The sequence below is a fragment of the Arthrobacter sp. zg-Y40 genome, from assembly GCF_020731535.1.
Classification (GTDB): domain Bacteria; phylum Actinomycetota; class Actinomycetes; order Actinomycetales; family Micrococcaceae; genus Arthrobacter_B.
This window is the reverse complement of sequence record NZ_JAJFZS010000014.1, coordinates 225,669-277,426: the sequence shown is the minus strand read 5'-3', so window position 1 is coordinate 277,426 and position 51,758 is coordinate 225,669. Positions and strand designations below refer to the sequence as shown.

At 62.8% G+C, this 51,758-nt stretch carries 58 protein-coding genes and 1 pseudogene (1 of these 59 only partly in view); 30 read left to right on the top strand and 29 right to left on the bottom strand.

What is annotated here, in order from left to right:
- Nucleotides 1-558: thiamine pyrophosphate-dependent enzyme (locus LJ754_RS15285; RefSeq protein WP_227927236.1), on the top strand; the 558-nt coding region annotated here is incomplete at its 5' end.
- A gap of 450 nt (nucleotides 559-1,008) precedes the next feature.
- Here the strand turns inward: LJ754_RS15285 and LJ754_RS15280 are convergent.
- From LJ754_RS15280 to LJ754_RS15270, 3 genes are all read right to left on the bottom strand, one after another.
- Entirely contained in the window at nucleotides 1,009-1,485 is a 477-nt protein-coding gene (locus LJ754_RS15280; RefSeq protein WP_227927235.1) for an ester cyclase, read from the bottom strand.
- Nucleotides 1,486-1,606: 121 nt separating this feature from the next.
- On the bottom strand, nucleotides 1,607-2,080 hold the full coding sequence (locus LJ754_RS15275) for a MerR family transcriptional regulator (protein ID WP_227927234.1): 474 nt from the start codon (nucleotides 2,078-2,080) through the stop codon (nucleotides 1,607-1,609).
- A gap of 94 nt (nucleotides 2,081-2,174) precedes the next feature.
- A complete protein-coding gene (locus LJ754_RS15270; protein ID WP_227927233.1) occupies nucleotides 2,175-2,789 on the bottom strand; it encodes a TetR/AcrR family transcriptional regulator in 615 nt (204 codons plus the stop codon).
- Nucleotides 2,790-2,953: 164 nt separating this feature from the next.
- On the opposite strand from LJ754_RS15270, the gene LJ754_RS15265 reads away from it, so the two are divergent.
- From LJ754_RS15265 to LJ754_RS15255, 3 genes are all read left to right on the top strand, one after another.
- Nucleotides 2,954-3,703, top strand: coding sequence for an SDR family NAD(P)-dependent oxidoreductase (locus LJ754_RS15265; protein WP_227927232.1), 750 nt, complete (start codon nucleotides 2,954-2,956; stop codon nucleotides 3,701-3,703).
- 185 nt (nucleotides 3,704-3,888) lie between these two features.
- Nucleotides 3,889-4,779: an alpha/beta hydrolase family protein gene (locus LJ754_RS15260; protein WP_227927231.1), complete on the top strand. Its 891-nt coding sequence runs from the start codon at nucleotides 3,889-3,891 to the stop codon at nucleotides 4,777-4,779.
- 275 nt (nucleotides 4,780-5,054) lie between these two features.
- Nucleotides 5,055-5,357: a thiamine pyrophosphate-dependent enzyme gene (locus tag LJ754_RS15255; protein WP_227927248.1), complete on the top strand. Its 303-nt coding sequence runs from the start codon at nucleotides 5,055-5,057 to the stop codon at nucleotides 5,355-5,357.
- Nucleotides 5,358-5,763: 406 nt separating this feature from the next.
- Here the strand turns inward: LJ754_RS15255 and LJ754_RS15250 are convergent, their stop codons facing one another.
- From LJ754_RS15250 to LJ754_RS15240, 3 genes are read right to left on the bottom strand one after another with little or no spacing between them, the layout of a single operon-like run.
- Nucleotides 5,764-6,123, bottom strand: coding sequence for a hypothetical protein (locus LJ754_RS15250; RefSeq protein ID WP_227927230.1), 360 nt, complete (start codon nucleotides 6,121-6,123; stop codon nucleotides 5,764-5,766).
- 8 nt (nucleotides 6,124-6,131) lie between these two features.
- Nucleotides 6,132-6,434: an RHS repeat-associated core domain-containing protein gene (locus LJ754_RS17070; RefSeq protein WP_442860340.1), complete on the bottom strand. Its 303-nt coding sequence runs from the start codon at nucleotides 6,432-6,434 to the stop codon at nucleotides 6,132-6,134.
- Complete coding sequence (locus LJ754_RS15240) at nucleotides 6,431-6,856, bottom strand: hypothetical protein (RefSeq protein ID WP_227927228.1); 426 nt, start codon at nucleotides 6,854-6,856, stop codon at nucleotides 6,431-6,433. Before LJ754_RS15240 ends, LJ754_RS17070 begins: the two co-directional genes overlap by 4 nt.
- 226 nt (nucleotides 6,857-7,082) lie before the next feature.
- On the opposite strand from LJ754_RS15240, the pseudogene LJ754_RS15235 reads away from it, so the two are divergent.
- A pseudogene (locus LJ754_RS15235) lies at nucleotides 7,083-7,742 on the top strand (thiamine pyrophosphate-dependent enzyme); the annotation flags it as partial.
- Between the two features lie 342 nt (nucleotides 7,743-8,084).
- Here LJ754_RS15235 and LJ754_RS15230 read toward each other — a convergent pair.
- Both LJ754_RS15230 and LJ754_RS15225 read right to left on the bottom strand, forming a co-directional pair.
- Entirely contained in the window at nucleotides 8,085-8,279 is a 195-nt protein-coding gene (locus LJ754_RS15230; protein ID WP_227912987.1) for a hypothetical protein, read from the bottom strand.
- 282 nt (nucleotides 8,280-8,561) lie between these two features.
- Nucleotides 8,562-8,912: a hypothetical protein gene (locus LJ754_RS15225; RefSeq protein WP_227927227.1), complete on the bottom strand. Its 351-nt coding sequence runs from the start codon at nucleotides 8,910-8,912 to the stop codon at nucleotides 8,562-8,564.
- A gap of 404 nt (nucleotides 8,913-9,316) precedes the next feature.
- Here LJ754_RS15225 and LJ754_RS16990 point away from each other — a divergent pair, with 404 nt between their 5' ends.
- The gene (locus LJ754_RS16990) at nucleotides 9,317-10,741 is read left to right on the top strand and encodes a HupE/UreJ family protein (RefSeq protein WP_227927226.1); all 1,425 of its coding nucleotides are present in this window, start codon (nucleotides 9,317-9,319) and stop codon (nucleotides 10,739-10,741) included.
- Here the strand turns inward: LJ754_RS16990 and LJ754_RS15210 are convergent.
- Nucleotides 10,625-11,278 carry a hypothetical protein gene (locus tag LJ754_RS15210; RefSeq protein ID WP_227927225.1) on the bottom strand — a complete coding sequence of 218 codons (654 nt, stop codon included), beginning with the start codon at nucleotides 11,276-11,278 and terminating at the stop codon, nucleotides 10,625-10,627. The two genes, LJ754_RS16990 and LJ754_RS15210, sit on opposite strands and share 117 nt — an antisense overlap.
- Nucleotides 11,279-11,582: 304 nt before the next feature.
- On the opposite strand from LJ754_RS15210, the gene LJ754_RS15205 reads away from it, so the two are divergent.
- From LJ754_RS15205 to LJ754_RS15195, 3 genes are all read left to right on the top strand, one after another.
- Nucleotides 11,583-13,553: a purple acid phosphatase family protein gene (locus LJ754_RS15205; RefSeq protein ID WP_227927224.1), complete on the top strand. Its 1,971-nt coding sequence runs from the start codon at nucleotides 11,583-11,585 to the stop codon at nucleotides 13,551-13,553.
- Between the two features lie 84 nt (nucleotides 13,554-13,637).
- Nucleotides 13,638-14,756 carry a WxL protein peptidoglycan domain-containing protein gene (locus LJ754_RS15200; RefSeq protein WP_227927223.1) on the top strand — a complete coding sequence of 373 codons (1,119 nt, stop codon included), beginning with the start codon at nucleotides 13,638-13,640 and terminating at the stop codon, nucleotides 14,754-14,756.
- Between the two features lie 659 nt (nucleotides 14,757-15,415).
- Nucleotides 15,416-15,817 carry a hypothetical protein gene (locus LJ754_RS15195; RefSeq protein WP_227927222.1) on the top strand — a complete coding sequence of 134 codons (402 nt, stop codon included), beginning with the start codon at nucleotides 15,416-15,418 and terminating at the stop codon, nucleotides 15,815-15,817.
- Nucleotides 15,818-15,869: 52 nt separating this feature from the next.
- Here the strand turns inward: LJ754_RS15195 and LJ754_RS15190 are convergent, their stop codons facing one another.
- Entirely contained in the window at nucleotides 15,870-16,592 is a 723-nt protein-coding gene (locus LJ754_RS15190) for an 8-oxoguanine DNA glycosylase OGG fold protein (RefSeq protein ID WP_227927221.1), read from the bottom strand.
- Between the two features lie 119 nt (nucleotides 16,593-16,711).
- On the opposite strand from LJ754_RS15190, the gene LJ754_RS15185 reads away from it, so the two are divergent.
- Complete coding sequence (locus LJ754_RS15185) at nucleotides 16,712-17,611, top strand: DUF308 domain-containing protein (RefSeq protein WP_227927220.1); 900 nt, start codon at nucleotides 16,712-16,714, stop codon at nucleotides 17,609-17,611.
- A gap of 441 nt (nucleotides 17,612-18,052) precedes the next feature.
- Here LJ754_RS15185 and LJ754_RS15180 read toward each other — a convergent pair whose 3' ends face one another.
- Entirely contained in the window at nucleotides 18,053-18,646 is a 594-nt protein-coding gene (locus LJ754_RS15180; RefSeq protein ID WP_227927219.1) for a TetR/AcrR family transcriptional regulator, read from the bottom strand.
- A 98-nt stretch (nucleotides 18,647-18,744) separates the two neighbouring features.
- Here LJ754_RS15180 and LJ754_RS15175 point away from each other — a divergent pair, with 98 nt between their 5' ends.
- The gene (locus LJ754_RS15175; protein ID WP_227927218.1) at nucleotides 18,745-19,569 is read left to right on the top strand and encodes an SDR family NAD(P)-dependent oxidoreductase; all 825 of its coding nucleotides are present in this window, start codon (nucleotides 18,745-18,747) and stop codon (nucleotides 19,567-19,569) included.
- Nucleotides 19,570-19,603: 34 nt separating this feature from the next.
- Here LJ754_RS15175 and LJ754_RS15170 read toward each other — a convergent pair whose 3' ends face one another.
- Nucleotides 19,604-20,617: an aldo/keto reductase gene (locus LJ754_RS15170; protein WP_227927217.1), complete on the bottom strand. Its 1,014-nt coding sequence runs from the start codon at nucleotides 20,615-20,617 to the stop codon at nucleotides 19,604-19,606.
- A gap of 101 nt (nucleotides 20,618-20,718) precedes the next feature.
- Between LJ754_RS15170 and LJ754_RS15165 the strand changes: the two genes are divergently transcribed.
- Nucleotides 20,719-21,342 (top strand): TetR/AcrR family transcriptional regulator, encoded by a 624-nt coding sequence (locus LJ754_RS15165; protein WP_227927216.1) that lies wholly within the window; start codon nucleotides 20,719-20,721, stop codon nucleotides 21,340-21,342.
- 32 nt (nucleotides 21,343-21,374) lie between these two features.
- Here LJ754_RS15165 and LJ754_RS15160 read toward each other — a convergent pair whose 3' ends face one another.
- Entirely contained in the window at nucleotides 21,375-21,617 is a 243-nt protein-coding gene (locus tag LJ754_RS15160) for a hypothetical protein (protein WP_227927215.1), read from the bottom strand.
- Between the two features lie 305 nt (nucleotides 21,618-21,922).
- Here LJ754_RS15160 and LJ754_RS15155 point away from each other — a divergent pair, with 305 nt between their 5' ends.
- Both LJ754_RS15155 and LJ754_RS15150 read left to right on the top strand, forming a co-directional pair.
- A complete protein-coding gene (locus LJ754_RS15155; protein ID WP_227927214.1) occupies nucleotides 21,923-22,177 on the top strand; it encodes a hypothetical protein in 255 nt (84 codons plus the stop codon).
- 55 nt (nucleotides 22,178-22,232) lie between these two features.
- On the top strand, nucleotides 22,233-22,715 hold the full coding sequence (locus tag LJ754_RS15150) for a GNAT family N-acetyltransferase (RefSeq protein ID WP_227927213.1): 483 nt from the start codon (nucleotides 22,233-22,235) through the stop codon (nucleotides 22,713-22,715).
- Between the two features lie 135 nt (nucleotides 22,716-22,850).
- Here the strand turns inward: LJ754_RS15150 and LJ754_RS15145 are convergent, their stop codons facing one another.
- From LJ754_RS15145 to LJ754_RS15130, 4 genes are read right to left on the bottom strand one after another with little or no spacing between them, the layout of a single operon-like run.
- The gene (locus LJ754_RS15145) at nucleotides 22,851-23,639 is read right to left on the bottom strand and encodes an SDR family NAD(P)-dependent oxidoreductase (RefSeq protein ID WP_227927212.1); all 789 of its coding nucleotides are present in this window, start codon (nucleotides 23,637-23,639) and stop codon (nucleotides 22,851-22,853) included.
- Between the two features lie 40 nt (nucleotides 23,640-23,679).
- Nucleotides 23,680-24,705, bottom strand: coding sequence for an NAD(P)-dependent alcohol dehydrogenase (locus LJ754_RS15140; protein WP_227927247.1), 1,026 nt, complete (start codon nucleotides 24,703-24,705; stop codon nucleotides 23,680-23,682).
- Nucleotides 24,706-24,710: 5 nt separating this feature from the next.
- Nucleotides 24,711-25,523, bottom strand: coding sequence for an iron-sulfur cluster assembly protein (locus tag LJ754_RS15135; RefSeq protein ID WP_227927211.1), 813 nt, complete (start codon nucleotides 25,521-25,523; stop codon nucleotides 24,711-24,713).
- A complete protein-coding gene (locus tag LJ754_RS15130) occupies nucleotides 25,520-26,566 on the bottom strand; it encodes an amidohydrolase family protein (RefSeq protein ID WP_227927210.1) in 1,047 nt (348 codons plus the stop codon). Before LJ754_RS15130 ends, LJ754_RS15135 begins: the two co-directional genes overlap by 4 nt.
- 167 nt (nucleotides 26,567-26,733) lie before the next feature.
- Between LJ754_RS15130 and LJ754_RS15125 the strand changes: the two genes are divergently transcribed.
- The gene (locus tag LJ754_RS15125) at nucleotides 26,734-28,260 is read left to right on the top strand and encodes a helix-turn-helix domain-containing protein (RefSeq protein WP_227927209.1); all 1,527 of its coding nucleotides are present in this window, start codon (nucleotides 26,734-26,736) and stop codon (nucleotides 28,258-28,260) included.
- A 14-nt stretch (nucleotides 28,261-28,274) separates the two neighbouring features.
- On the opposite strand, the gene LJ754_RS15120 is transcribed toward LJ754_RS15125, so the two are convergent.
- The 5 genes from LJ754_RS15120 to LJ754_RS15100 all read right to left on the bottom strand — a co-directional run bounded on the left by LJ754_RS15120 (nucleotide 28,275) and on the right by LJ754_RS15100 (nucleotide 31,833).
- Nucleotides 28,275-29,042 carry an SCO1664 family protein gene (locus tag LJ754_RS15120; protein WP_227927208.1) on the bottom strand — a complete coding sequence of 256 codons (768 nt, stop codon included), beginning with the start codon at nucleotides 29,040-29,042 and terminating at the stop codon, nucleotides 28,275-28,277.
- Nucleotides 29,042-29,611: a DUF3090 domain-containing protein gene (locus tag LJ754_RS15115; RefSeq protein WP_227913002.1), complete on the bottom strand. Its 570-nt coding sequence runs from the start codon at nucleotides 29,609-29,611 to the stop codon at nucleotides 29,042-29,044. The genes LJ754_RS15120 and LJ754_RS15115 overlap by 1 nt, the downstream gene beginning before the upstream one ends.
- Nucleotides 29,612-29,626: 15 nt before the next feature.
- Nucleotides 29,627-30,328: a histidine phosphatase family protein gene (locus LJ754_RS15110; protein WP_227927207.1), complete on the bottom strand. Its 702-nt coding sequence runs from the start codon at nucleotides 30,326-30,328 to the stop codon at nucleotides 29,627-29,629.
- A gap of 53 nt (nucleotides 30,329-30,381) precedes the next feature.
- Nucleotides 30,382-30,966, bottom strand: coding sequence for a recombinase family protein (locus tag LJ754_RS15105; protein ID WP_227927206.1), 585 nt, complete (start codon nucleotides 30,964-30,966; stop codon nucleotides 30,382-30,384).
- Nucleotides 30,967-31,170: 204 nt separating this feature from the next.
- Nucleotides 31,171-31,833, bottom strand: coding sequence for a GNAT family N-acetyltransferase (locus LJ754_RS15100; RefSeq protein ID WP_227927205.1), 663 nt, complete (start codon nucleotides 31,831-31,833; stop codon nucleotides 31,171-31,173).
- Between the two features lie 137 nt (nucleotides 31,834-31,970).
- On the opposite strand from LJ754_RS15100, the gene LJ754_RS15095 reads away from it, so the two are divergent.
- Nucleotides 31,971-32,522 (top strand): NUDIX hydrolase, encoded by a 552-nt coding sequence (locus LJ754_RS15095; protein WP_227927204.1) that lies wholly within the window; start codon nucleotides 31,971-31,973, stop codon nucleotides 32,520-32,522.
- Between the two features lie 67 nt (nucleotides 32,523-32,589).
- On the top strand, nucleotides 32,590-32,913 hold the full coding sequence (locus LJ754_RS15090; RefSeq protein WP_227927203.1) for a hypothetical protein: 324 nt from the start codon (nucleotides 32,590-32,592) through the stop codon (nucleotides 32,911-32,913).
- 108 nt (nucleotides 32,914-33,021) lie between these two features.
- On the opposite strand, the gene LJ754_RS15085 is transcribed toward LJ754_RS15090, so the two are convergent.
- A complete protein-coding gene (locus LJ754_RS15085) occupies nucleotides 33,022-34,647 on the bottom strand; it encodes an AlkA N-terminal domain-containing protein (protein WP_227927202.1) in 1,626 nt (541 codons plus the stop codon).
- 17 nt (nucleotides 34,648-34,664) lie between these two features.
- A complete protein-coding gene (locus LJ754_RS15080) occupies nucleotides 34,665-35,495 on the bottom strand; it encodes an isocitrate lyase/PEP mutase family protein (RefSeq protein ID WP_227927201.1) in 831 nt (276 codons plus the stop codon).
- Between the two features lie 251 nt (nucleotides 35,496-35,746).
- Here LJ754_RS15080 and LJ754_RS15075 point away from each other — a divergent pair, with 251 nt between their 5' ends.
- Nucleotides 35,747-36,289: an MOSC domain-containing protein gene (locus tag LJ754_RS15075; RefSeq protein WP_227927200.1), complete on the top strand. Its 543-nt coding sequence runs from the start codon at nucleotides 35,747-35,749 to the stop codon at nucleotides 36,287-36,289.
- A 104-nt stretch (nucleotides 36,290-36,393) separates the two neighbouring features.
- On the opposite strand, the gene LJ754_RS15070 is transcribed toward LJ754_RS15075, so the two are convergent.
- Together LJ754_RS15070 and LJ754_RS15065 are read right to left on the bottom strand one after the other, a co-directional pair.
- Nucleotides 36,394-36,969 (bottom strand): hypothetical protein, encoded by a 576-nt coding sequence (locus LJ754_RS15070; protein WP_227927199.1) that lies wholly within the window; start codon nucleotides 36,967-36,969, stop codon nucleotides 36,394-36,396.
- Between the two features lie 819 nt (nucleotides 36,970-37,788).
- Nucleotides 37,789-38,217 carry a hypothetical protein gene (locus tag LJ754_RS15065; RefSeq protein WP_227927198.1) on the bottom strand — a complete coding sequence of 143 codons (429 nt, stop codon included), beginning with the start codon at nucleotides 38,215-38,217 and terminating at the stop codon, nucleotides 37,789-37,791.
- A 2,382-nt stretch (nucleotides 38,218-40,599) separates the two neighbouring features.
- Here LJ754_RS15065 and LJ754_RS15060 point away from each other — a divergent pair.
- From LJ754_RS15060 to otsB, 3 genes are all read left to right on the top strand, one after another.
- Nucleotides 40,600-41,181, top strand: coding sequence for an RNA polymerase sigma factor (locus LJ754_RS15060; protein WP_227927197.1), 582 nt, complete (start codon nucleotides 40,600-40,602; stop codon nucleotides 41,179-41,181).
- On the top strand, nucleotides 41,169-42,212 hold the full coding sequence (locus LJ754_RS15055) for a CU044_5270 family protein (RefSeq protein ID WP_227927196.1): 1,044 nt from the start codon (nucleotides 41,169-41,171) through the stop codon (nucleotides 42,210-42,212). The genes LJ754_RS15060 and LJ754_RS15055 overlap by 13 nt, the downstream gene beginning before the upstream one ends.
- Before the next feature lie 120 nt (nucleotides 42,213-42,332).
- Nucleotides 42,333-43,109: a trehalose-phosphatase gene (gene otsB, locus LJ754_RS15050; RefSeq protein WP_227927195.1), complete on the top strand. Its 777-nt coding sequence runs from the start codon at nucleotides 42,333-42,335 to the stop codon at nucleotides 43,107-43,109.
- 26 nt (nucleotides 43,110-43,135) lie between these two features.
- On the opposite strand, the gene LJ754_RS15045 is transcribed toward otsB, so the two are convergent.
- Nucleotides 43,136-43,702 (bottom strand): TetR/AcrR family transcriptional regulator, encoded by a 567-nt coding sequence (locus LJ754_RS15045; RefSeq protein ID WP_227927194.1) that lies wholly within the window; start codon nucleotides 43,700-43,702, stop codon nucleotides 43,136-43,138.
- Nucleotides 43,703-43,754: 52 nt separating this feature from the next.
- On the opposite strand from LJ754_RS15045, the gene LJ754_RS15040 reads away from it, so the two are divergent.
- From LJ754_RS15040 to LJ754_RS15020, 5 genes are all read left to right on the top strand, one after another.
- On the top strand, nucleotides 43,755-44,471 hold the full coding sequence (locus LJ754_RS15040) for a DUF998 domain-containing protein (protein ID WP_227927193.1): 717 nt from the start codon (nucleotides 43,755-43,757) through the stop codon (nucleotides 44,469-44,471).
- A 329-nt stretch (nucleotides 44,472-44,800) separates the two neighbouring features.
- A complete protein-coding gene (locus LJ754_RS15035; RefSeq protein ID WP_227913011.1) occupies nucleotides 44,801-45,901 on the top strand; it encodes a fatty acid desaturase family protein in 1,101 nt (366 codons plus the stop codon).
- 323 nt (nucleotides 45,902-46,224) lie between these two features.
- The gene (locus tag LJ754_RS15030; protein ID WP_227927192.1) at nucleotides 46,225-46,839 is read left to right on the top strand and encodes an ArsR/SmtB family transcription factor; all 615 of its coding nucleotides are present in this window, start codon (nucleotides 46,225-46,227) and stop codon (nucleotides 46,837-46,839) included.
- Entirely contained in the window at nucleotides 46,836-47,060 is a 225-nt protein-coding gene (locus tag LJ754_RS15025; RefSeq protein WP_227927191.1) for a hypothetical protein, read from the top strand. Before LJ754_RS15030 ends, LJ754_RS15025 begins: the two co-directional genes overlap by 4 nt.
- Before the next feature lie 98 nt (nucleotides 47,061-47,158).
- Nucleotides 47,159-47,932, top strand: a complete 774-nt coding sequence (locus tag LJ754_RS15020) for an MBL fold metallo-hydrolase (protein ID WP_227927190.1) — start codon at nucleotides 47,159-47,161, stop codon at nucleotides 47,930-47,932.
- Between the two features lie 62 nt (nucleotides 47,933-47,994).
- On the opposite strand, the gene LJ754_RS15015 is transcribed toward LJ754_RS15020, so the two are convergent.
- Nucleotides 47,995-48,507: a PaaI family thioesterase gene (locus LJ754_RS15015; RefSeq protein WP_227927189.1), complete on the bottom strand. Its 513-nt coding sequence runs from the start codon at nucleotides 48,505-48,507 to the stop codon at nucleotides 47,995-47,997.
- A 148-nt stretch (nucleotides 48,508-48,655) separates the two neighbouring features.
- Between LJ754_RS15015 and LJ754_RS15010 the strand changes: the two genes are divergently transcribed.
- The 4 genes from LJ754_RS15010 (at nucleotide 48,656) to LJ754_RS14995 (ending at nucleotide 51,065) form a co-directional block, all read left to right on the top strand.
- Nucleotides 48,656-48,904 carry a DUF4177 domain-containing protein gene (locus LJ754_RS15010; protein ID WP_442860339.1) on the top strand — a complete coding sequence of 83 codons (249 nt, stop codon included), beginning with the start codon at nucleotides 48,656-48,658 and terminating at the stop codon, nucleotides 48,902-48,904.
- A gap of 9 nt (nucleotides 48,905-48,913) precedes the next feature.
- Nucleotides 48,914-49,573 (top strand): hypothetical protein, encoded by a 660-nt coding sequence (locus tag LJ754_RS15005; RefSeq protein ID WP_227927187.1) that lies wholly within the window; start codon nucleotides 48,914-48,916, stop codon nucleotides 49,571-49,573.
- 166 nt (nucleotides 49,574-49,739) lie between these two features.
- Nucleotides 49,740-50,456: an EAL domain-containing protein gene (locus LJ754_RS15000; protein ID WP_231706371.1), complete on the top strand. Its 717-nt coding sequence runs from the start codon at nucleotides 49,740-49,742 to the stop codon at nucleotides 50,454-50,456.
- A 42-nt stretch (nucleotides 50,457-50,498) separates the two neighbouring features.
- Nucleotides 50,499-51,065, top strand: coding sequence for a GrpB family protein (locus LJ754_RS14995; RefSeq protein ID WP_227927185.1), 567 nt, complete (start codon nucleotides 50,499-50,501; stop codon nucleotides 51,063-51,065).
- A 13-nt stretch (nucleotides 51,066-51,078) separates the two neighbouring features.
- Here LJ754_RS14995 and LJ754_RS14990 read toward each other — a convergent pair whose 3' ends face one another.
- A protein-coding gene (locus LJ754_RS14990) for an AfsR/SARP family transcriptional regulator (protein WP_227927184.1) crosses the window boundary here: on the bottom strand, nucleotides 51,079-51,758 show its final stretch. Its footprint extends 1,210 nt past the window's final position; the window shows 680 of its 1,890 coding nt (coding positions 1,211-1,890); its start codon lies off the right edge, out of view; it ends in the stop codon at nucleotides 51,079-51,081.

Below are 51,758 nucleotides of genomic sequence, written 5' to 3'. Positions count from 1 at the left end.
CACCTGCACATCGGCGCACGACGGCGGCTGATCGGCTCCTTCTGGCACGGCACCATGGCAGCGGCCACCCCGCTCGGCCTGGGCGCCCAGGCAGTGGACCGGAACCGGCAGGTAGTAATCCTGGCCGGCGACGGCGGCCTGGCGATGATGCTCGGCGAGCTGCTGACCGCGGTGCAGCATCGTCTGCCGATCAAGATCGTGGTGTTCGACAACGCCGCGCTCAGCTTCGTGGAGGTGGAGATGAAGGCGGCAGGCATCGTCAACTTCGGCACCGGACTGCAGAACCCGGACTTCGGCAAGGTGGCGCAGGCGGTCGGAATGCACGGCGAAAGCGTCACGCGTCCGGAGGACCTCGAAGGCGCCCTGCGCCGGGCGTTCGAGTACGACGGCCCCGCGCTTGTCTCCGTGGCGGTGGAGCGGCAGGAGCTCTCCATTCCGCCGAAGATCGACGCGAAGCAGGCCACCGGCTTTGCGGTCTACGCGCTGCGTACGGTGATTGCCGGCAATGGCCGCGAACTGATCGACCTGGCTAAGGCGAACGCACGGCAGTTGCTCTGACGTGAACGCTTCGGCTTGGGTCTCATTGCGGGCATGTAACGAGCGTAAGAATCCCAGCCGCCGTGTGCCCACGCTACTGGGCTAGCAGGAGCCGGTTAGAAGGAGCTGAAGCACCCGACGATCAGCACGGTGCGGCCGGTCAAATGGTCAGAGTTCGGCCCGTAGTCCGCCCGCAGCTAGCGTGGCAGGGGGAATGCATGTGCCCCGTGGCGCTGTCGCGTTATCAATGAAGGGCCGGGTGCACCTTGAGCGCACCCCGGCCCTTCGTCGGTAGTTCTAGTGGAGAAGCATCACCAGCTCACCGTCGCTAGAAGGAGGGCTGCTCCTATGAGCGTGCAAACCAAGGAAGCCGCATAATATTTACGTCGTTGCGATGGTGTACCTCCCCTGTGGGAGAGGGGTGGCACTTGCGGACTGGCCCCTCCAGCGATGCAGCGCAAGGGCACCAACTTAGACGCTGTGCGTATCCACCGCGGTGAGTTCGACGCCGAGCTGGCGCATCATCTCGAGGTTGTCGTGCTGCGCCCATTCCTCGGCGAGCTTGCCGTCCTCGTCGTAGCGGAACATGTTGATCAGCGTTAATGTGAACTTCCCGCCAAGCGGGTGGATAGTGCCGAACGGCGTCGGTTCGTACGGGCCGTCGAAAGTGCCGCCCATTTCGGTGCGGCATCCGACCAGGGAACCTGACGATACGATCTCGTAGCGCTCGCAGTAGAACCCGCTGAATGCCGCACGCATCCGCGCGAAGTTGGCCTCAAGTCCTGCGAAGTCGAGTTCGGCACCCGGACCATGGAACGTGAAGTCCTCGCTGAAGTACTCCCGCAAGAGGGCAGGGTTTTCCTGAGCGATGGCATCGCGGCCGACCCGCACCAGTGCGCGGGAGCGATCGTCATAACGGGTGTCATTGGGGTCGATAAAGGCAGACATATTCTTCCTTACGGTCACTTGTCGATGGCTTCCCTCGAGCAACGCATGGGCCACTCGATGGCCAGTGCCGTAACCCTAAAAGCTGGAGTCCACTTCAGGTCAAACACAACCGCCAGGCAGCTCAGGAACCAAGAGTCTGTTGACGCATCGAGGCCTCATTCTTTGCAGCGAAGTAGGCGTCATCGGCGTCGTCGTTAACGAACAATCCGTTCGCCGTTCCCAACGACACAGCCTCGGTATACGCCGCCACCTTCGTGGAGATGAGATCGAGAGCGTCTTGTAAGGCGGCCATCTGCTCCTGCACCCGTGCTTTGTGGCGCTGTAACAACTCCAGGCGCTCGTCCTCATTGCCCGATCCCGCTCGGACCATCTCGGCGTATCGGGCAATCTCCGGCAGCGGCATTCCCGAGGCGCGCAGACGTTGACAGATGCCAATCCAGCCGAGGTCGTCGGCCGAGAAAACCCGACGACCGCCAGCATCCCGCTGGAGAGGCGGAAATAGACCCTCGCGTTCATAGAACCGGAGGGTGTCGACGCTCAGGCCGGTGCGTGCGCTGACTTCCCCGATGGAAAGAAGATCGTGAGTCGAAGGCATGGGATTAGGATACGGTCGGTCAGCGTCCGCATAGAGGACTTTGAGAGTCTATGCGTGCTTCCTTTCGATCATGCGTCCGACGCAGTCCGAAGTATCAGCTCCAGTCGCCTGCAGGCCCTTCCAAGGCGTCCCGCCCCCGGTCGGTGAGCGGGATTGCCGCAAGCGAGGTTAACCCGACAGTTGTCAGCTTCGTCCTTGAAACGCCCGAGCCGCCAAGCATCGCCATCCCTTCGATAAGCGTCAGGAAGAATGCACCCAGGGCGTCAGCGTCAGTGCCGGCTTCAACCTCGCCCGCTTCCTGCGCGTCGATAATGCACCCCCGGTAGTGGGACTGCATGTTGTTGAAGGTCCTGCAGACAGAGGCGGCAACGACTGTGTCCTGGCTTGAGAGTTCCATCGCAGCCTTGGCGAACAAAGAAGGTTGCTCCCGAGCCGAGCCGTACCTGACCGCGACCTTTAGCAACTGTGCACGGATCCGGACGATAGGGCTGTCAACACCGTGGCGCAGCGCCTCAATTGCTGCGACTGCGTCCTCGGTATCGCTGAGGAGGGCGCGCATGAAAAGTTCCTTCTTGCCCCCGAATGCGTTGTAAAGGCTCTGTCTGCCGAGCCCGGTTGCAGAGACGAGGTCATCCATGGACGTGCCGGCGTACCCGGTCTTGGCAAACGCCCGGCTCGCCGAGGCTATGACTTCCGCTTCGTCGAACATCCGTGGTCGCGGCATGGCTGCGCTTCCCTCCGGCGGCACTCGGTGACCGCATCGTTATTGACTGATGGATCAATTATAACTTACAGTTCTTGACTATTCGGTCAGAAACCCGGGTAAGCCGGCTTATCGCCGGCGGCCAGCCTGCCTAGGAGTAGGAGCAGATCATGGGAAGACTGGAGAATAAGGTTGCCTTGGTGACCGGAGGTACACAGGGGATCGGTCTCGCTACGGCGGTGCGGTTCGCAGCTGAGGGGGCGCAAGTCTACGTAACCGGCCGGCGCCAGCACCTGCTGGATGACGCCGTCCGGCAGATAGGCCACGGTGCAACCGGCGTACTTGGGGATATCAGCAGCGACTCAGACCTGGACGATCTGTTTGCCACGGTCGAAGCAGGCGGCCGCGGCTTGGATGTGCTTTTTGCCAATGCCGGCGGTGGCGAATTTGCCCGGCTCGCGGACCTTACCCGTGGTCATCTTGAGGACACATTCCGGCGCAACGTCTTCGGAACCGTGTTCACCGTCCAAAAGGCATTGCCTTTGCTCAATCGCGGTGCATCCGTGATCTTGTCCGGCTCTACCTCCGCCACCAATGGCACACCAGCGTTCAGTGCCTACGCTGCGTCAAAAGCGGCTATCCGCTCCTTTGGCCGCACCTGGGCCGCGGAACTCGCTGATGCCGGCATCCGGGTCAACACCCTCATCCCGGGTTCAACGGAGACGCCAGGGCTCAGGGGTCTGGCGTCAGGACCCGTCGACGTCGGCGTCATGTTGAAGGAGATGACTGCAGCTGCGCCGATGGGCAGGGTAGGCCGTCCCGAAGAGATCGCCGCCGTCGCGTTGTTCCTCGCCTCTGAGGACAGCTCTTTCATGACTGGCGGAGAAGTCTTCGTCGACGGCGGCAGTGAGCAGATCTGACCCGAGTGAAACTGCCAATGCGAGGAGATGGGTTCAGCCGGTCGGCCTGTGGGTTGCATCGGCGTCGAGCTCAGGCCCGCCGACAACGCCCGCTTGTCTTCAACTGCGCCACGGATTTGCCCTATCGATCAGAAAGCCCCGTAATGCCTTCACGCACAACCCACCTCACAGATACTGACCAGCCAGTGCTCTCACTTAAGCCGGTCACGCTGCCCAGCCCGGGACGCGCCGTCCCCCTGCAGTTGCGGCTCAGCGCACCGGCCGCCGGAACCGGACTGCCGGTCCTGCTCTTCTCGCATGGTTTCGGCGAGTCAATGGACGGCTACGGTCCGCTCGCTGACTGGTGGGCGGCAGCCGGCTTCGTCGTCGTCCAGCCCACCTATCTCGATTCCCGCAGCGTCGGTCTGCCCGACGACGACCCCCGCCGCCAATCGATATGGCGGCAGCGGGCCGACGACGCCGTCCGGGTCCTGGATAATCTTCACGAGATCCTGGAAGCCATCCCGGGCCTCCGGCAGCGCACCGATACGAGCCGCATTGTCGCCGCCGGGCACTCCTTCGGGGGGCAAACGACTGCCCTCCTCCTCGGTGCCGGCGTCATCGACCCCGACACCGGCAACGCCGTCTACTACCGGGACGACCGTGTGAGCGGCGGTGTACTAATGGCAACCGCAGGACGCGGCGCCGATTTGTCGCCCTACGCTGCGGAGCACTTTCCGTTCATGAACCCCGTCTTTGAGCAGATGGCCGCACCAGCCCTGGTTGTGCTGGGTGACCAGGATGACTCACCCCTGACCACGCGTGGCCCGGACTGGTCAGCCGACCCGTACACGGACAGTCCCGGACCAAAACACTTGCTTATCCTTCACAATGCCGAACACTCCCTCGGCGGCATCCCGGGCTATGACGTCAAAGAAACTACGGACGAGAACCCGGCGGTCGTGAGACTCCTGCGTGAGACGACGGCCGCATACCTGAAAGCGGTAGTAGGTCTGGATCGCGATGACTGGGATGCCGTGCGGGTTCGGCTGGGTGGTGCGGGAACGGCTCATGCCCGTGTGGAGGGCAAAGGCTAGCAGTGGTGCTCATCGGGAAGTTCCACTCAGGCAGTGCAAAGAAACGTTTGCACATAAACCTTTGCACTGCCATGATGAGGGTATGACCCCGCAGTCAGACCCCCAGCCAACCCGCGACGGCGACCGCGTCCTCGACGGTTCCGTGCTCAAGGCCCTCGCCCCCCCGCTTCGGCGAAATTGATCTGGGTGGACGGATACTCGCAGTTCTTCCCACACGATGAGGCGGTCAATGCTCTGGGAGAAGGCCGGCCAGTCATAAAGCTTGCCGTCGCGGCATCGTCAACTTCGGCACCGGGCTGCAGAACCCGGACTTCGGTAAGGTCGCACAGGCAGTGGGGATGCACGGGGAGAGCGTGACGCGCCCGGAGGATCTCGAGGGCGCCCTGCGCCGGGCATTCGAGTACGACGGCCCCGCGCTTGTCTCCGTGGCGGTGGAGCGGCAGGAGCTCTCCATGCCGCCGAAGATCGACGCGAAGCAGGCCACCGGCTTTGCGGTCTACGCGCTGCGCACGGTGATCGCCGGCAACGGGCGCGAACTCATCGACCTGGCAAAGGCCAACGCGCGCCAGTTGCTCTAGCGGGAACGCTTCGGCTTGGGTCTCATCGAGGGCAGGTACCGCCGAGCCGGTCGTACGCGTAGGTGGTAGTGCCGGAGCCGTCGACGCGTTTGATGGTCCGGCCGCCGGCGTTAATAGGTGTAGGTGATCTTGCCGGTGCCTTCGGAGAAGGATCGGGTGAAGACATGTGCTACGCGTGGTCCGGGGTCCGAGATGTGCATCGCGGACTGTGCTGACCAGCGTCAGATGGTACCGAGTCATGGAAAGTTCCGCCGCTATCGGGGAACGGGTGCAGGTGAAGACCTCTTAGGACCGGCTTGATCGTTGATATCGGCCTAAGAGGTCTTCATCCTTTGGTCTCCAGGTTGTCTCCACGCGCAGCCATCCCGAGCTGTCCCGGACAATCCCGTTTTGAAGATTTCTGGAGTTAGCGCTTTGCCTGCCTATCTAAATAGAAGCCAATCATCACAACAATTGATGTGCCGACTATCGTCACGATGAGTATTAGTGGCTGATACCCAACGGTCAAAGAAACCAAAGTCATCGCTATCACGAACACCGCTCCAACTAAAGCGATTATGAGTTTCACGTTACGGCCTTTCGGCCCGCCGTTTTTGTGTGAGTGTCGTTCTCGGACCAGCAAGGTAATCATTCCTGCGCCTAGAACGATTGGCATAGCGATCGTCGCAGGGCGGAAGACTGCCGGGTAGAGAAGAGCCATACAGCCCAATGCCAAAATAGCTAAAATAGTGGGAAGGATAATGATCGCCCGCTGTTTGGTCTCCATAACGCCAATCAGTCCTCACCTGTATCAATAGTTGTATATATGGTGACGCCCGTACAGATGGCTATGCCAGCTATACCCACGGGTGGGGAAAGTAGGCCTAGAATACCGAACCCAACTCCACACGTGATGTTTGCGCCCAAATCATTTTTTTGATCATCTGTAAGCATGCCTAGGGGGTCGGAGTTGTTGATGGGGTCGTTAGCAACATAGGCATAACGGTTGGCGTTAGCCAGGTCAAGGGGTGCGTCGAGGGTGTCCATTTGGGTCCAGCGGCCAACACCAGGGTTGTACCAGCGCTGGCCGTATTTCACCCAGCCGGTGGCCCGGTCTTGGAGCCCGATCTTGAAGGTGTACGGGTTCTGCGGCACGCCAGGCCCCCGGAGTCTTCGGTGAGGGTGGGCTTGCCGTAGGGATCGTAGGCGTAGGCGAAGGCAACGTATTTGCCGCTGGTGATCAGGGCGGCAGGGTTGCCGGTGCCGTCGTAAACATACAGTGACTGCATGCCGGAGCTGGTGCGCAGCATCAGCGGTTCACCGGTGACGGGGTCGTGTTCCACATAGGCCGTGAGGTTGTCCTTCTTCAATTGTTCGATCACCGGCTGGCCCTGGGCGTCCGTGCGGCCGTAGGTGAGCTGATAGGTGCCCTGAGGCGTGGTCTGGGACAGCAGCTCGTTCTGGGCCGCGCCGGCGTACTTGTAGGTGTAGGCCTTCCCGCCAACAGTGGCCGTCGTCATCTGTTCGGCCCCGTTGATGACCCCCGAGAAATCCGAGACTGACGCGGAGGCTGATTGCTCCGGTGAGTGCACGGTAGGCCCGGGGCGTACGGTATGTCTCCAGCGTAGGGATACCTGTCTTTGGGAGGTAACTACGCGTCCCAACGGGCATTCGATGTCCAGGCGTGACCTCTATGTGTGGACCAAGCCTCCAGCGTGAGCTGGCCGCGGGAAGCAGGGCCCGGGCGCCATCCACCCGCAGCACCTGGCCCACCTGATCGACGAACTCGCCGACGACGACGCGGTCTTCCTGCCCGACGTCGGCACCCCGGTCATCTGGGCGTGCCGTCACCTGCACATCGGCGCACGACGGCGGCTGATCGGCTCCTTCTGGCACGGCACCATGGCAGCGGCCACCCCGCTCGGCCTGGGCGCCCAGGCAGTGGACCGGAACCGGCAGGTAGTAATCCTGGCCGGCGACGGCGGCCTGGCGATGATGCTCGGCGAGCTGCTGACGGCGGTGCAGCACAATCTGCCGATCAAGATCGTGGTGTTCGACAACGCCGCGCTCAGCTTCGTGGAGGTGGAGATGAAGGCGGCGGGCATCGTCAACTTCGGCACCGGACTGCAGAACCCGGACTTCGGCAAGGTGGCGCAGGCGGTGGGGATGCACGGCGAGAGCGTGACCCGCCCGGAGGACCTTCAGGGAGCCCTGCGCCGGGCGTTCGAGTACGACGGCCCCGCGCTCGTCTCCGTCGCGGTGGAGCGGCAGGAACTCTCCATGCCGCCGAAGATCGACGCGAAGCAGGCCACGGGCTTTGCGGTCTACGCGATGCGCACGGTGCTCGCCGGGAACGGCCGCGAGCTTATCGATCTGGCAAAGGCCAACGCGCGCCAGCTGCTCTGAGGCTTGTGCGCCCCCGAGGTCATTCGCCCTGCGCGGACGCCTCATCGGCGCCGTGCTTCCACCACAGGTTGTTTATTTTGTACGTCAGAATGGAATTCATCACCGACGCCGGAACCATCCAGCGGATACGGCATACGCACTGAGCAATGGAGCCCGGATCTGGTTCTACGTCTGTGACCGCACCGTGGTCCTGACCAATGTCCACACCCACCATCCCAACGTCACCAAATAGCGCCCGCATAGTTCAGGAAATTCGGCCAGACGGTGTGAACAGCCGATTACGGAATACAGCGAAGGGCCGGGGTGCATCTTGAGTGCACTCCGGCCCTTCATGAATCCTAACTAATTGATCAGCGCGATGAATATCGGCAAAGCCGCAGCAGCCATGAGTGCAATGAAGATCGTCCACTGCTTTCTGGTCAGTGAAGCGTTTTTGATCGTTCCACCCCGAATGATCGGCACGTATAGCGCTACAACGGCCCCAATCAGGAAAACAGTAGCTAGCAGCCCGAGCCGGAGGTCAGGTGTCATAGTCATTTAGGAAATGCGCCTTTCAGTAGATTTCCAAGGCCACCAGTCACGCCACCAGCAATTCCACCCGATAGACAACCCTTGCCGACCTCGGTGCCATCCACGCCTCCATCCGCCCCGCTTGAAATAGTCGTACCTGCAGCTCCTGCGGCGCAGCCGATAGCAACCCCGGCAAAGAAGCCGTGGATGCACACCGGCTGGTGGCAGACGATGCTCCTAGGTCCGATTGAGACATTACGGTTTGCAGTCCCAATGGTCCCGATCTCGTAGTGTGCTCAGGACCGAGGTTTACTGGATGTCAGGTTTCTGATCATATGCACTGAGGACGAGTACCATCACGGACGTAACCACCATCGCGAGGAGCGGTACCCAGAACGCGATCCGGCGCTTGGCGAGCATCGCGATCGTGGCGATTGTCGCCGCGAGAGCAATGAGGAAGATCAGAACGTAGGCAGTCGTTGCCGCCCATTGCGGTATTGAACGGGTTCCGTCCATCCAGTCGGACGCGCCGAGGGCGACAATCAAGAACTGCGCGACGGCGACGAACGGCTGCGCGACTAAGAAAACGATTGAAAAGACGCGGTCGATGATCAAGGGCTGTCTGGCATTTCGTTCATCGACCTGTGCTTTTGTATTCACTAATCGTCCTAACGCACGCTCGAAGTAGCTTCCGTCGCCGTCAACATAGTCCAGGGGCTGCCTAACGACCAAACAGGTGGCGCCAACCGCGGGCTCATGACCCGACTCAACCGCCCACACCCGGGACTGCCCCGGCTTTGCGAACACTGGTGAGGAGACCCTTGATGAGCTCCTCCTCAACCGCACGGAAGACCCGGACGAGCCGTTATACGTCTACGCCGATCCGGCTGGCCATCCATTCCGTATCTTCGTCGGCTGAAGCAAACCCGACGGACGCTAGGTCTGGCCCGAGCCAACGCGGCAGCTGCGCGCTCGTCACCGTCGCAGTGGAGCGGCAGGAGCTCTCCATGCCGCCGTCACCGGGGGTTTGCTTCCCGTTCGCACACGACGGTTACTGTCGCGTCGTGATTGCTATTTCCCCCCGCCTCTCCCGGCCGATACTTGTCTGCCTTACCGCTGTGTTCGCTTTGCTTCTCATCGTGATGCCCGCTCAAACCGCATCCGCCCACCCCACGGGAACCACCGGCGTGCAGGTGACCGTGCGGGCAGATTCAGTCGACCTCGAGATGCAGATCCATAACGCCGGTTTCACCGCCGCAACCGGCTTCGACATCGGGTCCGACCAAGCCGCGCTCGATGACATCGCTGACAACCTCCTGTCATTCATCCTCAATCGCGTGGCCGTCGCCGACAGCGTGTCGGCTCTCGAGCCGTCAGTCGTAAGCGAACCCGAGTTCAAGAGCATCAACGGCGAGGACGCCATTGTCACGACAGTCCGGTTTGCGAACGGTAACCGTGCGATCGAGGGAAACATCGTGCTGGATTACCGCTTCATCCTGGATGTGGTCCCCTCGCACCAGGTGTACGTGTCCCTGGTAAGCGATTGGAACAACGGCGTTCTTACAGAGGGGGAGCCGAGCGTGGTGGGCGTCCTCGGCGGCGGGGTGACTGAGATGGTCCTCGACCGGAATGCCTCCACTCCCACGAACGGATTTTTCGCCGTGATCCGGCTGGGGATGCTCCACATTGCCGAGGGCACCGATCACCTGCTGTTTCTCACGACGCTGCTGGTGGTGGCTCCATCGGTTGCCGGACGCGGCGCGCGGGGGCTTCGGTGGAACCAGCCAATCGCAACAAAGCGGGCGATCGGGCGGGCAACACTCATCATCACCGCGTTTACCGCCGGGCACCTGGTCACTCTCGCGTTGGTGTCGCTCGGACTGATCTCCTTCCCGACCAAGCCCGTTGAGGTCCTGGTGGCGGTTTCCATCATCGTCGCCGCCGTCCATGCCGCTCGGCCGCTTCTGTCCCGCGGTGAGCTCCTCATAGCCGGAGGCTTCGGCCTCGTCCACGGCACCGCTTTCGCCACGACTATCCTCGAGCTGAACCTCGGGTTCAGCGAAAAACTCGTCGCCATCATCGGATTCAACATAGGCATTGAGCTGGCACAAATCATCGCAGCAGCTTTGGTACTGCCACTGCTGATCTGGTTGTCACACTCTCATGCGTACGCCGGGTTCCGCCTCGTGACCGCTTCCCTGGCAGTGGTCGCGGCGATCGCTTGGATCGTTGGCATCAGCACCGGTCAGGATTCTGTCCTCCAGCCCCTGTTCGATGCCATGGCGCACTTCCCCGTACCCTTCTACCTCGGACTCGTGGCAGTGGTTGCCGCACTGTGGTTCGGAACCCGCGAGGCCACCCCAAACAAGCGCTCAATGGAGCCAGAGTACGACGCCGGTCATGCGGGTGAGCACGGCGGCGACGCCGGCCCGGATCGCCTCAGCGCTACGCTCCGGGGTGAACGAGGCCGCATCAAACTGCGTGGTTGACCCGAGGCCGGTGCCGCGGAACCCCGCTCCCGACCATTCGACAGCCGTGACGTTGGCGGTCGGCTCGGCCAGCTCAGCACCGAGCACGAGGAACGGTATATCCAGATGGTTGGGTGTCACGATGGCGAGCGGATCGATCAGGTCGTCACCGGCGGCGACAATCAGCTCGGGCTTCATATCCATCGCCTCGGTGATGCTGCGGATCGCGTCCTCGCCGGCATCCACTCGACGCAGATCCGCCGACACGGCGTCGGCCCACTCGACTACGGCTGCGGAAAGTGTTGCCGTGCGCTCCTCCTCGCCACTGGTGAGGAGGACTACGCGGTAACCGGGCGCAGGGTCGACACCCGCCCAAGAGCCGGACGCCGGCGTTACGGTCCCCTCCGGGGACGGTAGCGGTGTTGGGATGAAGCCCGCGGCGGGCAGACCCGTCGCAGTGGTCGTGGGGCGGGCGTCGTCCCAGTCGCTGGCAGCGCAGCCGGACAGGAGCAGGACAGCGACGCTCAGGGTGGTCGCGATCGCGGGGCGGTGATGCACGGAAATATCCTCATCGGTTGGACAGCGGCGAGCGATTCCAGAGTGCATCTGCAAATGCGCTGGAGCCGACTCGCCACGGACAAGTTACCGGGCTGTTCACCGGATGGGCTCCTCATGTTCGCCTGGGCTGGTGACGCCATGCATGGAAACCGCTGGCCGCCAGATGTTTCCGTTTGCGATGCGGCGGGACCGCCGATTGTTCACCTTCCGTCAATGTGCCGCCTAAATCCTTGGGGCGGACGCGGCCGCGAGAGCGCGTCCGGTTCCCCCATCACCGCACTTCCATGAGAGAAACGGAATACACATGTTCCTGGTAGCACCCCCTCGGCCCGCGGGCCGCGCGGCACGGTGGCTGTCGACTGTGGCCCTCACGGCGGCAGTGGCCGCCGGTAGCGTTATCGCCGTCGCACCGTCTGCAGCCCATGCCGCTGACCCTGTGTCCTACACCGGCATTGTGCTCGGCGTCGGTTCCGATGAGACCCAGCGCACGCTCGCCTGGTACACCAGCTCCGACAGCGCGCAGGTTGTGCAGGTTGCCCCGACAGCCTCGCTGGTGAACGGAGAATTCGGTCCGTCCGTGACCACGTTCTCAGCAACCGGCGCCGCCAACATCGCCACCAGCGGCGGGTATAACCGCCATGCGGTCGTCTCGGGCCTGCAGGAGAACACGCAGTACTCGTACCGTGTCGGTTCTGCCGGAAACTGGTCGACCGCCTACTCCTTCAAGACCCAGTCATTTGAAGGGGACTTCGATTTCCTGTTCTTCGGGGACCCGCAGATCGGCGCCTCCGGGAACACCGCACAGGACGGGGCGGGGTGGGCTGACACCCTCAACGTCGCCCTCAATGCCAACCCGAACGCCGAGCTCCTCGTCTCAGGCGGCGACCAGGTCGAAGCGGCGAACACCGAGTCGCAGTGGGACGCTTTCCTTGCCCCCGACCAGCTGCGGCAGTACCCGTGGGCGGCAACTATCGGTAACCACGACGTGGGTGGCAAGGCATACGAGCAGCACTTCCACACCCCCAACACCGATTACTCGGATGCGTACTACGCCAAGGCTGCCCAGAAGTCGACCACCTCGGGCGGTGACTACTGGTACATCTATAAGGATGTGCTGTTTATCGATCTGAACAGCAACAGCTACGACTCCGCTACCGGTGGCGGCGACCAGGCTCACGTGCAGTACGTCACTGATGTGGTGAACGCGCACGGTGCGGACGCAAAGTACAAGGTGCTCACCTACCACCATTCGATCTACTCGGCAGCGGCGCACGCCAAGGACAAGGACGCCAAGGTGCGCCGTGTCGATTTCCCCACCGTATTCTCGGACCTGGGCGTCGATCTCGTGCTGCAGGGTCACGATCACGTGTACACGCGCAGCTATGAGATCAACGATGGTGCGAAGGCGAACGCGGACGAGGTGCCCGGCCAGAACGAGGTTTTCGTTGGCGAGGGCGGCGTGATCTATATGACCGCGAACTCGGCATCGGGGTCGAAGTACTACGACATCTCGGCTCCTGACGCAACCGGCACCAGCGGTGCCGGCAACGGAGGGGACCCGCTGAACCCGGCTAACTACTGGTACAACTCGGTGCAGAACCAGGAGCATGTGCGCGGCTATGTGAAGGTCCAGGTGAAGGCGGACGAGCTCGTCGTCGAAGGCATCCGCAGCGGAACCTGCGACGCGACGGTCGAAGGCGGGCAGTCGTCCTGGTGCGGTACCGCCGGATCCTCGACGGCCGTGGATGGTGTCGGAAGTGTCATCGACAGCGTCACCATCCACCCCTTCCACGGCAATTCCGAGGAGATTCAGGTGACTGTTCCTACGGCCGCGCCGGGTGAATTCGGGTGGACGATCGATGGACAGAACGGTCTTGTGGACCTCGGCACCGCACAGGAATCCAAAGGCTCCCTCGTGGCCAACGGGGAGATCAACCCGATCAACGTCGCCGACAGCCGTTCTTCGCATGCGCCCTGGTCGCTGACGGCCGTGGTGAGTGACTTCTCCGACGGTGGCAAGACCTTCTCCGGCAGCTACCTGGGCTGGACCCCGAAGGTGCTCATCCCCGGTGCCGGTGCCGTCGCGGGCGCCCCCGTCGCTTCCGGATACTTCGGCGGTAGCGGCCTGTCGGTTAGCCGGGCGCTCGGTTCCGCCGCGAACGGCCACGAGAAGGGTTCGGCGCTCCTCGGTGCCGATCTCGACCTGAAGCTGCCAGCCGGCACGGAAAAGGGAAGCTACCGCGCAACCCTGACGGTCACCGCGCTCGCGGGCTGACAACAACACGTCCTCAGATCCGTGGGGGCGGGCTGCCCCACTCCCACGGATCGCCCCCGTTTCCGCCCTCCCGAAAGATCTCACGTGAACGCTTCCCTCGTATACCGGCGCCCGCGCCGCCGGGCGCTCCGGGTCGCCGCCCTCGCGGCCCTTGCTATCCTTCTCCCCGCTTTCCCCGCCCATGCCGAGGGCCCCGACGACGTGACATGGACCGTCCGCACTGCGTCCAACGACCTCGGCGCCGACCGCACAACTTTCACCTACACAGTCGATCCGGGCGGTTCGCTGACGGACGCTATGGTCATCACCAATCGCGGCGACGAACCGGTGGCTCTCTCCGTGTACGCGGCCGACGGTTTCACCTCCGACGACGGGGAGCTCTCGCTGCTCGTCGCGGGCGAGACTTCGCAGGCGGTCGGGTCCTGGATCACTGCCGAAACGAAGACTGTCACCATCGGCCCTGACGCGGCCACCACTATCCCGTTCACCGTGGACATCCCTGCCAACGCCACCCCGGGGGACTACGTCGGAGGGCTGGTGACCTCGCTCACCGTCCCGGACGCGCCTTCCGGTGTCAGCGTCGACCGACGGCTGGGCATACGCGTCAACCTGCGCGTTGGCGGCGATTTGGCGCCCTCACTCGCCGTCGAGGACCTGTCCGTGTCCTGGAACGGCGGCTGGAACCCCTTCGCGGGCGGCGACGCCGCCATGACGTACACGCTGCATAACACCGGTAATGCGGCGCTGTCCGTACAGCCCGCCGACGTGGTGAGTGGGCCGTTCGGCTGGTTCCCGGTGGACGCCGCCGAAGGCGAGGAGGTGCCCGAGCTACTACCCGGGGAGAGCTGGACACGGACGGTGACCGTGGACGGCATATTGCCATTGTTCGTCCTGCTGGCGAGCACGACCGTGACCCCGGTGATGACCGATGCATCCGGTTCCACCACGCCGCTCGCCGAGGTATCGGGAACCGCTGTCGGCGCGGCGATCCCGTGGACCGCGATGGCGATCATCCTGCTGCTGGCGGCCGCGACGTATCTGTACATCCGCCGTCGTAGGCACCGTATCGCCGCTGAGAAGGAACGCGAGGATGAACGGGTCAACGCGGCGGTCGCGCAAGCCCTCGAGGGCGACCCCGTCCATGCTGCGGCATCGAAAGCCCTCGAGGACGCACCCGTCAAGGCGACCCGTCTGCCTGGCTGAGGCATCAGGGCCGGGCTGCCGACTTTCTCCGCGTCACGGACGCGGACGGGCTGGTGCTGAATCGGTTCAGCACCGGACCCGGCCTGCTGTCGGCCTGCGGAACCCGCAGTAGACTTCCTGCTCTCTTGGGTGCACGGGATCAACGCCGGCGACTGGGATAACCCGAGCGGTGATCTGGAGAAACTCCTTGGTTGCGGGTCCAAGCGGAATCGATTTGAAGCTGCCAGCCGTCGCTGCTGGCAGTTTTCGCGGCCGTCGCCGCGTAGGCGCAGGTATCTTTGCCATATGGACTGGAGGGCGGGCCTGCCGAGCTCTGGATTATCTGGTGCGCACCGCGAGGTGACTGGTTAGCCTCCACCGAGGGCAGGGAAGCAGGCACCTCACATCCTCATGTAAACGGCCGATAGTAAAACTGTTCGCATCGCACGTTTACCGGAGGACCCTTGAAGTATTTGAAGATTGTTGTCGTTGCCGCACTCAGCGCCATGGTACTCACTGGATGTGGTGACACGGGTCCTGCGTCACAGGATAAAGCGGTTGTGGAGCCGTCAGCGTCCAGCACACCGGCCTCCGCCCCTAAGCAGGACGGCACAGCATCCCGTCCATTCGATTTCGGAACGCTAGCTACCTCTTCCGCCAAGAGCAGATGGGACGTGACTGTGACTGAGACGGTAACGGCTGGGGGTGCGGCGCTGATCCTCGCCGAGAACCCGTATAACGAGGTTAAGGACGGTTGGGACTACGTTCTCGGCCGCATGACCTCGGTGGTGAATGAAAACCTTCCAAGTGCGGATGCTGGTGAACCTATGTCTCCAACAGCATCTGTTATGCCTGTATTCATTGGCAGCGACGGACGGATTTACGACATATGGAACGACAACTCAGCCGCCGTAATGGAGGACGACTGGATCGGACAGCCCGACATCATTGCCAAGCAAGGGATTGAATCTACCGGGCGCTTCGCTATCCAGGTGCCAAGTGCTGCTATTCCAGGAGGCCAAATCGCGACACGTAACGAGGTCAATGGAACAGTTCTCTACTTCGGTGAACCCACTAGGTAGGACAGGTAAATAGAATGGCGGCTTGGGATTCGTCGGTATCCCGCCGGTGACCTCATCCCCGATCCAGCCCCACAGCACCCCACCTGCGCTTGAAGAGAACGAACTCGATTTCGTCGGCACGGACTTTGCGTGCACCGTCCAAGCGTTCAGTGGCCTGCTCTGCCCAAGAGCTGGCCACGGCACAGTAGCGGGCGTAGGTGTCCGGGAACCATGCAGTCTTCGGAGCGTCGCGCCAGACATCGGATAGGTTGCGGGCAACTACTTGATCGAGGATGAGGTAGCGGGGTGGGGTTTCCTGGCCTTGGGCGAAGTAGAGGAACTTGGTGGAGAAAGCCGGCCCGAACCATGGAATGCGTCCGGCGCCCCTGATTGAGTTGAGCACGCCGTAGACGTTCTGTGCAGACTCACCGTTCCTGACCGCTTGCCAAGCATCGACCAGCAGTTCTTCGGCTCTGTCCTGATGGGCGGCGAGGGCGTTCAGGCGCTGATGTAGGCGTGGGGCCCTGCGCCCAAGACCCCAGGCCAGTGAATAGTAGAGAAGCTGGAAGGCGTTCGACGGGGTGATCTCACGGCTGCCCAACCCGAATACATCGGCACGGGAAACTTTCGTGACGCCCTGGCCGGCCAGTACACCTTGAAGCAGCGGCAAACCGCGCGCGCTGAGTGCGTCCTGCCATCGGTCACAGTTGACCGCAATATCGTGGCCCATGACGGCGTCCTCCCCGGGAAGAGCGGCGAAGAGGTCTTCAGGCAGGGGTGCTTCAACATTGATCATGGCGTGACTCTACGGGGTGAATCGTCGGTTTGCTTCTGGCGCACAGGGCGGCAAAAGAATATGAGAAGCAATACCGTGTCAAAAACTTTATATGAATTTGGATCTGCCATTATTGCGGTATGACAACACCAGAGTTCCCGGGGGGCGGCTCTCAGCACGTTTCACCCTCGCAAACGCAGAACCCATTAGCATCAAATTATGTCCCAGAGCAGGTGCTACAGGCGCCCGAACCTCGCAAGAACATGCCGAAGAAACAGTCCAACATCCTTGGACTGATCGCGCTGATCGCTGCGGTGATCGGTTTCATCTTTGCCTGTATTCCAGGTGCCCTTATTATCGGCTGGGTTTTGCTGCCTGTCGGCTTTATCTTGGGTCTCGTCTCCTTGTTCCTCAAGGACAAATCGAAGTGGATGGGAGTCACCGCTCTCATCCTCTCGATTATCGGAACGATCGTCGGATTTGTGGTTTTCTTCTCCGTCGTGACGGACTCTTTTGATGAAGCCGTAGGGGGCGGGGACACCACCGTCGTTGACGGTGCTGGGTCCGAAGCAGGATCAACGGAACCAAACAAAGAAGCAGCAGAGCGGGCTGGAACACGGGAAAACCCATACTCGGTTGGCTCGGTCATAGAAAACGATGAGTGGCGGATTGTCGTAAACTCTGTTTCGCTCGGGGCGACGGATACCGTCCTTGCCGCCAACGAGTTCAATGAGCCGCCAGCTGAAGGATCGGAGTACATCCTCGTAAACTACTCCACAACCTATTTAGGTGATGACGCAAACGGTCAGATGCCCGCATTCGTAGGCATGGAATACGTCACAGCAGATGGAACGACGGTGGACAGTTACGACAACTACGCGTCTCCGCCTGAGCCCTTTGATAGCACGAGCCCGCTTTACACAGACGGCACTGCAACAGGGAATGTAGTCTTTGAAGTGCCGACACAAACAGCTGGCCAGGGCGTTCTTGCCGTCAGGCCGAGCGTAATCGGTGACAAGGTTTTTATTGCCGTCCAGTAACAAACTGTTAGATCCAAGCGAGCGCCCTCTGTTGAATAGTGGGGGCGCTCGCTTACGTTGCAAGCCAGGTCAGTCTTCGGCTCCACTCCGTGCCCGGGTGGAGGGCAGGGCGTAGTGTGCCGCCACCTCTGGCCTCACCCGCCCTCACCGCCACAACCTTGCCGCTAACGGGATGCAGCGGATCGGGGGCGTTCCCGGCGATTTCCTGAATGCGGTGACCCAAGGAGAAGCGCGAAGCGTTCTTGATCGTTCCGCCCCCGAATGATCGGCACGTAAAGCGCTATGATGGCGCCGAACGAGGCGGTAGTGGCCAACAGCGCTCACCATAGATCGGGTGTCATTTGGGAAAATGTACCGGTACCGATCCCAGGGCCCCAACCCCCAATGGAGTCGTGATGGCCATGACGATCTCCAACCGTAGGCCTTCTCGCTAGACGGCGATCATGCGCCGGAACGCACCGCCGCAACCGCGCGGTCGTAGAGCGCGTCCAGATCTTCCGTGCCTCCTCCGTGAACCCACAGTTCGCCGGCCACGTCCAGGCAGGTAATCGCACTCGCGACAATGGCAGCGGGCGCCGGGTCCGCAGCGTCGTCGTCGGCGAGCCCGAGGCGCCTGCGGATGTTGGGCACCAGCAGCGACTGCCAGTGCAGGTGCTTCTCGATGCTGCGCGCCCGGAGCGACGGCGTGCCGTACATCATCTTCGCGATCTTCAACGTAACGCCCGGCTCGACGGCGAGGGCATCCACCGCGTGCAGCGCCTGCCGCAGTGCTTCCCACGGCTCGACCGTCAGGGGAACATTTTCCAGCGCATCCCGCATGAGCTCGCCCTGGTGCGCCAGGCCGCCCAGCACCACGTCTTCCTTGGTGCCGAAATACCGAAAGAACGAGCGCCGCGAGATGCCCGCCGTCGTCGCGATCTGATCGATGGTGGTCTGCTCGAAGCCCTGCTCCAGGAACAACCGCATGGCCGTGCCCGTAATTTCGGCATAGGCCGCCTGGCGCGATCGCTGCCACAGAGTCGATTGTTCGGTCACCGGTTCAGCGTACCCCAGATGCCTCATTGACACTGAGTGCCAGCAAGGCATACGGTCGCACAAATGTGCTATCAACCCCCGGAACATTGGAGCTCCTCATGCCGGTACTGGACTTTCCCAACCAAACCATCCTCATCACCGGGGCGTCGTCCGGCATCGGTGCGGCTTTTGCCCGCGCATTAGCCGCCCGCGGGGCCGGCCTTGTACTGGTCGCCCGACGCCGGGACCGCCTCGACGCCCTCGCCGCCGAGCTTCGGGCGGCGCACGGGGTGACCGTCACCGCGATTACCCAGGACCTGGGCTCACCGTCGGCGGGCGCCGAGCTCTCAGCAGCCGTCGCGGCGGCAGGGCTGCAGGTCACAGGGGTCATTAACAATGCAGGCTTCGGCACGTTCGGGGACTTCGTCGAAGAGGATCCCGACCGGTTGGCCCAGGAAATCGCCGTCGACATCAGCGCGCCGGTCCGGATCAGTGCGGCGTTCCTGCCCGGCATGGTGAAGACGGGCACCGGTTTTCTGATCAACGTCGCCAGCATGGCCGCGTACACGCCCACCCCGCGGATGGCCGTCTACGGTGCGGCCAAAGCCTTCGTCCTGAGCTTCACCGAGTCACTGTGGGCCGAGACCCGCGGCACGGGCGTCACCGTGTTCGCCCTGTCACCCGGCGCTACCAGCACGGAGTTCAACGCCGTCGTCGGCACCGAGAATGCCACCGCCGGAGCCCGGATGCGCACGCCGGACGACGTCGTCGCCACCGCCCTCACTCACCTGGCCCGGCGCAACCCGGGCCCGAGCGTGATCGACGGCCGGCTAAACCGGGTCGGTGCGGCGGCCGCCCGAATGATGAGCCGGCGCGGAACCGTTGCGATGATGCATCGCGTGACCGACCCCGCCCGCCGCAAAGACACGGACGTGGCGAGATAGCGCCGCTGCGGGCGGATTGTGGACGGCTTGTCCGTCAGGCAGCGCTTCGCTGGCCGAGGGGCCGGCGTCGGTACTCGATGTTCTGGATGGATGCCGGGATGTAGGCCTGGTCCAGCGTGCCGACGTCGGTCCCCGGCGGGACGATCTTGTCGATCCTGTCGAGGATGTCGTCGGAGAGTTCGGTGTCGATGCCGGCGAGGAGGTTATCGAGCTGTTCCTCCGTCCGTGCGCCGAGAAGTGCGCTGGTAATTCCGGGGTGCGAGATGGCGAATGCCATGGCCAGATGCGGCATGCTGATGCCGGTTTCCTTTGCCAGGACCGCGAGTTCCTCGACGGCGTCGATGCGGCGTTCGTCGGTGAAAACATTGAAATACTTGGCGCGGTTGAGATCATTCGTCTGCCCGCGGCGGAGGCGCCCGGTCAGCATGCCCTGTCCAAGCGCGCCCCAGACGAGGATCCCCATGCCGAACTCCTGGGCGGCGGGAAGTATCTCGCGTTCAACGCCGCGGTTCAGGATGGAGTACGCCAGCTGCTCGACGCGAAGCCGCCCCAGGCCTCGGCGCTCCGAGACCCACTGCGCTCTCACGATGTCTGCGGCGGGCAGCATTGACGTTCCGAACGCGCGGATCTTCCCGGCGTGGACGAGGTCGGTCAGTGCGGACAGGGTCTCCTCGATGTCGGTTTCGGGATCCGGGCGCTGGAGGATGTACAGGTCGATGTGGTCGGTTTGGAGGCGGCGCAGCGAATTGTCGATGGCCATGGCGATCCACCGGCGCGACCCGCCCCGGCGATGCTCGTCGGGGCCCAGGCCGAACTTCGTGCTGAGGACGACGTCGTCACGGCGGCCTTTCAGGGCCCTGCCGACGACCTCCTCGGAGTCTCCGTAGGAGTCGGCCGTGTCGAGGAGGTTGATTCCGGCGTCGAGGGCCTTGTGGATGATGCGGGCAGAGTCGGCTTCGCGGTTGCCCATCTGGGCGGCAAAGTTGAGGGCGCCGAGAGCGTATGGACTCACTTTGATGCCGGTACGTCCGAGGGTGCGGTATTGCATGGTTTTCTCCGATCAGGACGGCTCCGGATGCTCTAAGGTGGTAACCGGAGGCTCCCTCCGGAACTATACGGAGGGCTGCTCCGGTTAAGCAAGGAGTATTTGTGACATTCATCGATGACCCCTCGAACAACGGATCCTCGCCCCGGCGTCTCCGTGCGGATGCACGGCGCAACCTCGACGCTCTGCTCGAGGCAGCGAGAGAGGTCTTCGCCGAGTCCGGCATCGCAGCGCCCGGCCAGGAGATTGCCGACCGGGCGGGAGTGGGGATCGGCACGATGTACCGCCATTTCCCCCGGAGGTCCGACCTTGTGGCCGCCGTCCTTACCAGTGAGATCGATGCCTGCGCCGCGGCGGCGGCGACGCTCGCGGAAGAGAATCCGCCGGCCCGGGCGCTCACGAAATGGATGCAGCGCTATACCGAGCTCGTGGCGACGAAAAGGGGGCTCGCTGCCGCCCTGCATTCGGATGACGACGCCTTCCAGGGTCTTGCCCCGTACGTGCGGGAGCGGCTTGAACCGGCGCTCCAACTCCTACTTGACGCGGCAGTGGAGGGAGGGTTGAGCCGCCCGCGGCTTGACGCCGGCGACGTCATCATCGCGGTGGCCCTGCTGTGCCAGCCCGTCCCCGACAAGGGCATCACCTTTAATGAGCATCTGGTGGCGGTGTTCCTGGAGGGGCTGTTCCCGGTTCCGGCTGAGGGCGGCGAAAGGCGATCGACTTCCTAGTGCGGTGATCGAGCCGGGCCGGTTTCCTCTGTTCAGTCCGCCTGCTGCCGCAGAAGTACCTGCCGGTTCGAAGCGATGACCTCATCGGACAGTTCGGGATTGGCTGCCGCCACCGCGCGCGAGATGACGAGGGCGCCCACCATCTGGCTGAACAGTGCGAGGGCCGCTTCGCGTGCGTGTGCGGGGTCCAGCATGTCCCCGGACTGTTCTGCGGCGGACAGGAGCAGATCAGTGATGGCGGTGAGGTAGCCGTCCAAGCCGCGGCCATATTCCATTTGCGCCTTTGTGCCGTGCCGGGCGGCATCGAAGGCCAGGGCGGCGGATGCGCATCCGGTTTCGGGATGGTCGCGGTGGAAGGTGTTGAGGTAACTGCCGATGATGGCGTTCAGGGCGGGACTGACCGGATCACCACTGACCGGATCAACACGGTGGAATCAACAGCAGCAACCAGCCAGAAGAGTCGAAATGGGCGGCGACCTATGATGACCTCACTGAAGCCCAGGCGGTTCTCCTCACCGAGCCAGGGCACGAGAATCGAAGCTATTCACTTCACGGCGCCCCCGCGGTCTCTTTCACCGACATGGCCGGGATCCTGTCAGACCTGCGCGGGACTGAGGTCGCCTATTCGACCGTCACGGAAGAGCAGTACCTCGAGCAGAAGCTCGCCGCCGGCCTGCCGGAATCCGTGGCGGACTTCCTTCTCGCTTGGGTGCGCGGGATCAACACGGGTGAATGGGACAACCCGAGCGGCGACCTGGAGAAACTCCTTGGCCGCAAGCCGACGACGGTGCGCGAGTACCTCCGCGAGCACTACCCCGTCCGGCAGCAGCGCTGAGCCCGACGTCGTCGATCAACTCTCGTCGCGGCGGCCTACCCCCTAGAGTGATCGAATGACCACTGAACTGCGAGTGATGCCGGCCGAAAGACTCCCCGCCTGGCTCGAGGAAACCCGCCGGAACTACGAGCAATCACGCATCGAGTCCGGCGAATCTGCGGAAGTAGCGGCGCACAAAGCGCGGGTGTCCATGGCGGCGTCTTTCCCCGATGGAAAGATCGCGCCAGGTCAGCTTGTTTACGACGTCATCGCTCTCGAGAGCAACGGCCAGTCCACGATCGTCGGGTACCTCTGGATCTCGCAAGTAGAGGAAAGAGCAGACGCGTGGTGGGTTTCGGATATCGAGATTCATGAGGACCACCGGGGCAAGGGCTACGGCCGTGCGGCGATGCAACTGGCGGAGGTTGCCGCCGCCGAACAGGGTGCTGCGACGCTGGGCCTCAATGTGTTTGGCTACAACACCGTTGCCCGTGACCTGTACGAGTCCCTGGGCTACGAGACCGTCTCCGCGCAGATGCGAAAGCCGGTAGCGCGGTGACAAACAGGGCGCATCATCCGTGCTGCCGTACAAGAAGCTGCAATACAAACGAAACCGCCCAAAAAACGGGGGGCACGCCCCGAAGGACGTGCCCCCCGTCGTCGTATCCGCACTACCGGGAGCGCAGGAAACCGGTCAGGAGAAGTTGATGCCACCGTCAATCAGGACGGTCTGGCCGGTCATGTGGTCCGAATCGGGGCCGGAGAGGTAGGAGACGAGCTTGGCCACGTCGGCAGGCTCCGAGACGCGGCCGGCCAGGATGTTATCCACCTGGGCCTGCAGCGCACTTCCTCGCGGAGTGCCGTCGCGCTCCGTGAGCCGCTCGTCGATCAGGTCCCACATCGCGGTGCCCACCACGCCGGGAGCGTAGGCGTTGACCGTGATGTTGTACTTTGCGAACTCCATTGCCGCTGCCTGGGTCAGGCCACGCACCGCCCACTTTGTGGCCGAGTAGGAGGCGAGTACAGGGAACGGGCGGAAGGCCACAATGGAGGCGGCACCGATGATCTTGCCGCCGGTGCCCTGGGCGATGAACTGCCGGGCAGCAGCCTGGTAGCTGTAGTAGACGCCCTTGATGTTAACGTCGATGATCCGGTCCAGGGCCTCAGGCTTCACATCCAGGATTTCGTCCACCTGGGCAATGCCGGCATTGGCAATAAAGACGCCGAGGTTGCCCAGGGCCTCGGTGCCTTCAGCGACGATGCGGGCCACGTCCTCCGGATCCGATACGTCACCGGTGGCACCCACGGCGCGGCGGCCCCGGGCCTCGACGGCGGCAACGACGTCGTTGATGTTATCCCGGGCGCTGGCGATATCGGCCACGATAATGTCCAGGCCGTCCTCGGCCAGACGCTCGGCGATGGCACGGCCGATGCCGCGGCCGGCGCCGGTAATCAGGGCTACACGGGTTTCGTTCTCTGACATGGTGTTCTCCTCTTGTGGGGTGTGCGAGTTTGCGGGCGGATCAGGGCACCAGGATGGCGCGGCCGCGGACCTTGCCGGCGTCGAGGTCGCTGATGGCCTGCTGGAAGTTATCGAGCGGATACTTCTGCGTGTGCAGGGTGACGGCGCCCTGGGCGGTGAGGGCCATCAGGTCCTGCAGGTCGTTGTAGCTGCCCACTAGGTTGCCGATGATGTTGACCTCGTTGGAGACCAGGTCGATGGTGGGCACGTCCACGTTTTCGCCGTAGCCGACCACAAAGTAGTCCCCGCCCTGTCGGGTCATGGCGATGCCTTCCGAGGTTGCCCCGCCCTCGCCGACAAAGTCCACCACGGCCTCGGCGCCGTTGCCGCCGGTAAGGTCCAGGACCTGCCGGACCTGGGTGCCGTCAGCCAGCACGCCCTCATCAGCGCCGATGCTCCGGGCCAGTTCCAGCGCCGCAGGATTGCGGTCGACGACGACGATCCGGGCCGGCGTGAGTGCCTTCAGCACCTGGATGCCGATGTGTCCCAGGCCGCCGGCGCCGATGACCACGCAGGTATCCCGCGGAGTCAGGCGCCGGGCCGCCTTCGCGGCCGCGTGGTAGGCGGTCAGGCCCGCATCAGCGAGGGCAGCGACATCGGCCGGTTCCAGGGAGTCGTCGAGCTTAACCACGGAGCGGGCCGAGGTGAGCAGGTAGTCGGCGTAGCCGCCGTTGGTGTCGATGCCCGGGAACTTGCTGATCTCACAGTGCACGTCATCGCCGGACCGGCAGGCCCGGCACAGCCCGCAGGTCACCAGCGGATGCAGGATAACCTTGTCCCCGACCTCCACGTTGGTCACCGCGCTGCCGACGGCATGCACCCAGCCGGCGTTCTCGTGGCCGATGGTGTACGGCAGGGAGACCTGGGACTTCTCCGCCCACTGGCCCTCGAGGATATGCAGGTCGGTGCGGCAGACCCCGGCCCCGCCGATCCGGACAATCACATCCCACGGACCGCTGATTTCCGGCATCGGAACCTCGGCCATTTTCAGGCCCTGGTGGTACCCGACCACCTGGACCGCTCGCATGGTGTTCACTGGTTCTCCTTGACTGTGATGGGAAGCAGGGTGTGCTGGTCAGAGGGTGCCGCACCTTCCGGACGGGTGCTCTGGTCCGCGCCGGCGCCGTCATAACGGGTGCGCAGCAGCCCGCGGCAGAAATGCGCGTTGCCGTCGATGGAAATGCGGGTGGAGCGGGCCCGCCGCAGCGCCATCGGCACTGCCTCGGGCGGGTAGGGCTGCCCGGCGGCGTTAACGAGTACGGTCGCGTCCGGGTCGAGGGCCAGGCCGAGGGCTCCGCGCCGGCGCAGCAGTGCGGCTTTGGTGCGCCCGGCCGGCAGGTCGGCGAGGCGGACCCGGCCCACGTTCGCTTCGAGCAGGTCCGGATCGGCGCGCAGCAGCTCGGTGAGGCAGCGTTCCATGGCCGCCGTGTGCGCCTTCTCCCGGAAGGTCCGTCGCAGCTCGTCAAGGCTGTCCTCGGCCTCGTGCCCGAAGGTGCCGCGGTAGCCGGCATCCGCGGCGAGCCCGGCGTTGATCAGGTCGGAATCGTGATGGTCATCCAGCTCCACCAGCACTGCTTCCACCCCTGGCAGCCCCACGATGGCGTCCTTGCTGTCCGAGGCCATGAGGTAGGCGAAGTTGGGGGAGCAGAACGACGTCGGCAGGCGCAGGTGCACGGTAACCACGACTCCGCTGCGGCCGGGGGCGACCTCGAGGGAACGCACAAAACCCAGGTCCGTAATCGGTTCGTCGAGCTCCGGATCCTGCACGGTGCCCAGTGCGGCCCGGATCTGTTCCGTACCGGGCAGAGCGGTGCGGAACACGGGCCGGGTGACGACCGCGGTCATGATTGGGCCGCCAGATCGGCGCGCTCGGGCTGCCGCGGCCCGGTGGCGGTCTCCGGTGCGTCAGGAAGGCGCAGTTCCTCGGGCACCGGGATGTCATACATCTTGGCCGCGTTCAGGCCCAGGATCTTCTTCTTCTGCTCCACGGTCAGCGGCGCGTACTCGGTCATGTCTTCAGGGATCTGGAAGTCCACGAAGGTCTCGATGAGCCAGCGCGGGGTCCAAAGCGCATAGTCGCTGGAGAACTGGATGCGGTCCTCACCAAGCCAGTAGATAAGCTCGCCGATGATCTGGGCGAAGTAGCGCGGACGTGAATACATAAAGGGCATGGCGACGGCGAGGCCTCCATGGACGTTCGGCTCCTGCGTGGCGATCCAGCAGAAATCCTCCAGCCGCGGCAACCCGACGTGCTCCACCACGAAGTTCAAGTCCGTGAAGTCGGTGGCGGCGTGGTCGACATCCGACACGTCGAAAGCGTCCCGGTCCAGCGGGCGGATGGTGGGGCCCTTGTGGACGTGGACGTTCTTGACGCCCAGCTTCCGGCATTCCTCGAAGTACCGGTAGGTCCACGGATCGCTGAGTTTGTAACCACGGGAGTCGCCGTGCCACTCCGCCGTGTAGAGCTTCACGCCGGTGAAACCCATGCGCTCGTGGTCAGCCCGCAGCTGGTCCAGCCCGGCCTCGCCGTTGCGCGGGTCGAAGCAGTGGTTGTAGGTCAGTCGGTCCGGGTTGGCGGCGGCGAGCCCGTACGCCTCTTTGGTTTGGCCGAACCCGGTGCGGTAAAACTCGCCCAGATAAGCCGGCTGGAAGATGGCGTGGTCCACGTAGCCGTCCTGGAACAGGTCCTTCATCAGGCGCTCGCCGCCCTGGTACAGGTACTCTTCGTAGCTCCAAAGCTGGTCCTCGGGGGAGAGGTTGCGATGGTAGTCGTAGAAGCAGTCAATGAACTGCTTGCCGTGGATATTGAGCTGGTTCTCGGGCCGGGCGTCCCAGAGGGCGATATGCGCGTCAACGATGAAGTAGTTTTCGCCGTCTTTGGTGTACATGTCAGGATCTCCATCTCCTAGGCGGCTGCCATAGCCGCGTTGCCGACGACGCTACGAGCTTTTCGGGCACCCGCAGTGTGACAGACGTCTCAATATGAGACGGCACCACCTGCAGCTGGGAAACCGTCCGGGATAGTCTCAAGGGACGATGCTCAAGGAGGGCGGCAATGATGCCGGACCACAATGACTGCATAAGTTCTTTACCGGACCGACCCGGCCGCAGCGAGGTTCTGCCCGGGTCGCGGCGGCTGCTGGCGTCCTGGCAGCGGAGCCAGGAGTACGGGGTCTCCCCCGAATCCGTGGACCCGGCCTGGGCCGGGGAGATCCCGAATGATTCGCTGTTCTTCCAGTGCGGCCAGGAAGTCCTGGAAGGCCTGCACCAGTCGCTGATGAACGAGCCGCTGGGCCTGATGCTGACGGACGCGGACGGGCTGGTACTAAACCGGTTCAGCGGTGACCCTGCCCTGCTGCGTGCACTGGACCGTGTCTACCTGGCCCCCGGCTTCGCGTTCTCCGAACGCCAGGCGGGCACCAACGGGCTGGGCCTGGCCCTGGCCGACAAGGTGCCCACTCTGGTCCGCGCCGAAGAGCATTACAGCGCGAGCCTGCGGACCTACACCTGCGCGGCGGCTCCCGTGCTGGATCCGGTGACCGGCCGGCTGGAGGGCAGCGTCAACATCACCACGTGGTCCAGGACTTCACCCGGGCTGCTGCTGGCGCTGGCCCAGTCCGCGGCGGCCAATACCTCCACGCTGATGTCCAGCCGCACTCATCGCCACGTTCAACCAACCAAGCCGCAGGGCGGCGTGTTCCGGGTGCAGCGCCCGCGGCTGGAACCTGCGGCAGGAACCATGCGGGCAATGTCGGCCCCGTGGCTGAGCGCTTTGGAGGACGCCACTGCGGCGGTGGCCCGGGGGGAAGTGGTGGCGGCGCTGGGGGAGCGGGGCAGTGGACGGGCCACGCTGCTGGGCCAGGCCCTGCGGCAGGCACGCCCCGCCAGCCGGATCCTGTGCGCGTCGGTGCCGGCGCCCGAGATGGTGGAGGAATGGCTGGCGCTTTGGACTCCGGAACTGTCTAAACCGGATACGGCCATCATCCTGGAGAACGCCGATTTCCTTCCGGCGTGGGCCGCGCACGAACTCGCAAGCCAGGTGCGGAACATCCTGCGCGCCCGTCTGCCGTCGTCGTCCGCTGCCACCGCAACGGCTCCTGCCCTGCTCTGGGCGTTCACCGCCGTCGATCTGAACAATGTGCCGCCGGAACTGACCCGGTTCGCCGCACATGCCGCCCACATTCCGGCGCTGCGGGACCGGGCTGCCGACATTATGCCGCTGGCCCGGTACGCCGCACGGCAGACGCGGCTGCGGGACCTGGACTTCACCGCCGCTGCCGAGCGGACCCTGACCAGTTACGAGTGGCCGGGGAATATCGACGAGCTGATGCGCGCCGTCCACGCTGCGGCGCTCGTCACCGAAATCATCGATGCCCGGCACCTTCCGCCGGAACTGTTGGGCAGCCCGGCCCGGCGGCTGACCCGGATGGAAGCGTTCGAACGTGACGAGATTGTCCGGGTGCTGGCTCGGCCGGGGACCTCCGTAGCCGAGGCCGCGCTGGAACTGGGCATCAGCCGGGCAACTATTTACCGGCGCCTAGCGAAGCTGGGGATCGATCCGCGGAACCAGTTGAAGGCCTAGCCCGGGGACCCTCGCTAGAACAGCGGCCAGGGCACCGCCGGCATGTCACCACTCGGAGCCGGAAACTGCCCGGCCGATCGCAACCGGACGCAGCGCGCGGCGAACGCCGCAATCTCCTCGGCGGTGAGCAGCTTCGCCAGCTGCGAGCCCAGCTCGCCCTGCAGGCCTTCGAGAACCCGGTCGATGCCTTCAACTTCCTCGGCACTCAACGCATCGCCGATCCAGCCCCACAGCACCGTCCGCAGCTTGTGCTCCTGGTGGAAGGTCAGACCGTGGTCGACGCCGTACCGGTGCCCGCCGGCCATGGCCAGGACGTGGTCGCCCTTGCGGTCGGCGTTGTTGGTGAGGACGTCGAACACCGCCATCCGCCGCAGTACCGGAGTGTCCTCGTGGATGAGGGAAACGATCCGCCCGACGTCGTCCTGGCCCTGCAGGACCTCTTTCCACCCGGTCTCCGGAACGTCCTCTTCCGGCACCAGGTCCACCGGAGCCTGCTCCGGGTCGGTCTCCTGCCAGAGCTGGACCATGCCTTCACCGAGCGGGCCGTCCCGCAGCCAGGTGCGCGGCACGATGTTCCACCCCAGCACCTCCGACACCAGATAGGCGGCCACCTCGCGGTGCGCGAGGCAGCCGTCGGGGAAATCCCAGAGCGGTTTCTCGCCGGCAATCGGTTTGTAGACCACTACGGCGTCGCCGATGCTGCCCAGGAAGGTGGCGTTGGACGCCGTCGTCAGGCGTCCGGTGAGCGTGAGTTCGTCGGTGACGAGGTCGGGCGCTGGCATCAGGACTCGGGGAAGGTGCAGGTGTGCCCGTCGGGATCGATCGGCTGCCCGCAGATTACGCAGATCGGCCGCCCGGCGCCCACCACTTCGCGGGTGCGCTTGGCGAAGGCCCGGGCGGTGCCCACGGGCATCCGCACGCGCAGCACCTCTTCGGCGTCGGAGGCGTCAGTCTCGTCGTCGTCTTCGTCGAGGAAGCCGCCGTCGTCATCCTCGTCCACCTCATCAAGGGGGTAAGCCTCGATGACGAGCTGCGCCGTCGTCGGATCCCAGCCCAGACTCATGACGCCGGCGCGGAACTGTTCCTCCACAGCGTCGAGATCGTCATTGTCGACAAGCTCGATGGGGGTACTGGCGGGCACGTGGAAGGGGTTGCCGTCGACGGTCATAAGCTGGTCGAGGATCTCGTCGATCTTCTCGGCAAGCTGGGCGGACTGGAGCTTTTCCAGGGCGATACTGACAATCTGCTTCCCGGCGCGCACCTGCAGGTAGAACGTGCGCTGGCCCGGGACGCCGACGGTGCCGATGACGACGCGGTCGGGCCAGTCGAAATCGTGAACGGTTGTAGGCATGGAACTACTCTAGGCTCATCCGGCCGGCGGCGCCTCGTGACCGGCACCACCGCCCACCGGGGCGTCGTCCGGCGTCGGGCTGGCCGCCAGCCAGGACAGGTCCCCGGCGTCGGTGTTGGTGGCCAGGACGGTGGGGCGCCCGGTGCCGTAGTGCACTATCGACACGGAGGCCGGGCCCACGTGGAGTCGCTGGAACATGTCCAGGTGCATGCCAAGCGCGTCGGCGAGGACGGACTTGATGATGTCGCCGTGGCTCACCGCCACCCACACCGCTCCCGGTCCGTGTTCGGCCTCGAACGCGGCGTCGTGGCGCCGAATGGCGGCCACGGAGCGGGCCTGCATCGCGGCCATGGACTCGCCGCCGGGGAAAACGACGGCGGAGGGCTGGGACTGCACCGTCTTCCACAGGTCCTCCTTCGCGAGCTCCTCGAGGGTGCGGCCCTGCCAGGAGCCGTAGTCGCACTCGGTGAGTCCGTCCTCGACCGGGGTGCGCGGGGTGCCGGCCTGGCGGTCGAGGATGAACTGCGCGGTCTGCCGGCAGCGCTCCAGTGGGCTGGACACCACGCCGACGACGGGGACTTTCGCCAGCCGGTCGGCGGTGGCGGCGGCCTGGTCGCGGCCGACCTGATCGAGTTCGACGCCGGGGGTCCGGCCGGCCAGCAGCCCGGAGGCATTCGCGGTGGTGCGGCCGTGCCGCACGAGGATGAGTGTTGCCATGTCCTTAGCGTAGTCATGGGGGCGGGCTGGACGCTGACTGTGGGCACCGTGCGTCAACCGCCTGACGGGTGTGTGCGCTGGATGATGCGGTACACCGTGCTGCGGGCGACCTTGAAGAGTTCGGCGATCTCGGCGGTGGTGTGTTCTCCCGCGTTATAGAGGGACACCACGTGCGCTTCTTGCAATCTGGAGAGTTTGGGTTGCTTGCCGCGAAGCCTGCCCTTGGCTTTGGCAACCTGCATGCCTTCTCGTGTGCGGGCGCGTATGAGATCGGATTCAAACTCGGCGACCATGGCGAGGACGTTGAACAGCAGCCGGCCGACAGGGTCCGAAGGATCATGGACGGATCCGCCGATACTCAGCTTCACGTTTTTCTTCGTAAGTTCTTCGTTGATGTCGCGGGCGTCGGGAAGGGAGCGGGCGAGCCGGTCGAGTTTGGTGATGACCAACGTGTCCCCGTCACGAACCGCTGCCAAGGCCTGACGTAGCCCAGGCCGGTCACGGTTGGTGCCGCTTAGTCCGTGGTCGGTATAAACCAGATCCTTGGGGACGCCGAGGGCTGCAAGTTGGTTCTGCTGGACTGTGAGGTCCTGCTCGCTGGTGGATACACGGGCGTAACCGACGACGTGGGCGCTCATGGTTGCGAATGTAGCGGTTGTGCTACCTTCACCGGGCACGTGCCCGGGCGGGGTATACGCGAACCGCGAGGTCAAACAGGTATCTGGGCGTGTCAGTTCGAGTAGGTGCGGTTGCATGTGTCGCGGCTAGGGACCGGCTCGCGGGCACTTGGGTTGCCTTGTGAGTGAGGGCGGTTTCTCAAAAAAATCCCAGTGGTATTGAACCTAGCCGTCGTTAAGAGGAATCCCAAGATAGTCTGCGGAACGTACGTGTCCTCTCACGTCTAGGTTCCAGGCGGGCCGTATAAACCTTTCCGAACTTAGGCGCAGGTACTGAACCTCTGTTAATTCAGCAGGTTTCCAAGATTCCCTGAAAATCCCGTTGGGCTCGTAACCCAAAGATTTTGACACACCCAGAGAAGACGAGTTCCAGACTGCTGCCTCGGAAACAGCGGTGTCCGCCTTCAACCAATCGAACGCGTAGAGGATGACTGCCGTTCGCATTTCCTTGCCTAGGCCTTGGCCCTGAGCATCTTGGCGGAGCCAGGAGCCCGTTGACACGGTCTTGAGAGTGCCAAACCCTTCGGCACTCAAGTCCTGACACCCGATAAAGTCGTTGCCTCTCCAGACTCCGAAGTGGAGTGCCCACTTCTCAGGTGTCGATTCTGCGCGTGCACGCCAAATTCGTCGTGCAGTGTTTGCGGGAAGATCTTCAGTGCGTGCCTCGGTCCACGGATGGGAAAAAGGCATCTGCCCTGGGGGATGTATACCAGTCTCCGCGGCTTCCACGGCAGCGGGCAAGTCCGCGTCTTGAAGCGGTCGCAGAACCAAACGTGGACTGGAGAGGACTAATCCAAAGGGTGGCCACAAGGTGGCTAGGCTGGTCACCCCTCATCCTAACCAGACGTTGTGACGTTGAACCGGCTCGAAATCCGTAACCTCCTATGCGCAAGTCGCGCTCGAGGATCGGTGTCCGGGCGGTCTCGGTCATGTCGCGGGTACTTGCCGCCTACTAAGGTGAAGACATGCCAACGTCCTGGACGAGTTTCGAAACGAACAGTACTGACGAGTGGTGGGACGTCGTGGATGCCGAAGGGTCTCCGACGGGCAGAACCTATCGCAGGGGCGCAGCGAACTGGCCGTCCGGGTTTTTTCATTTGATCGTCGCAGTTTGTATCCAGCGTGAGGATGGAGCTGTCCTCCTTACCCAACGTGCAGCAACTAAGGAATTTCCCTTCGGATGGGAGTTCCCCGGTGGAAGCGCTCTCAGTGGTGAGACAAGTCGTCAGGCGGCGAGTCGGGAACTGGGGGAGGAGACGGGGGTAGAGATTCCGCCGTCCGTGCTGACGCCGATTGATCGATTTGTTGAAGCAGCAGCTCTTCTTGATTTCTATACTGCCCACGCGCCGGCGAACACCGAATTGAGATTGCAGCAGAGCGAAGTCATGGCCGCCGAGTGGGTGCCTCTCGAGGAAGTCGACCGCCGGCTGTGTGCGGGCCTCATGGCTGACCCTTGGTCCGCCCGCCTCGACGCGCTCTGGCCGCTTGCGAGGCAGGCACTGCGTATCGTCCGGTGACGGATCGGGTTAGGGACCTTGCTAGCATCCCTAGCTGCAGGGGTGGTCCGGGCGTACCGTTAGCGCCATGGTGGAGCGCATGTTGAAGAGAGTTCTCGTTCCCGACGTGGTCGGACTACTGTTCCATGTTGGCCGGGACATCGCGGATGAAGCAGGCGTCACTCTTGCCAACCCAGATCCCGATGGGCCACCGATCGGTGCCATCGCATGGCCGGGCTTGTTCTACATCACCTGGCAAGACCCGCGGGCGAGCTTCGAACTGAACCAGGGGGACTCAGTGAGGGTGGAAGTCGTCGAACACGGCGGCGCGCAAAACGGTGCCCTAACGCGCGACCCATCGGGCCCGCCGGCACTTGCGGCTCACGCGCAAACAGAAGCTGACACCGTCTAGTCTCCGGAGGCGATCTTGGTTATTTCTCCCAAGCCATCTGACTCAGCTGCGCTCAGTGCGTAGGAGGATCCTTGTCGGGACAGCCCTCAACATGCGGCTGTAGCCACGTCAGGGACGGGCCGGCTCACGTTCTGACATCCTCCACAGGTGCATGACAGCGTAGGAACGCCAGGGGGCCCATTGTGTCGCCCTGTCCGCTAGTGTCCTGTGACCCGCCGTCTTGGCGACGTCGTGCTTGAGAAGGCCGACACTCTTTGCCCCAGCGACGAGAGCGACATCGCCATAAAGCCATGCGTCCGGATCTCCTAAGACACGCATGGCGATGTATGCGGCCGTCCAGTGTCCGATTCTGGGCCGGCTAAGCAATTGTTCCCGAAGTATCTCGGCATCCACCCCTACATCCACCGTCAGCTGTCCGCTCTTTAATGCACGCGACAGTGTTAGGAGGGCACGGATGTCCTGGCCTGGCAGACGGAGCGGACGATCCGGGTCCAGCGGTTCATCGTTACCGGGTTCGGGGATGCCGGCAATGATTTGGTCAACGGTAGGGAAGAGCCGGGTGAGGCCCGGGAAGGTTGAAACGTAGCCCGAACCGGTACGGGCGGAGAGCCGGCACAGGTGCGTGCGTGCTGCCGTGACGGAAATCTGTTGCCCTACGAGTGCCCGGATGACCAATTCATGCGGGTCTACCGCGCCGGGAACTCGAATTCCAGGGGTGCGCTCTACCAGCGGTGCCAGCGCAGGATCCTGTCGCAGACCGGCGTCGACGGCGACGGGATCTGCGTCCAGGTCGAGCAGGCGGCGCACCCGGGCAATGGCGGGTGAGACATCGGGAAGAGCGGCCAACTCGAGATGGGCTCGAACTTGCCACGTTGTCTTGGTGAGGGTCGCTGTGACTTGGACTGCGCCGGGCCCCCCGGGAAGCAAAAGGGTGCGAGCGTAGCGCAAGCAGGCAGGTGCCGAGAGGTCGGCAGCTTCTACCCCTGCAACCGCACGGGCTGCGAGGAATTTGAAAACGCCGACTGCATCGAATGGTTGTCGAAGTGGAAGGTCAACACTTAGCCGCACACCTAAGGGATGTCCGTCGGTCTCATTCCGCGATCCTTCTGCTGGCAGCGGCCCATGGTAGCGGGCACGTAACTCGCCGGGGTTTGTGGCGAATACTTCCTGGATGGTGGTGTTGAACTGCCGCACGGAGCCAAAGCCTGCCGCGAAAGCAACGTCCGCTAACGCTAGATCGCTGTCGACCAGGAGCGCGCGGGCAGATTGGGCGCGACGTGCCCGGGCCAGCGAGAGCGGGCCGGCTCCGAGTTCGGAAACCAGCACTCGATGGATATGGCGGACACTGTAGCCAAGGCGGGAGGCAAGTCCTTCCACTCCTTCACGGTCTACAGTTCCGTCGAGGACGAGCCGCATTGCCCGGCCCGCGAGGTCGTGCCGAAGATTCCATTCCGGGGTGCCCGCCGCCGCTTCCGGGAAACAGCGTTTGCAGGCCCGAAACCCTGCAGTTTGAGCCGCCGCTGACGTCGGATAGAACGTGACGTTCTCCGGTTTAGGCGTTCGTGCCGGACACGATGGGCGGCAATAGATTCCGGTGGAAGAAACGGCCGTGAAGAACTGCCCGTCGAAACGTACGTCGCGGGCGTCGATCGCCCGGTAGCGCTCCTTAAATAGGGGGTGCCCCAAAGTACACGCGGAATATGTCCCACGCGGAGGCCGCTGGTCGGTCTTCACTGTCTCGTCCTCGTCGATTACTGGGTTAATGCCGGAGACGACGCCAACAGGCCATTCAGCCTTCCATAGTCAAGACCATCTGCGACGCTGTCATAGGTTCCCACAGTGAATAACTCCACCGCCGCGGCCTGCGCTATGGCATAAGCAGCCTGCGCCACGCCGGATCCCAGACTGATACGTGCCACCCCGAGCTTAGCGAGTTCGCTGACGCTGATCGATCCTGGTCCGACCATGACGTTGACAGGAACCGAGACGCCTTCCACGAGCGCGGTGATGGCAGCCTTATTGATAGCACCTGGCACGAAGATTCCGTCAGCTCCGGCGTCTACATAGCGGTTTGACCGCTTAAGCGCATCCTCAATTCTCTGTTCTTCTGAGCCACGCCCGGACAGAAACACATCTGTCCGGGCATTGATGAACAGATCCACACCGGCTTGGCTGGCGGCTTGCCTTGCCGCAGCAATTTTTTCACTGAAGGATTCCGGGTCCGTATTGCCGTCCTCGATGTTAATGCCAACAGCACCGGCATTGAGGACCTCGGTCACTGTCAGTGAAACGCCTTTCGAGGAATCTGCATAGCCATCCTCGATGTCGGCGGTGACAGGTAGATTTACGGCCTCGACGATCCGGGCCACAGCAGCCACGGCCTGTCCTCGATCGAGTTTGCTTCCATCGGGCAAACCCAATGACCATGCCACCCCCGCACTGGTTGTTGCGATGGCGTGCGCACCGGAGGCTTCCGTGATCATCGCACTGGCAACGTCCCATACATTGGCCAATCTAAGCGGTTGCTGCGCTTTATGAAGGGAGCGAAAGAGGGCTGTTTTGTGATTGTTTGTTGTGTCCACCATCGAAGTACATCAAATCCAGTAGCATTCATCCGGCGGAAATCGGACCTCACCAGTCTCTAGCTTTGATCGTATGCCGCGCTCAGGGATGGGCTTGCGTACAACGTAAGCACCCGTCGAATCCGCTGGCGCAGATTAGCTCATGGCAGGATCGACCCGAGAGTCTCACATTCCTCACTAGAGGGAATCGCGAGGCTGTATGAAGACTAGGGATTACTGCACGCGCGTCAGCGCCACGTATGAGGGGGAAGATGAGCAGTTACGTTGCTTCAGTCAGTCAGAGTTCTCAGCACAACTTCACTAAGCCGCCGCTTCCATCAATCCTGCTGGTGGAGGGACTAGGGGTTAAAGGCGATGCTCACTTCGGGAAGACCATCCAGCACCTTTCAAGAGTTAGGTCCGACCCGACACAGCCAAATCTGCGGCAAGTCCATCTCATCCACGAAGAACTGTTCGACGAGCTCGAGCAAGACGGCTTCACGGTGCAACCGGGCGATCTTGGGGAGAACATCACCACCCGCGGCCTCGGCCTTTTAGGCCTGCCTGAGGGCACACTCCTGCGGATCGGAGCCGAAGCTGTCGTTCAAGTGACTGGCTTACGCAATCCCTGCCTCCAAATCAATCAGTTCCAAGCTGGGCTACTGAAAGCAGTGCGACCCAGAGATAAGGAGGGCAGGGTAGTACGCAAGGCAGGCATTATGGGCATCGTACTCACAGGAGGCGAGGTAAAAGTCAGTGACGGAATCGAGGTCGAGATTCCGGCTGGACCTCACCGCCCCCTCGACCGCGTTTGATCCTTTACGACCGTCCTAAAAAAGCGGAACGGGGGTCGCGTGTTGTTATTTCTCCACCGCCATCCCTTTTTACAAGTCGGGACTTTGTCTCACTCAAGGATCCTTCACCGGGGCGGGTTTAAGTGATGTATCAGCCTCCTCAGGACTTCTAATTGACCGGTTGCTGAGTGGTGCCACTCCGTATCTGACACTTCTAGACTGTGGTTTCCGTCCTCGACGATGATCGTCTCAGTGTGGGATTTTGAGATTTCGACCGGGCGCCAGGTGGGGTCTGCTGTCCCTCCGACGAAAAGGTGCCTGTCTGACGCTCTGCGGGCCGCCTCGGCGATGCGGGCCTCTGAGAGGATGGGCGTTATCCACGCGGCTTGAATTTCCCAATCAAGGAAGTGCGGTAGTGCGTAGGTCCCGAGGGACTTGCCCAGTACTGCAGTTGGGACGTTGGGCATCTCGTGCAGAGCTTGTGAGACTGCGTCTTCGACAAATTGCCCGGCGTCCCTTGGCAGAAGGCCCTGGGCGTCCGCGTGCCAGTTAATTGACCACACGTCCCAACCTGCTCGCGTCAAAGCGAGTACGGGCCAGTAGAGCAGCGGCCCCAGAACCGTGTATCCGGCCCCTGGGAGTAATAAGGCGACAGGAGCGGGTTTCGAAGGCTTTGAGTTTAACCTCTCAATTTTCGGCATGCCCCAAACGCTAACGCCTGCCGTGTGCACATTCATGGAGGCCGACGCGGTTCTGGGGATTCTATTCCTCGTTCTTGCACTTGCGATGGTTGTGACGGAAATACTGAGACTGTGGGCTGTCTCAATCAAACACAAGGAACGGCAGACTCGGGAATCGAGCCCGCGCAGATCTCTCGATGACATATCCCAAAACGGTCCTGCCGCAGCACTAGTGGGATTTGGCCTCGTATCCGACTTCGGTTCCTTGCGGTGCCCGGCGGAGGATCGTTTACAGCGACGGCCTGAGAGGGCAGCTGCTAGTCAACTACCGCTGCTAGAGCCTTAATCTCGACGAGTTCGTGAGCGTAGCCGCGAACAGTCACCCCCATCAACGTTGCCCCAAGCGCAATTAGTTTCTGGCCCAGTGGCAGGTGCCGGGAGCTTCATGAGGTGCCCCGTAGTACCCCCTGCCGCCGGGCGCGTTTTCGCATAACTCCTCAGCCATTGCCTTACTGAAGCTATAAATGGGCGGAAACGCCGCGACGAGGAGCAGCGTGACCGTACAAAGGGACATCGCCCATGCCCTCCGGGTCGTCTCAGCTCGTCTCATTAGGACACCGGTCACGACCGCGGCGAGAACCGCTGCGAGGAACGGCAGATATATCGTTACTTGGGCCCACACGGCACCCGTTCCCCGGGCAAAGGAGACAATGGTGGCGGCTGAAAGCATGACCAAGAGAAGTATGGGAAGAAGGGTGGCAATCAGCACTATTCTTACCAAAAGGTCGGGCCTAATTGACCGGGCGGGTCCATGGAGGCTCGTAGCCCTGCGTTCGGTACTCAACGCACCTCGTCGATAACAGCGTTCTGTTGAGCCGCGCGGCACAACTGTTCACCGCGTTCTTCCTGGCTTAGCTCATTCCAGGCCTGAGCTTGTGCCTCAACCTCAGCTCCGGGCCGACCCATGGAACTCATCTCAGCGGGAGAAACCATCACGCTATTCTCCGGACCGATCATGCTGCTCCGGTCCAGGGTAGCGCCTGGGCCATTTACATACTCAGCAGAACAACCGATGAACGGTTCGTACACAGCTGTCTTTGGATCATCCTTGAGCCCACGAAATCCTGTAGCCGAAGCAGGTGAGGGCACAAGCTCATCAGCAGCCGATGAGCTTGTCGTGGACTCCGTCTCGGATTCATCGAGCCCATGGGCGGGTAGCGTGCCGATCCCGAGGGCGAAACCACCCAACATCGACAGAGTAACGACCATTCCTACTGACGGTCTCCGAAGCAAAACGTTCCCCCCCGAACCTCTCCCTCGCGCCCCACCGGCGCGACGCCCCCACCCTACCGGACAAGGAAGTCTTACCTGTGTTACTCAACGGTCTCTGCAGCGAACGGCAGTTAGGCCGGCGCAAACGTACAGCGGCCCTTGGCGAGGATCTCGCCGTCGGCCGAGACTAATGACCAGCAGGGTTCCCTAGCCAGCCTCTGCCGCACCACATCAAACCATCCGGAGTCATCGAGGAAGGATCGACTAACCGGCGAACTTTCCTCTGAAACACTCTGAGGATGACTGAACTACTGCAAATGTCGTGGCTGCTTACGGACGCATCACCATAGGGGTGGTGGCAAGATCGCTTCTTTAAACAGAGAAACGGACTCCAGGACCTGTCGCAACAGCCTCAGGCCCGCCTCTCGATCTACTTCAAGAAATAGGCTCGATCCTGCCTCACCAGGTATGTCCCTGCGTCCCCGGATCCTCCCTGCGCCACGATAGACAGAACAGTGACCTGCACACTGTAGGTCCCGTCCCCATTATCGGTAACGTCATACCTAAGGTCGGGACTGTACTGGAGGTGTTCCGCAATGATTTCTACGGCTTCCTCCGCCGAAACAAACTCCACAGTAGCCGGCTGGGGGTTAATCGCCGGGTTTGGAGGTGGAACAGGAGCGGGAGCCTCAGCGGCCGGCGCTTCTGCCGCCGGTGTTTCAAACACCGGCTCAGAGGCCGTCGGCGTGGCAGAGGGCCTCTGCGTTGGGCTCGGGCTTGCTGTCGAACTTTGACTCGCCGTCGGACTGGGCGTCGCTGTCGGCGCTTCCGAGTTACTACTACTGCCACAACCGCTTAATAGGAAAACTGACAATGTCAGAGCTGATATGAAGCTCCCTGCACTGATGTGCTTCAGAGTCCTGGTCGACCGCATCGAATCCCCTCCATTCGTTAGTGATCATAACCTCGCCTCGCGAACTTACCCCACGGTGATTTATGACCGACTGTACAACAGGATCTAATACGCCATTGGGCTCCAGCGCGCTTCAGTGCTGCTTTATCCATGACATGTCCAGGTTATTCAGCCCGATGACTCCCGGTGTGACGAGCGTTCGGGTGCCCTTATTTTGGTGGGCCATAATGCCAGCGCGCAGGAGGATCACCAAACGCCTTATGGGTAACATTCTCGCGGGCGAAATGGGGTAATGCGTGCAATTCAAGACAAGGATCACTGCGAGCTGCTACTAATTAGCGGCGTCCAACGCCTGGGGACTAAAGGAGACTGCACTTCATCGTCACCCTTGTTTGTTTCAGACGATGCAGTCCCAATGTTGCGCAGTATCGCGATGACATCATCCAGTGATACTCCAGCGGTGTCACTGGCTTCGACGAGTGTGCTGCCCTCAGCCGTCCATTCAGGAACTTATCCACGCATGTCACGAGTCTCTTCGCGTGGCACGTTCAGCTTTCACTTATTTGATAGATCCAATTGGAGAAGCGGAAGCTGAACACCAATCGCAGACATAGAGCACTGACGACGGATACCGGCCAATCGAAGAAGGGTCCTACACACTGGACTGGAATGCAACTGGCGCAGAACTCACCGTTTCAGAAACTGACAGTATGGGGCGCGTCGAGCAACAACCAATCAGCTACCGCCGATGCCAGAGTTTCTTCTGATCATCAACGGGAACTCGGAGGCGTCCGATCAGACGGATTGGCGTCCGAGCTCCTGTATGTTCTGGTACGTGTCCAATGAAAAAGAGACGGGAGCCCACATAGAACGAGGAGTGTCAGGATCCAGCTGGCGTCTTTATTTTCGTGGTGCATGGCTCAATGCTGTCTCTGTTGGCGGGCTTGTCTGGGTGTTGGTTGTGATGAGTCCACCCGGTGCCACGGATGATTTCGGTCCTGCTGGCATGGGTTTTATCTTCGCTGCATGGGTTGCAGTTCCCTGGTTTATTTTTTCACTCCTCGTGGGGGGACCGGTTGTTCTTCTGATGCATGCGGCATCTAGTCGGCCGCCGTGGATTGCTCTGTGCACCTGTTTTCTCGCGGCTACGCTAGCGGCGTTAGCCGTCCCTGTCCTGTGGCAGGCGGTTGTGGGTTCCATGACACTCGGGCAGGCTTTTGTTTTTTGGGTGCTCTTACCGTTGCTGAGCGGCGGGTGTTGGGCTTTTGTCATAGCTCGCCGTGTGCTGCCAAGGGGTGGCCTGAGGTCGGCTTTGGGGCAGGCAACCAAACTGTGAATGCAGTGATGACTGGTGTTCAAAAAACTGCTGGTTCCATTAGTGGTCAGGTGAAATCCGACATCCTGAGTGAGAGCCGTGCGGGTATTGGGTCCGTGAACCCTAAAGCGATGTTCGGGCAATACATAGTGTGAGCACAGACACTGACGGCGAAATCATTCGCCTTGCCCGGGACAACCCGGCCGTCTTCGGGGAACTGTATGACAGGCACGCTGCCGGCCTTTACCGGTATGCAGCGCGCCGGGCAGGGGAGTTCGCTGCCGACGATGTTATTGCCGAAACCTTCCTGGTCGCATGGGAACGGCTCGAGAGCTACGACTACGACCACGACGACGCGCGGCCCTGGCTGTTCGGCATCGCTACCAACCTGCTGCGTCGACACCACCGGACAGAAGCCAGGATGCTGAAAGCCGCAGCGAAGGCAGGTCTGCGGGACTCCGTGGCGGATGAATCCGACAGGGTCGCTGCCCAGACGGATGCCCTGGTGGCCACAGGCCTGATCGCCGTGGCGTTGAAGTCGATGCCCGTCATCGACAGGGACACGCTGCTTCTCTATGCCTGGGGAGACCTGACCTACGAGGGTATTGCCGCCGCTATGGACGTTCCGATCGGTACCGTCCGGTCCCGTCTGAACCGGGCACGGCGGACCCTGCGCAGCGCGCTTGACGCCGTGCAGCTTGCAGACAAAGGAGAACAAGCATGGACGAAATGACACTGCTCCGCGGAATGCGCAGCGGCATTGCCTCCCCGCCGCCGGCAACACTGGCCCGCCACCGCCACAAAGTTCTGGCAGGCATAGGGGTTGTTTCCTCCGTGGACACCGCAGTCGTGGCACCGCCTCGGGCAGCCGGCCGCGGCAAGGCGCGCCGCCGCATCACTCTGTTGGCGGCAGCGGCGGCCTTCCTCGTCGGCGTCCTGGTGACGGCCGACGTCGTTCTGCCCGATCGCGGCCGGGCAACAGCGGAGGCAACCCAACTGCTTGATGACGTGGAAGCGGCCGCGATGAGTACCGCGGATCCGGTGCTCCTTCCGGGGCAGTATCTGAAAATCGAAAGGGAGGAATTGTTCTCCAACACTTTCGCGGCGGACGGCGTAGTGCTTTCCTGGGAGGCGCTTTCCCGCGATCAGCTCTATGTTCCCTCCGATCTGGAGGGTGAGTGGGTGTGGAACCGGGAAGCTCAGGTTCCGGCAGACTCGGCACCCGAGGTGGTCAAGGAACTCGCCCGCAACCGGGCGGTTAATGATCCGCGAACAGAAGCCGCCATGGTGGGGGTTTTCCGGGCGCCGGGCGGTGACTTCGACGGTGCCGGCTACACGATACTTGGCGTGCCGCCGGCCGATACCAGCGGGCTGCCCCGGGATCCGGCCAAGCTCCTCGACCGGATATACGAGTACACGAAGGACCGTGGGACCCCGGACGACAAGGCCTTTGAGATGGTCAAGGAAATCCTTCGCACGGGCGTGATCCCGTCGGATCTCCGTGTAGCCCTGTACCGGGCCGCCGCGCTGATTCCCGGCGTCGACGCTGTGGGCAGCGTGGTCATGGCCGACGGCAGGGAGGGCGTCGCCCTCGGCATGGTCAGCCTCGATGGCATATGGCGCAGTGATCTCGTCATCGATCCTGCCACGGGACTGGTGATCGGTGAGCAGGTTGTTTCGCTGCAGGATTACGACGGCGCCCCCGCCGGTACCGTTTCGTCCTGGCGATCGGTGCGGACTTCCGTGGTGGACTCCGCTCCATGAGGGGATCCGTGAGCGGGACAGCTTTTCTGTTGCTGTCCTCGCTGGAATGGCACGGGACTGTTGTGGTGGGGATCGGGTCTCCGCCGAATAGCGCTGAATGCTCTCGGCTAGGGTGAATGTATGGATGCAGCGACCACGGTGATGCAAGCTCTGATAGCCAATGAGAACGCTGGGTTGGTCATGGATTTTGACGGCGTTCTTTCTCGAATAACCGAGGATCCCGATGCCAGCGAGTTGTTGCCAGGCACGAAGGAGATCCTCTCAAGCTTGGCGACCAGACTCTCGGTTGTAGCGCTCCTCTCCGGGCGACCTGCCGGCTTTCTGGCGGCGCGGGCATCCATTCCAGGAGTAGAACTTTATGGTTCATACGGTCTTGAACACCTCACTGAAAATGGCATCGAGGTTGTCCCCGAAGCTCAACAGTGGATGACAGCGGTGAGAGCAGCCACTCAGGTGTTGCACCGGGAACTAGACAACCTTGAGGGTATCTACGTCGAAGAAAAGTCCCTCGCAGTCGCTGTCCACTGGCGGCGCGCACCAGATCGTGACAGCGCCACGAAACGAATCACCCCGCTCGTCCAAGAAGTGATCGACACTCATGGGCTGCGCCATGAACCCGGCAAGTTCGTCGAGGAACTCCGAATGCCCCTCAAACAGGACAAAGGCACTGCCCTTCAGAGGATCATCAATGCTGGGAATATCCAGACTGTCGCGTACGCAGGTGATGATAGAGGAGACATGCCAGCGTTCGAAGCGGCAACCGCAGCAGGCGGGCATGCGCTAGTTATTGACGGCGCTGACATGGCTCCGGAAGTAAGCAATATAGCCGGCGCCCACTTCGACAGCCCCGAACAGTTCCAGTCTTGGCTGCGGCAACTCAGTGCCGCAGTGCGATAGTAAGGGGTGTCCGCTCCTGGATCGCCTTAGCGGGACGGAGGTTCGAGCCCTTTGAGGTGTTGGTCGAGGAGGCGCTGAGCCCGCTCGGACGTCATTCGGTCGGTCTCGGTTACCCTGGCGATGGCTAGGCCATCGAGCAGCGCCATGAGCATGGCGGCGTCATCCTCGGCGAGGTCCGGGTTCCATTGCCGGAGCAGAGTTGTCAGGCCTTCTTCCATAAGCCGCCAGGATTCCTGATGGGCGCTGGCAACTGCGCTGCTGGTTGTCGCCTTCGAGGCGTAGGACAACCAAATGACCGAAGCGGTGCGGGATTCGTCGTCCACCCCTCCGAGAATCCTGCACACCGCGCCCAGATTCTGCCGCGCTGATGCCTCCGGGTGCACGGCGGAGGCCACCCGCTCGATGAAGTTCCTGGAGACCTCGTTCATGGCCGCCATGATCAAATCGTCTTTCGTCTTATGGTGATGCTGGACGGCACCTATGGAGAGGCCGGCGGCTGCGGCGACGTTGCGGATCGTCACATCCTCAAGGCCCCGCTCAACAAGAATGTCCTGCACAGCCGTAAGAATGCGCTGCGCGCCCGCCGAGGTCATGGTTCGAGATTACTCCGAACAAAACCATACGTTCGTATTGTATGCTCGGGGCATGACACGACTTCGTTTGGGCGCCGCGCTATGGACTCTGTGCCTGCTGGCCTTTCCGGCTCAGGTAATTGCGGCCGCGCAGTGGTCAAACCCGTACTCCTGGTCCTCAAATTTCATCAGCGATCTGGGCGTGACTGCGTGCAGGACGTTCGACGCCGGCACGCGCGTTGAGCGATACATTTGTTCCCCCGGCCATCTGCTGGCCAACGGTTCCACGATCGCCAACGGAGCCCTCATGGCCGTCGGAGCCATCCTGCTGTGGTCCGCCTGGCCCCGGCAGCGGGCAGGGAAAACCGCGATGTCATTCCTCGCCGCGGGCGGTGTACTTGTGATGCTGGTCGGCTTCCTGGCCTGGGATGTTCACCCGGAGGCTCATGACGCCGTGGCCCTTGCCCAGGCCCTGATGCAGTGGATCGGGATGGTCTTCCTTGCCTTCGCACTCAGAGGCAGCGCGGCCGCACGATGGGCGTCAGCCCTGACCCTGGCGAGTCTCACACTCTCGATTGCCGGTTTTGTTCTTTTCATTGATGCGATCAGCGGTGGGCCATCGATTTCACTGGGCCTCGGCATTACCGAGCGCCTCGCCTTCGATACCCTCACCATATGGGGTGCCGTGCTCGGCGTGATCCTCCTGATGACGACACTCGGCCACCGGAGCACCACCTCAATCCAAGAAGCGAATCTCGGTTCCGCGCCGACGGGAAGTCTTGCTCTCTGATTCCTCCCGACTCGTAGAACGCCGCGACGAACCCTAGTCCTCAAAAAGGACAAAGTGGACCACCACCACTTCGGCCCCGTAGGGGGTCACCTCGTCGCTCCTCCGCCCGTAGCTTGGCAGCCGAGTAAGCGCGGCGCGCCGTGTCTATGTGTAAACGGAGTTGCCGTCTTCCGTATATACTAAGCACCCTTAGTTTAGGCCGGCCATCAGCCGGAAATGCACACAGCAGCGGATCTGCGCCCCAGCCAAAGGAGCGGATTCGGTGCTGTTCCTTAATATGACACGGACTTTGTCCGCCGATATGAGAGTGAATTATGGAAGACGCCCTTATGACGGGTACCAGTGTGGATTCGAGTGGAGAAGGCAAACACCGACCATCTGGCCCGGCCCGCCAGCGGCACATCAGTGACTTTACGGCTTTGACCCGGCAGGTCCAGGAAGCCGGCTACATGCGCCGGAACTACGGCTACTACTGGAGCAAGCTGATCGGGTTGACGCTGATTGGCCTGGTGCTGGCCCTGGCCTTCGTCCTGCTGGGGAACACTTGGTGGCAGATGGTGACCGCGGTGGTGCTGGCGCTGTTGATGACACAGATCGCGTTTCTGGGGCACGACGCCGCGCACCGGCAGATCTTCGTGTCGCCGAAGTGGAATGAATGGGTCTCACTGATCGTGGTTAACCTTTTTGCCGGTATGGGCCTGGGCTGGTGGAATTCAAAACACAGCAAGCATCATGCTGCACCGAACAAGATCGGCACGGATCCGGATATCGCTCCCGGCGTCCTGGCCTTCACCCCCGAGGCGGCCGACGCGCGCAAAAACCGTTTCACACGCTGGCTTGCCATGAAACAGGGTTACTTTTTCTTCCCGCTGCTCCTGCTTGAGGGCGTCAACCTGCATGTCCAGGGCCTCAAGCGAGTACTCGGACCCGGCCGGGTCAAGCGCCGGTGGGTGGAACTCGGTTTCATCAGTGTCCGCCTGGCCAGTTATGCGGTGCTGGTTTTCGTAGTGCTGTCACCTGGCAAGGGGGCAGCGTTCATCGGCGTCCAGCTCGCCGTTTTCGGCCTGTATATGGGTATTTCCTTCGCGCCGAACCACATCGGCATGCCGATTGCGCCCCGGGACGCGGGCATCGATTTCCTGCGCCGCCAGGTGTTGATGAGCCGAAACATCACCGGCGGCCGGTGGGTGGATACCTTTATGGGAGGCCTGAACTTCCAGGTGGAGCACCACCTGTTTCCCTCCATGTCCCGCCCGAATTTGCGGAAAGTTGCCCCGCTGGTCCGCCAGCACTGTGAGCAGCTGGGCGTGCGGTATACCGAAACCGCGTTGGGCCAATCCCTGCGGGATGTCACCGCCTACATCAACAAGGTGGGCCGCGGAGGCGTGGATACGTGGGCCTGCCCGCTGGCCAGCACGCACCGCGTGTAGCCGGGACGATCTGCCGCACTATTTGAGGGGCTGGTCCTGCATCGGGGTGGCAGCGTCGGGGCAGAGGTTCTCGCTGATCTCCCACAGGCAGGCGGGTGTGGCCGGCGCTCTTCCGAGCCCGTCCGTGGCGCGTGTGAGGACAATTGTGGTTCTGGCAGGTCCGAGCCGTCGTCGTCGCCAGCCCCTTCCGGAAGGCTCACCGCTTCTCCCGCAGGGGAGCGACGTCGTCCCGGGGGTTGCTGCGATCCTGGCGGAGTCGTACCCCGGATCGGCAGTGCAAAGAAACGTTTGCAAATAAACCTTTGCACTGCAATGATGAGGGCATGACCCCGCAGCCTGATCCCCAGCCAGCCCGTGACGGCGACCGCACCCTCGACGGCCCCGTCCTCAAGGCCCTCGCGCACCCGCTTCGGGTGCAGTTGCTCGACATCCTTGCCCAGTACGGGCCGCAGACAGCGAGCAGCATGGGCAAACGGGTCGGGGAATCGAGCGGAGCCACGAGCTACCACTTGCGCCAACTGGCTCGGCACGGCCTGGTCCGCGAAGTCGCGGATCGAGGGTCCGCGCGTGAGCGGTGGTGGGAACGTCCGCGCGGCTCCCTGATCCTCAGTACCTCCGCGTCGGAACAAGACCCCGCCCTCCGGGAGGCGTCCCGGCAGGTTAACCGGCACTTCGTCCAGGGCCGTGCCGAGGCATTGGCGGCATTCGCGGCAAGCGACCCGTCTGCACTGCCGGAAGAGTGGGCCGACGCCGCCATGCTCAGCACGCTCAACGCCTACCTGACAGCGGACCAGCTCAAGGCGCTCAACCGCGACATGGAAGCGATCCTGCACGAGAAGCTCGAGGCCTACCGGAGTGAACCCGGAGCAGCCGGGGCCCGCCCAGTGCAGCTGCACTTCAACGCCTTTCCCCTTACAGATTTCCAGGAGCAGCCGTGAGTTCTGCCAGCCTCGGGTACTACCCGCCCGCCACCGTCAACGTGCATGCGGGGTTCACCTCCCGTGCCCTGATCCGCCTCGGGGCGGCATTAATTGCAGCCGGTTCCAGGCTGGCCCGCCCCGAGGAGCCGGAGGCGGCGCTCTTCAGGGAGCACGTTGAACGCCGAACGGACGCCAGCGCCGTCGCACACAGCGGGCTTCACTTGCTGTTGTGGCGATAGTAATGAAGTTTCGATCTGCAGGGGGACCCGTTGCGCGTCCTTTACCGACGCGATGGATCCATGGGTCGGAGTCTTCGAAACACAATGCGGACCCCGATGTGCAGGTCTACTGGTACGACGACAACACGGTTGTCCTGCGGCAGAATAAGGCGGTTCATTACGAGGCTCCCTTCATGTTCCTCCTTTTTGGAGAGGAGCGCGTGGTGCTGCTCGACACTGGAGCAACGGCCGACCACCAACACTTCCCGCTGCGCGCCGTCGTCGACGAACTCATCGAGTTCTGGCTTCACCGTCAATCCGGCGTAGACCCTTCCTACGAACTCCTGATCCTGCATACACATGCACATGGAGACCACGTCGCCGGTGACGCCCAGTTCTCCGGCCGCCCCCGCACAACGCTCGTGCCGGCACACCAGATGGCCGCCTGGCAATACTTTGGGTTCGCTGACGCCCCGGATCAGTCCGGCGAAATTGACCTGGGTGGACGGATACTCACAGTTCTTCCCACGCCGGGTCACGACAGTAGTGCCGTCACGTTCTACGACCCGCGGACCGGGATCCTCTTTACCGGTGACTCGGTGTACCGGGGCCGGCTGTACATCAATGACTGGCCGGCCTTCTCCCAGAGCATTGACCGCCTCATCAAGTTCTGCTATTCGCACCCCGTGACCTACGTCGTGGGGTGTCACATCGAAATGACAAGCACGGCGGGCGTCGACTATCCGGTACGCACGACCTACCAGCCTGACGAGCCGCCCCTTGAGATGACAATCAAGCATCTGCACATGCTGCGATCTGCCCTGGATGTTGCAGGGCCGGAGCCGGTACGGCTAATCTGCGACGATTTCATTCTCTGGCCGGCCGGTGCCTGAGATGGGAGGCGTTAGGGTAGTGCTTGATCGGGATCATGCGACGAGCCGGGTCCGCAGGCCGCTCAGTTTCCCGACGCCCCGGGACCCACCACCAGGCAGGTGCTTGACGCCGTCGCGAGGACACGGCCGGCGGCGTCGCGCAGGTCCGCTTCGACAAAGGCTGCGTTGCGCCCGGCCTTGGTCACCCATCCGTGGGCTGTGACGGTGCCCGTGTCCGCGGTCGCGGCACGCAGGAAGGACACCTTGAGTTCGAGGCTGGTGTAGCCGACGCCGGCCGGCAGCGTGGAGTGCACGGCGCAGCCGCAGGCGGAGTCCAGGACGGTGGCGAAAAAACCTCCGTGGACGGAGCCAATCGGATTGTAGTGCGATTCGTCCGGCTCCGCCGTCATCACGACGTCGCCCTCACTCACGCTGACCAGACGGAGTCCGACATGGCTGCTGATCGGCGGTCCGGGAATTTCGCCGGCGGCCAGCGCCTGCAGGTGCTCGAGCCCGGTCCGCGAGAATATGCGCGCGACGTCCCGTTCCGCAGGGGAGTATTCGAGCGTTTTTGACCGCATTTCGGAATCGACCATGGTGTCTCCTTCGGGTGTGGCATTCACGGACACGGCCAGTGAGAGTTGTGCCTGGGAATGCAGTATCTACGGGCGGGAAATGTGACTCCCCTACGCCCGCAAAAACACCCCGCATTCCCGGGAATCACCATTAGCTGCATCGAGTATTGTGGTGCCCAAATTACCCGAAAATAAAAGGACACAAAAATTGCCGCACTATGTCGTCTTGCAAGAGACCCTGAAGGAAAAACTGTTGGGAACCGGCTCCGGGAACCTAACCTCTTTGGAGAAGGCCATCAATGACCAGGCCGCGAAGGGCTACCGCCTCCATACCATCACCACTGCGAGCAGCGGCAGCAAGGGATTCGGCGGTGGTGACCGCATCCAGGCGACCATGGTCTTCGAGAGCCTCCGGTAGGCGTCCCCAGTGCTAAAGGTTCAGCGCGCTGCTCCCCTGGCAGTGGCCTCGATTGTCCTGGCGGCCGGCCTAGTTTCCTGCGCATACGCCGGATATGACGAACCGGTCCGCCCGTCGGCCCAGTCCATGGCGGACACAGAACCGTTTATCGAGGAGATGCTCGCGGAGGATCTGGGGTACCACTCACCTATCAGGGTGGACCAGGCGAGGGAAAGCAGCTGCCTCGACCCGATCCATGACCACGACATGAACCGTGTGACGGAAGTGCGGACCTTCGCCAGCGGGCGTTTCCCCGATAGCGCCGCCGCCGGGGAAGCCATGAACACGATGGAGAACTATGTGAAGTCGAAGGGGTGGACGTTGGTCATGGAGGACAGCTCCGCTGACTACCAGTCCTTTGTGTATGAGATGGGTGACCTGAGTTTCTCCGCCCAATACGAATACGCAGAACCCTCAACCGGATCCCCCTACCACGACGTGGGTTTTGACGTACGGACCGGTTGCCGCAAGCAGGCAAAAGACCACGGAATGGTGCGGTCCAAGTACGACCCCGACTACGGCGTCACCAGCGAGTACTACGACTACGAGGCCGAGGAGGAAGACCCGGCGAACGCTACTCAGCGACGGCTGGCAACCCCCTACGGCGAGGAAGTGAAGTTCCGCCACTAGGACTCCGGTGCCCGGGAGCCGATTGACGCTATGCCGGCTCCCCGGTGGCCTCCGGCCTCCGGGGGGCGAAACCGCCGTACTATTCGGAGGACATATTCACTGAGGGGGACACTACATGGCCTGCGCCGGCTGCAGTACAGCTTCGAAACTCGATTTCAATTTCAGTATGGCTTTCCAGCCGATTTACGACGCCGACGCCGGCCGCGTCTGGGGTTACGAGGCACTGGTGCGGGGACTGGCGGGCGAAAGTGCGTACGAAGTCCTGTCCAGGGTGTCACCGGAGCAGAAGTACCGTTTTGACCAGGATTGCCGGGTCAAGGCCATCGAGCTGGCCGCGCGCCTTTTCCCGGCCGGCGAGGAGCTGATGCTCTCCATCAACTTCATGCCGAAGGCGGTCTACGAACCGTCCGCCTGCCTCCGCGCGACCTTGAATACGGCCCGGCGGTGCAATTTCCCGATGTCCTCGATCATGTTCGAGTTCACCGAAAACGAGGAAGTGCCGGATACCGCCCACCTCACGAACATCATCACCGAATACCGCAAGCACGGGTTCACCACCGCCGTGGACGATTTCGGTGCCGGACACGCGGGGCTGGGCCTGCTGGTCGACTTCCAGCCCGACCTAATCAAAATTGACATGAAACTTGTCCGGGGAATCGATACCAGCCCGGCCCGCCGGGCTGTCCTGGCCGGCATCGTCGGCATCGCGCGGGATCTGGGCATCACGCTGCTCGCGGAAGGGATCGAAACCGAGGCCGAGTTCCGGGTGCTTAAGGCGGCGGGCATCCGGCTGTTCCAGGGCTACTGGTTCGCGAAGCCGGCCTTTGAAGAACTTCCGCCGGTACGTATGGACGCTGTCCCCGAGGCCGCCGCAGGGTTCTAACGACTGCACAGATCAGGTATTTCGTCCTGAGAGGATGAACCGGTGAGCATCAACCGAAAACCGCGACGGCCCGACGTGACGACAGTGGAGCTGGTCGGCGGCCCCGAGCGGCTCGAGCTTGAGCTGCACGACTACGACGACGGGTGGCCGGCGGTGTATCTGACCCACCGTCACCGGATCGAGGCCGCCCTCGCACCAGCCCGCGTCGGCATCGAACACATGGGCTCGACGTCGGTGCCCGGACTGGCGGCGAAACCGATCATCGACATTGTGGTTGCGGTGAAGGACATCACCGCCGAAGAGGACTACCTCGATCCGCTGCTGGCCGCCGGATACCAGCTGCGGGTACGTGAACCGGGGCATCGCCTGGTCCGGACGCCGGCCCTGGACGTGCACGTGCACCTGTATGAGCAGGGTGATCCCGCCGTGGAGGACTACCTCCTGCTGCGCGACCATCTGCGGACGGATGCGGAGGACCGCGCCCTTTACGAGGCGACCAAAAGAACACTGCTCAACAGGCGGTGGGATGACATGAACGACTACGCCGACGCTAAAACCGACGTCATTTCGGCGATCAAGGCCCGGGCGCGGGCAGCCAAGGAGGTCTAACTGCGGCGCCTGTCTAGCGGAGCCGCTCCAGCAGAAGACGGATCGGTCCCAGATCGATTGCCGCGCTGCCCGCAGCCCGTTCCCCGGCCGCCGGCAGCAGGGCGCGATGGGCGCGGCGGACCGCATCCCGGTGACCCGTTTCCACGGCGGCGAGCCCGGTCAGGAACCAGAACACTTCCAGGAGCAGGTCCCGCGGAGGCCCGGGCAGGACGTCCAGGACAGCGCGGGCCTCGGCTGCCCGGCCGGAGCGGGCCAGCAGCAGCGCACGGACCCACGGTTCATACGGCCCGAAGTCCCCGTCCGGCAGTTCGGTTCCCGCGCGGAGGGCAGCAGTAAGTTCCGCCAGGGCTGGCAGGCCGGTCCGGAACCCCGGCATCTCGTCTCCGTCCGGCGGCCGTGGCCCCTGCAGGAAAGTCCAGCGGAACCAGCCGGTAAACACCGTTGCAAGGCCCCGGTCGAGACGGACGGCCAGCGCATCGATCAGGTCAGCCTCCTGCTCAGCCGCCGCAAGGTCATCGAGGGCGCAGAGCGCCTGCATCCGGATCAGCCGTCCCTGGATCTCGAACGTTGGCAACTCCGCCTCCACCGCCAGCGCCGCAATTTCGGCGCCGATCCGGGCCCGGGCAGCGGCCAGCCCGGCGGTGGAAAACGTCTGCTGGTACCGGGCGCTCAGTGCGAAACACAGCAGGGCGG

What these genes read in the sequence shown, in the direction of transcription:
- LJ754_RS15125 (WP_227927209.1), top strand. Translation starts at nt 26,734, where the DNA reads ATGATGCCGGACCACAATGACTGCATAAGTTCTTTACCGGACCGACCC.
- LJ754_RS15140 (WP_227927247.1), bottom strand. Translation starts at nt 24,705, where the DNA reads ATGCGAGCGGTCCAGGTGGTCGGGTACCACCAGGGCCTGAAAATGGCC.
- LJ754_RS15250 (WP_227927230.1), bottom strand. Translation starts at nt 6,123, where the DNA reads ATGGAGACCAAACAGCGGGCGATCATTATCCTTCCCACTATTTTAGCT.
- LJ754_RS15000 (WP_231706371.1), top strand. Translation starts at nt 49,740, where the DNA reads ATGGCTTTCCAGCCGATTTACGACGCCGACGCCGGCCGCGTCTGGGGT.
- LJ754_RS15055 (WP_227927196.1), top strand. Translation starts at nt 41,169, where the DNA reads ATGGACGAAATGACACTGCTCCGCGGAATGCGCAGCGGCATTGCCTCC.
- LJ754_RS15280 (WP_227927235.1), bottom strand. Translation starts at nt 1,485, where the DNA reads ATGTCTGCCTTTATCGACCCCAATGACACCCGTTATGACGATCGCTCC.
- LJ754_RS15175 (WP_227927218.1), top strand. Translation starts at nt 18,745, where the DNA reads ATGCCGGTACTGGACTTTCCCAACCAAACCATCCTCATCACCGGGGCG.
- LJ754_RS15115 (WP_227913002.1), bottom strand. Translation starts at nt 29,611, where the DNA reads ATGCCTACAACCGTTCACGATTTCGACTGGCCCGACCGCGTCGTCATC.
- LJ754_RS15070 (WP_227927199.1), bottom strand. Translation starts at nt 36,969, where the DNA reads ATGCCGAAAATTGAGAGGTTAAACTCAAAGCCTTCGAAACCCGCTCCT.
- LJ754_RS15105 (WP_227927206.1), bottom strand. Translation starts at nt 30,966, where the DNA reads ATGAGCGCCCACGTCGTCGGTTACGCCCGTGTATCCACCAGCGAGCAG.
- LJ754_RS15230 (WP_227912987.1), bottom strand. Translation starts at nt 8,279, where the DNA reads ATGACTATGACACCTGACCTCCGGCTCGGGCTGCTAGCTACTGTTTTC.
- LJ754_RS15170 (WP_227927217.1), bottom strand. Translation starts at nt 20,617, where the DNA reads ATGCAATACCGCACCCTCGGACGTACCGGCATCAAAGTGAGTCCATAC.
- LJ754_RS15120 (WP_227927208.1), bottom strand. Translation starts at nt 29,042, where the DNA reads ATGCCAGCGCCCGACCTCGTCACCGACGAACTCACGCTCACCGGACGC.
- otsB (WP_227927195.1), top strand. Translation starts at nt 42,333, where the DNA reads ATGGATGCAGCGACCACGGTGATGCAAGCTCTGATAGCCAATGAGAAC.
- LJ754_RS15190 (WP_227927221.1), bottom strand. Translation starts at nt 16,592, where the DNA reads ATGATCAATGTTGAAGCACCCCTGCCTGAAGACCTCTTCGCCGCTCTT.
- LJ754_RS15030 (WP_227927192.1), top strand. Translation starts at nt 46,225, where the DNA reads ATGACCCCGCAGCCTGATCCCCAGCCAGCCCGTGACGGCGACCGCACC.
- LJ754_RS15095 (WP_227927204.1), top strand. Translation starts at nt 31,971, where the DNA reads ATGCCAACGTCCTGGACGAGTTTCGAAACGAACAGTACTGACGAGTGG.
- LJ754_RS15090 (WP_227927203.1), top strand. Translation starts at nt 32,590, where the DNA reads ATGGTGGAGCGCATGTTGAAGAGAGTTCTCGTTCCCGACGTGGTCGGA.
- LJ754_RS15045 (WP_227927194.1), bottom strand. Translation starts at nt 43,702, where the DNA reads ATGACCTCGGCGGGCGCGCAGCGCATTCTTACGGCTGTGCAGGACATT.
- LJ754_RS15240 (WP_227927228.1), bottom strand. Translation starts at nt 6,856, where the DNA reads ATGACGACGGCCACTGTTGGCGGGAAGGCCTACACCTACAAGTACGCC.
- LJ754_RS15015 (WP_227927189.1), bottom strand. Translation starts at nt 48,507, where the DNA reads ATGGTCGATTCCGAAATGCGGTCAAAAACGCTCGAATACTCCCCTGCG.
- LJ754_RS15075 (WP_227927200.1), top strand. Translation starts at nt 35,747, where the DNA reads ATGAGCAGTTACGTTGCTTCAGTCAGTCAGAGTTCTCAGCACAACTTC.
- LJ754_RS15160 (WP_227927215.1), bottom strand. Translation starts at nt 21,617, where the DNA reads ATGGAATATGGCCGCGGCTTGGACGGCTACCTCACCGCCATCACTGAT.
- LJ754_RS15205 (WP_227927224.1), top strand. Translation starts at nt 11,583, where the DNA reads ATGTTCCTGGTAGCACCCCCTCGGCCCGCGGGCCGCGCGGCACGGTGG.
- LJ754_RS15150 (WP_227927213.1), top strand. Translation starts at nt 22,233, where the DNA reads ATGACCACTGAACTGCGAGTGATGCCGGCCGAAAGACTCCCCGCCTGG.
- LJ754_RS15185 (WP_227927220.1), top strand. Translation starts at nt 16,712, where the DNA reads ATGACAACACCAGAGTTCCCGGGGGGCGGCTCTCAGCACGTTTCACCC.
- LJ754_RS15040 (WP_227927193.1), top strand. Translation starts at nt 43,755, where the DNA reads ATGACACGACTTCGTTTGGGCGCCGCGCTATGGACTCTGTGCCTGCTG.
- LJ754_RS15270 (WP_227927233.1), bottom strand. Translation starts at nt 2,789, where the DNA reads ATGTTCGACGAAGCGGAAGTCATAGCCTCGGCGAGCCGGGCGTTTGCC.
- LJ754_RS15275 (WP_227927234.1), bottom strand. Translation starts at nt 2,080, where the DNA reads ATGCCTTCGACTCACGATCTTCTTTCCATCGGGGAAGTCAGCGCACGC.
- LJ754_RS15145 (WP_227927212.1), bottom strand. Translation starts at nt 23,639, where the DNA reads ATGTCAGAGAACGAAACCCGTGTAGCCCTGATTACCGGCGCCGGCCGC.
- LJ754_RS15265 (WP_227927232.1), top strand. Translation starts at nt 2,954, where the DNA reads ATGGGAAGACTGGAGAATAAGGTTGCCTTGGTGACCGGAGGTACACAG.
- LJ754_RS15035 (WP_227913011.1), top strand. Translation starts at nt 44,801, where the DNA reads ATGACGGGTACCAGTGTGGATTCGAGTGGAGAAGGCAAACACCGACCA.
- LJ754_RS15110 (WP_227927207.1), bottom strand. Translation starts at nt 30,328, where the DNA reads ATGGCAACACTCATCCTCGTGCGGCACGGCCGCACCACCGCGAATGCC.
- LJ754_RS15130 (WP_227927210.1), bottom strand. Translation starts at nt 26,566, where the DNA reads ATGTACACCAAAGACGGCGAAAACTACTTCATCGTTGACGCGCATATC.
- LJ754_RS15155 (WP_227927214.1), top strand. Translation starts at nt 21,923, where the DNA reads ATGGCCGGGATCCTGTCAGACCTGCGCGGGACTGAGGTCGCCTATTCG.
- LJ754_RS15065 (WP_227927198.1), bottom strand. Translation starts at nt 38,217, where the DNA reads ATGGTCGTTACTCTGTCGATGTTGGGTGGTTTCGCCCTCGGGATCGGC.
- LJ754_RS15135 (WP_227927211.1), bottom strand. Translation starts at nt 25,523, where the DNA reads ATGACCGCGGTCGTCACCCGGCCCGTGTTCCGCACCGCTCTGCCCGGT.